This is a genomic window from Streptomyces sp. f51, assembly GCF_037940415.1.
In the GTDB taxonomy this organism is placed as follows: Bacteria; Actinomycetota; Actinomycetes; order Streptomycetales; family Streptomycetaceae; genus Streptomyces.
This window is the reverse complement of sequence record NZ_CP149798.1, coordinates 8,051,113-8,092,598: the sequence shown is the minus strand read 5'-3', so window position 1 is coordinate 8,092,598 and position 41,486 is coordinate 8,051,113. Positions and strand designations below refer to the sequence as shown.

Here is a 41,486-nt window from a genome sequence, read left to right as displayed (position 1 = left end):
ACACATATCGCACTACTGGACGCCGACGAGCAGTTCGTAGTCCTGGGGGTGGTCGCAGGCCAGGGCCAGCAGCGCGTCGGCTGCGGCCGGGTCGCCGGTGTTGGCGGCCTCGAGATGCAGGCGGGCTGCCTGGAGGGGGTCTTCGGGGTAGTCCACGTGCTCGCGGTCGATCAGGGCGAGCAGGTCGGCGACGCTCTGGGGCCGGCGTTGCGGGTCCTGGTGGGTGGTGGCGCGGACGATGCTGCGCCAGGGGCCGGGAGGTGGCAGCAGCGGCAGGTTGGTCTGGGGCAGGTCGCCGGTGAGGGCCCAGGCGATGACTCTGCCGATGCTGTAGATGTCGCTGGACGCGGTCGCCTCGTGGGGTGCCTGGAACAGTTCCGGGGCGGCGAAGCCCTCGGTGCCGATGTAGAGGCCGGTCCGGCCGGCCTTGGTGGTCTGGCCCCGCGGCCGGCGCACGATGCCCCAGTCGGCCAGGGTCCAGCGGCCGTCGAGGCAGAGGATGTTCGACGGCTTGATGTCGCGGTGCAGCCACCCCTCGGCGTGAGCGGGGGCGAGCACCGATGCCAGGGCGGTCACCAGGACGCGCAGCTGGCCGGGCTGCTGCAGCTGCTCCCGGCTCTCTTCGGCGGTCGCCTCGGCCCAGGGCATCACGAACCAGGTGTGCTCGGCGCCGAAATCCAGGACCGGCATCGCGTGGACATGGCCGTTCAGGAACTGGCCGACCTCGATCTCGCGCCGCATCCGTGCCACCGGGCGTTCGGCCGGGTACTTCTGATGCAGCTTCTTCAGGGCGACGATCAGGCCGGTGGGCTTGTGCGTCGCCCTGAAGACGTCCGCCTGACCGCCGGGGACGGGCTTGGGCGGGCAGTTGTAGTCCTTGCGCTCGCCGCGCGCGGCGCGGCGGACCATCTCGTAGGCGCTGTGGCCGGACGGTGCCGGCTGAGTGACAGCCGTGTGGAGAGCGGGCGCAGGAGTGGGGGATGCCGGGATCTGGCGGGCCTCGTAGACCGGGTAGCCGCTGACGGTGGAGGCCGGGACGAGGCGATAGCCGTCGGGGGCGAGCGCGCCGTTGATCAGAGCCAGCAGCGGCTCGGTCTCAGCGGTGTCCGTCCGTACGGCGGGGTGGACCATCTCGGCCAGGAAGCGGAGCAGGACCTCGTCGGGGCCGCCGGCAAGACCGAAGCGGGAATCGCCGAAGACCCAGTCCTCGTCCCAGTCACCGGGGTTGTTGAAGCGGTGCTGGACGATGTCGCCCTCGGCGGTCGCGAACCGCGGATCGAAGCTTTCCAGGCGGTCCAGGTCGTAGAGCCTGCGCAGGAAGGTGACCTCGTCGAGACTGCCCGCCCAGGGCGCCCCGCTGGTGCGCAGCGCGTCGAACAGATGCCTGCGGGTGACGTCGGTGATGACCGCCGACGGCCCTGCGAGGATGACACTGCTCCGGAACCGGCCGGTGACGGTGTCGGGGACGACGGAGCGCAGCAGGGAGGTACCCATCACGCTCTGGTCGCGGGCGCGGGAGAAGAGGTCCAGGTCGAAGACGACGTCGTTCAGGGCCCGCAGCACGGTGTGCTGCATGTCGGCGCCCAGGTGGGCAAGCCGTTCGTAGTAGGTGTCATCCTGCCCGAGCGAGAAGTAGGCCCCGTCGAGGGTCTCGAAGGCGTCCGGCACGGGCGTCTGGGCCGGTGCGGTCATGCCGAACCGGCCGATCTTGACCTGCCCGATGCTCCTGGCCTCGCCGCGTGCATCCGCATAGAGCAGTTCGAAGGTGGTCTTGAAGTGGTAGTCGTCCCAGTTGTCCCGGACCAGGAACGCCTGCCCCGGGAGCGGGGAAGCGGGCCGCGTACGAACGGGCAGGACGGTGAACTGCACGGTTCCTCCGGAGTACGCCCCGGCCCACGGCCGGGCATGTCAGTGCAAAGGGGTCTTCCACCGCGCCCTACGGGGCGGCCTGCTCCCGTCGCCCAGACCTCACGAGGGGGTTGAGGTCCTGGGTGCTTCGAGGTCCGCGAGCTGTCGCTTGGCCCACTCGTGTGCGAGGTCAGACCGTGATGGCGAAGACCCACAGGTGGGGGTCGGGGCCGGGGATGATCACGTAGTGGACGATGGCGGTGCGGGTTGTGATGACGCGTACCGCCTCATCCATGTCGTGCTTGTCGGCCTGCGGCCACGACCAGGGGTCGGTGCACGCACGGATCACCGCGTCGTGGAGCTCTTCCTTGGCCGGGCCGGGCAGGTTCTTGATGGTCTCGCCGACGTGCGCGGCGAACCGGGCGGGGATTGCCGTCACGCGCCGAAGACCTCGTCCATGGTCATGGAGCCGGTTTCGGGCCGGCCGCTGGCGATCCACTTCTGGTAGGCGACGCGGGCGTGCATGCGCGCGCGGGCCTCCCGCAGGTCTTCGGGACCGTCCGCGGCGGCCTGGTCAGCTTCGAGGACACCAGTGACGTAGTCGTTGAGGGACATTCCGGCGCGCTGCGCCGAGGCGCGCACCTTGTCGGCCAGCTCCTGGTCGACGCGCGTGTTGAGCTGTGCGATTCCCATAGCGCGATGTTAGCGATTTGCTAGCAGACAGGGAAGGGGGTCTGTCGGGCGACAAGGGCTGCCTACGCCACGGCGGCCGGGACGGCACCCTCGGTCGTCCAGTCGCCGTCGAACAGCGCGGCGACCAGACGGGCGTGAGCCTCGGGGAGCCGGCCGTCGCGGTGCTTGGTGCGGGATCCGGCGAGCCAGGCACCGAGCCGGACCGTGTCGCCGTCGACGACGATCTCCTCCCGCGAGGCGGGGGCGCGGCCCTCGCGGTGCAGGAAGAGTTCCAGGAGCTGGACACTCTCCTCGAAGCTGCGGCGGATGCGGCGGGCGGGGGCGAGCGGGTTGGTGTCGGGGGTGAGGTCGAGGGCGGTCATCATCTGCTGCTGGCCCGGGGTGAGGGCGGCCCAGGTGGTGAGCTGACGGTTCAGCCAGGAACCGATCTTCACCCCGGCCAGAACCGTGTCACGGGTGAGGATGGCCGTGTCGGCGCCGGTGGCGAGGTGGGCGCGCAGGAGGTGGTATTTGCGGTGCCAGTCGGCGCCGTGGGGCAGGCGCCAGTCGGGGGCGAGGGTGGTCAGATCCTGCGCGCGGGCTGCGTCGAGTCGGTCGTGGGCGGCGAGGTGGCGTTGTTCGGCGAGCCAGGCGCCGACGGGGGTGGTGGCGGGGGCGGCGAGGTGGCCGTGGGCGCGCAGGTAGTCGGCGGCCGCGGTGAGGCGGGCGCGCCAGGCGGCGGCGTGCTTGTCCCAGATCATGCCGAGCGCGTCGAGTTCGGCGATCCAGCGGGCTTCGAGACTGCCGGCCGTCCGGGCGTCGCGCATGGTGGTGATGAAGGTGCCCAGCCGGTAGCCGGTGGGGTCGGTGTAGTCGGCGGGGACGTCGAGGTGGCCCATCTCGGCGCGGTAGTTCTGGGCGGCCGCGAGGCCGAGGCGGCGGCTGCGGGAGACGGGCTGGTCGCGGGGGTCGAAGGAGACCAGGTCCATCGCCTGGGCGATGCGCTCGGGGTGGACGGTGAAGTCGAAACTCCAGCGGCGCGCGATGACCTGGCTGCTCTCGCGGGGCAGGCGGTTGGCCTTGTCCGGCAGGCGCTCCATGATGCGGTGGTCGTGGCCGGCCAGCGCGGTGGCGATCGCCCACACCGGCTCGTAGGCGGTGCCCAGGATGTTCTCGCTGTCGGCGCCGGGCGGGATGTAGACGGGGACGATCAGGGAGGCGGTCTTGCCGGAGACGTCCAGGCGCAGCGCGCGGCCCAGGGCCTGGGCGCAGCGCACGACGCTGCGGGTGGGGTCGGCGAAGACGATCGCGTCCACGCTGGGGATGTCGACGCCCTCGGCGATCAGGCGGGAGTTCGCCAGGATCGCGCAGTCGGCGGCCGCGAAGCCGGTGAAGGTGTCGCCGCGCTCGGCGGGGGTGTTCTCCCCGTGCGCGAAGAACATCTGCGGGGCGATGTCGGGGACGAGGCCGGGGTCGGTGCGGGCCAGCAGGCGCAGGGTGTGCGGGAGTTCGCGGGCGAAGCGGCGGGCGTCGGCGACCAGGTTGAAGTAGACCAGCACCTTCTTCAGACCGTGCTCGGTCATCGCGCGCAGCACGGACAGGTGCAGGGCGGTGGTGCGCAGCGCACCATCGTCGTCCCCCTCCCCCGCGGTGTCCTGGGTCGTGCCCGCGGTGCCCGGGGCGGGCATGTTCAGGCGGCGGCGCAGGTCGGCGTCGGTCAGCGTGGGCACCACGATGCGGTAATCCGCGGCGCGCCCGTCCTCGACCGCCTGTGCGAGCGGATATTCGAAGACCTTTTTGCCGTAGACCTGCTCGTTTTCCATCGAATTGGCGGACACGTCGACGTCGGGAGCCGGGGCAGGGGCGCGGCGGCGTGGGCGGGTCGCGTCGGCGGACTCGGCCAGCTCTGGAGCGGCGAAGGTGCGCGGGGTGGCGGTCATGTAGAGACGGCGGTCCGCGTGGATGCGTTTCGCGTCGTTGACGATGGCCCACCTCTTGTCCGCGCGCCCGGCGATGCGGTGGGCCTCGTCCATGACCGCGAGATCGAACGCCGGCACCTCATAGCGGGTCTTACGGGTCTTCTCGATCTTGTCCAGGGAGTCGTAGGTGCAGATCACCGTCAGCGCCGGGATCTGGTCCTCCTCGTCGCCGACCACGGACATCAGCGCGGCCAGGGTGCGCGGGTCGGTCGCCGACATGACGTGCGCGGCGACCAGGTCGTCGCGGCCGGCCACGTCCATGGAGGAGACGATCACCATGTGCTCGAGGTGCCCGTCGCGACGCCACGCCAGCGCCGTCTGCGCGGCCAGGTCCAGGGTGGGGACGACGAACAGGACGAGCCGCGCGTCGAGTTCGTCCGCCAGCCGGATCGACACCAGCGTCTTGCCGGTGCCCGTCGCCGACACGTACAGGGCGCGCGTCCCGGGCCGCCGCAGATGACGCGCCAGCCGCGAGAGGGCCTCGGCCTGGTCGGCGAACAGCCGCTTCTTCTGCGACTGGTCGGAGGCGGAGACGACGGCCACGGTCATGCGGGCTTCCTCAATCCGAGAACAGGGCGGCAGCCGGACGGCCGCCGCGGTCGGGGAGGTCGAGGTCGGTGCGACCCCATTGAAGCCCCACCAATCGAGCACCCTACCAGCCCGCCCATCATTCGTACGCGAAAAGTACGGTATCCGTACGCAGAATGTGCGATCCATGGGATAGGGTTGGTACCGGAGGTGTCCCATGTCCGAGCTCTTCGACGCGGTCGACGCGCTGATCGCGTCCCGGTCCCCGCTGCCGCCGCCGGCCGAACGCAGGCGCCTGCGCCAAGCGCACGCCCTGACCCTGGACGAGGTGGCCGCGGCCCTCGACGTCCGGCGGGCCACGATCGGCGGCTGGGAGTCGGGCAAGGCCGAACCGAGGCCTCCGCAGCGAGAGGCGTACGCGCGCCTGCTCGCCCAACTCGCCCTCCTCTACCCGGCCGTGGAGACCGCCGCTCCCACCGCAGTCCCGCAGCCCGAGGCCCCCGCACCGGAGGCGTCCAGCGCGGCGGCGTCCGGCGCGGCGGCGTCCGGCGCGGCGGCGTCCGGCGCGGCGGAACCGCGACCCGTGAAGGCGACAGCCACGCCCGCCCCTTCCCCCGCTGCCTCCCCCGTTCCGGCCTCCGAGGCCGGTGCCGCCGCCCGGTCGCCTCATCCGGCGCCTGCTGCCGCGCCGTCCCGTCCGTCATCGCGGCGTCCGGGCGCGCCGAAGGCCGCTGTCCGTACGCCCGATGGCGGGCCCGCGCACGGGCAGCACGGGCACGGTCCGCTGCTGGTCCTGGATGCCGACGCGGACGGGCAGGTGACTGGTTACGGTGTCGGGGGTCTGCTCCTGGACGTGCCCGCCAAGTCGCTGCCCGCTCTGGTCGAGTGGGCGCTGGGAGAGGCGCAGTTGGGGGCGGAGCGGCTGCACGGTTCGGGCAGGGATGCCGATCCGCTGCTGGTGCTGACCGGGGCGGCGTGTGAGCGCTACGGTCTGCCCGCCCAGCTGCCGGAGTCGGCGCGGCTCGCCGGGCGGCTTCCGGAGGGGCACAAGGTGCTGGGCCAGCTCGAGCGTGCCGAGTGGCAGCTCACTAAGCGGGGATTCGGGCCGTGGGCGCGGATCTACCGTCCCGCGCAGGGGGGCCGACGCAGTTGCGTGCAGTTGTGCATCCCCTCCTGGCACGCTCTCGACGACCGTGCCTGGGGACATGCGGCGCAGCTTGGTCCGGCGGAGCTCGCGCGGGTGCTGGGCGTGTACGCGCAGCGGGTCGTCACCCCGGTGGGGACCACGGCGGTGACGGGGCTTCACCTGATGACGGCGCTCAACCCGCCGACCCGTGCGAGCGAGCCCGACGAGAACGGTAAGCGGCACCGCGAGCTGCGGCCCGGATCGCTGGGAACCGAAGCCCTGGATCCGGCGCCGTGCGAGGCGACCGACGGCCACCCTGTGCTCGCGGGTCTGCCCCGCTTCCACGTGCGCGGGCCCGAGGAGAAGCTGATGGAGGAGGCTTACGACTGGGCGCGGGAGATGACGGAAGCCGAGTGCATGCAGCGCCACCTGGTCGGCATCGACGTAAACCTGGCGTTCGGCGCGGCCGCCAACGGTGCGGTCGTCGGCCTGTCCACTCCCCCGGTGCACGTCGTGCGTCCGGGGTTCGACGCGGCGGTGCCCGGCTCCTGGCTGGTCGACCTCTCCCACGTCGACCCGTCCCGGGTGAAGATCGGCAAGCAGTGGCGCGACCTGGACGGCGACCTGCTGCCCAGCGCATTCACACCGACCGGGGAACGCCCCACCGGTCCGGCCTGGTACGCCACCCCGACCGTCGCCTACGCCGTCGAACTCGGCTACCAGGTTGCCCCGCTCGAGGGCTGGCTGCGCCACGACAGCGGCCGGTACCTGGACGGCTGGTACAAGCGGCTGCGCGACGCCTACGTCGCCACCATGGCCGATCTGGGCGTGGGCGAGAAACTGGGCCCGCGGGAGTTCCTTGAGGCGATGGACGGCTACAAGCAGCGCGATCCGGAACTGGCGATCGTCCTGGACGCGGTGAAGATGACCGTCAAGGGCGGCATCGGCAAATTGCAGGAGAAGGCGCGCGGCGGGGGCTGGAAGCCGGGCCACACCTGGCCCGCGCTGGCCCGCCCGACCTGGCGCCCCGACATCCGCGCCGCCGTCATCTCCCGTGCCCGCATCAACATGCACCGCAAGATGCTCAACCTCGCCACGGCCACCGGCCGCTACCCCATCGCGGTCCTCTCCGACTGCGCCGTGTACGCCGCCGACGGACCCAGCCCCCTGGAGGTCCTGCCCTACGGCGCCGACGGCAAGACCGTCGCGGGCAGCTTCCGGCTCGGCGTGTCTCCGGGGATGGTCAAGCACGAGGGCACCCAGAGCGTGCTGTGGGGAGCGGAGAAGTCCGAGGAACTCGGCGGCGACGGCCACATCGCCAACCTCGCCCGCTACATCAAGACCGGCCGGGCCGACGGCCCGGACACCGGGAAATAGAAGGGGGACAGCATGGTCACCGTCGCGGAAGAACTCGACAAGGCTGTGCAGGGCGCGTTCACCCGCCCGCTGCCCAAGTCCGCCGGAGCGCAGATGCGTTACCTGGTCCGCCAGCACCAGCACAGCACCGCACGGGTGGCCGAACTCCTCGGCATCAGCCAGCGCACCGTCGAGCGGTACGTGAACAACCAGATCAGAAAGCCGCGGCCGCAGCTCGCCGAGCGGCTGGAGCTTGAGGTTCGCAGCCGGTGGCAGCCGCAGGTCAGGGCTCGGGCCAAGCAGGCCGCTGCCACCACGAACGGCATCATGATCGACGTCCAGGGCCGGTTCGGGTACACCGCCGCGGGCGACAGCACCGACCAGTCCCGCGTCCGCCACCTCACCCTCCCCTTGCCGCCCCACCACGCCGCCCGCCTCTTCCAGGCCCAGCAGGACGGCGTCGACGAGGACGACCTGCGCCAGATCGCCGCCGAAGCCCTCGGTGAGGTGTATTTCCGCGACGGCGGCCGCCGCGCCCACGGCCTCGAAGTGAAACTCACCGACCTCGTCGACCTCCGGTTCGACCTGTAGAAGAGGCAACCGTAGGAACTGGTGCGGCTTGCGTCGCGCGCTGCCGTGGCCCCGCGTGCGAGGCGACGTAAGTCTCCTAGGCCATCTGCATGCCCGGCCGCCTTCGCCGCACCCGGAGCGCCCGAGAAAGGTGCCAGGATCCGGCGGCGAAAAGAGAGATAGGGCCACGCGCCGCCCCCGGGCCGGGGCAGACGCGTTCCGCCTGGATCGTTTCGCCGACCTTCGCACCCAGCGCGTTTCCCTGCAGATTCCTGTGCAGAAAAGGGCGCCGATCCCACCGGCACCGGACAGGGCCACCAGCCGACGCACCCCACCACAAAGCCAGAACAGCGCCACAGCAAACCGAGACCCAACCACGCCCATGATGCGTACCCCGTGATGATCCGTATCGTTGGTAGTAGCTCCGGGTAAAGCGCCGAGATCACATTCCAGGGCGGTACGCGAGGAGGCACGAGATAGGGCCCAAGCGTCTGGCGCTAGCCGCTACAGCTGCCAACGCCGTCGTGCAGGCCAGAGCCGGAGTTCGTTCCGGTCGAGAATTACTACTTGGCCAAGACACCTCGGTGCCCCGCCGGCCAGTGCTTCTTCCCAAGACTGTCTTGACAGATCCACGGTCTTCACCGCAGAAGAACGATCTGAAGCAGCCCGGTCCAAGAGGGCTGTCGCGCCTTGAGCAACCGCATCCCTGGGCGTCGTGCGGTTCACGATGAACGTTCTAGGCACAGCCCGCAGATTCCTGCAGGACGGACTCGACTCGGGCGAACCCTCGATCGAACCCTGAGGAGACGCCATGACACAGACAAGCGCCCACCGCTCCGAGACAGCTCCGGCGACAACTCAGCCGAGAGACTTCGGTCGCGGGGTCTTCTCCGCAGTCATGCTGATCATCACCGGTGTCACGGACCTCCTCCAAGGCATCATGGGCATCGCAGACGACGACATCTTCGCGAGACCACCGAACTACACGTTCAAATACGACGTGACCGGCTGGGGCTGGTTCCACCTCATCCTCGGATCCCTGGCCATCCTCGTGGGTATAAGCCTGTTCAGAGCCTTGCTCCTCTGGCGGATCATCGACATCCATTGGCGGATCATCGGCGTCACGATCGCGGGAATGCTCATCATCACGAACTTCCTATCGCTGCCGTACTACCCGATCTGGTCGGTCATCGCGATCGCCCTGTATGTCTTCATCATCTGGGCACTGACGGCCACCAGTGCCGTGAGCATCAGGAGGACCCGGAGCGGGGCAACATTTTGTCCGAGGGCCGCACAAGGATCGCCCGGTGGGGGTGCGTACCTGCCCCGAGGCGACGTCGAGGTGCACAGCCCTGACCCGGCGCCGCCCGTGCATGGCCCTGTCCCCGCGCCGCCCGGGCCGAGTCTGGATCGGTTCAACCACCAAGCTCCGGGTGAGACAGAGGCCCGCCGACTGGTGGCGGAGCTGGCGGAGCAGACAGCTGTGGGGCGGATCGTTCCCTTGCACGTGCAGATAGTCTGCGGCTCCGACCGCGGCGCAGCGCTCCGTGAAGTCTCGGTACCGCCGGAAGGCGTTCGCGTGACGGTCTCCGTCCATGCCCCAGGCTTGCTGGACCTCGGCGATATGCAGCAGGAGCTGACGATCTACCCCGGCCAGGACTCGGATGTTCTGCGGTTCGGGTTCAGAGCTGATACGCCCGGCCTACATGAAGTGACGGTCCGCGCATATCGGGGAGGGACATACCTCGGCGACGTCCGATGCCAGATCTCAGTCGCGCACCAGGGCGATACCAGGGACGGACCAAAGTGCTCAGCCCCACTGCCCTCGGTGGCATTTGACCCCGGTGAGGTCACACTGCAGGTTGTGAGGGATCGCGACGACGCCTTCAGCTTCCAGTTGTTGAGCGAAACGTCTCACGCTCCCGAAAGCGGCAGCTTCCGGGCGGGAGATCCCCGCCGAGAAGCGGAGGAGATCTATAAGGAGCTCCGGGCAGCGGCCCGCGGTGATAGCAAACGTGACCCCAAACAGCTTCGGGAAAGGCTGCGCAATCATGGGACCAAACTGTGGACCTCAGCCGTTCCCGAGGCAGTGCAGCGCCAGTTCTGGGACGTGGCAGACCGCATCTCCTCTTTCACGGTGGTGGGGGAACACGATGCAGTGCCCTGGGAATTGTTGTATCCGCTCGACAAACAGCACGGCGACCATGGCTTCCTGGCCGAGTGGGTTCCCGTTGCGCGCCGTGTCTTCGGCCAGGACCGCGTTCGAGAGCTCGACCTGCCTAGCGTGGCCTTCGTCGTCCCTCATGGTTCTCCCACCCACAGCGATGAAGAGGTCCGGATGGTGCGTGACCAGTTCGGATCAGGGGTGCGGGACCACGGGATCCTGACCAAGGGCGAAGAGCTCACCACGCTAATCAAGCAGGGTCATGCCGGCGCGCTGCACTTCGCCTGTCACAACAGCTTCACGTCTTCCAGCGGCTCCAGCGTCACCATGGATGACGGGCCCTTCGACCCGCTCGATCTGGCCGCCTCCGCCCAACTGCAGAGCCTTCGCACGCACCATCCGCTGGTGTTCTTCAACGCCTGCCGCACAGCCGGAGAGATCAGCTGGTTCGGTGAGACTCTCGGTTGGGCCCCGCAATTCCTCCAAGCTGGCGCGGGTGCATTCATCGGGACACTGTGGCCGGTACGTTCGCAGTCCGCTCTCGATTTTGCCGACGTCTTCTACCACGGCCTCCTCGCTGAACACCACTCGCTTGGCGAAGCATCACTCGAAGCACGACAGGCCATCAGCGGCCACCAGGGCGACCCGAGCTGGTTGGCCTACGCCATCTACGGCAGCCCTGACGCGACAGCCCACATCACCCGCACATGAAAGAGCAGCACGGCATGGACGCTCCGGTGTTCGTCATCCACGGGGTCGCCAACCGCGACCGGGACAGCTTTGTGAAGGCCGTCGCGTCCCTTGAGGCCGCCTCCGGTGTGAAGATGGTGCCGGTCTACTGGGGGGATCTCGGCGCGGAAGACCGGTTCATCAACCTCACGCTGCCTCCCGCAGCCGCCAGCCGCGTCGAGGCGACCGGTGCCGAACTGCGTGATCGCGGTGAAACAGGACCCGACCAGGTAGACGCGTCGGTGCTGCTGTCTGTACTCGTGGCACCGACAGACCGCCGAGGGCAATGGAACACGCTGGAGTCTGCGGTCCGCGCACGCCTAACCGAGGACGCGGAAGTTTCAGGGTTTGCTCTGCGGGACGGTGACGATGAGCGGCCCGATCCCAACGAGGTCCTGGAATACCTCGAAGAGGAGTGGCCCGAAACCCAGTGGTTGTGCCGCACAGGCGACGCCAGACTGCTGCTGGCGACCGGACGGTCCCTCGCCGAAGCTCTCATCGACTCCGCATGCCTCAACGACGGCCATGAGGAACTTCGCGACGGCGCCGGGAGGGGCAGAGGTCTTCGAGCCTTGGTTCGCCGCCGTCTGCAGGACCTGGACCGAGTGGCTGGCGCCGCCATCCAGGCCACCGCAGGCAGGATCAACCACGCGCTACGCACCGGGTTCGGCCCCGGCACCACTCGCTTCCTCGGCGACGTGCTCGTCTACCAACGCCACCAAGCAGCCATCCACGCCCGGGTACAGGAAACCATCAAAGCGGTGGACCCCGACCTCGGCCGCACCCCCGATCGCCCCGTCCGCATCGTCGCCCACAGCCTCGGCGGAGTCATCGCCGTCGACATGGCCACCGCCACCCACCCGCTATGGACCAGCTCCCTGCTCACCTTCGGCTCCCAGCCAGCCTTCTTCCACGCATGCGACCCACGCGGCGGACAACTCTCCCCCTATGCCGGCAACGGCGCCGTCGTACTCCCCGAATCACTGCACCAATGGACCAACCTCTGGGAACCCCTCGACCTGCTCGCCTTCATCGCATCCAACCTCTTCCGCCTCCACGACGGCACACCCCCCCACGACATCCCCGTACCCCACACGGCAAGCTCCGGCCTCTGGACACACTCCGCCTACTGGGAAAACCCCGACGTCGCCAACGCCATCAACACCGCCATGGCCAGCCCCTGACAGCGCGTCCCCACTCAGCCAGCCTGACCCACCAGTCGAAACCGATGTCACTGAGCCGCGGCGGCAGCATGTAGATGACCCACGGCAGACTGAGGCAGGTCAGCAGCACCGCGGCCGCCCAGCCGTTCTGCCAGGCGCTTGGGTCTGTACGGTGAGCGGTGTAACTCCTGAGCTGGAAGCGACAGTTGATGACTGACGTGACGAGTGACATCGCGGCCGGGGAGGTCTCTGTGAGTGGGACGGGCGCCGTGGATGACGGGCTGGTTGCCGAGTTGGTCGCCCGGGCCCAGGCCGGTGGGGTGAAGCTCACCGGGGAGGGCGGCCTGCTGCCAGGGGCGTGATCGGGCCGCGCACTCATCAGCTGGTCCTCCCGGCAGGTCGTACCGCCGCGGTACGCGCGCCAGGTCAATGTGGATGCAGGGATCGGGCAGATCCCAGCGGGGGTGCGGGGCGATCGAGGCAAGGTTGGTACGCGGCGGCCAGCTGGCCGCCTTCACCGCCTGCCAACCCGAATTTCCGAGCACGCCGAAAGGCTGCTGGGCGCTGGGACTGTTCCATGAGATGGAACTGGACGTCGTGGTGGCGGAGCTGTCGGTGGGCCAGCGCCGGTGCACCGGCAGCTACTTCAAAGTCCTCACCTGTCTCTTCTCCATAGTCTCCGTCATTACGATCCGCAGCGGCAGTGAGAACATCACCGTGCAGGAGATCGACGCCGCAACGGCCCAGCTCTGCCCGTACACGAGCCACAGCGGGCCGCGGGGCCGTTCACCTCGTATGAGGGCCTACCCAGTGGATCCGGTTTCGCCAGCGCCTGCACAAGCGTCGTTGGCTGGCACGTTGGCGTAGTTGACCCCAGGAAAGAGCCCGATGCGGCTCTCATCGACGCGGACTCTTGCTGGCCGCAGAGCGTCGTCCGAGAGACGGCACAGCACTTCCGCTTCACGACGGCCGTCCCTGGTGGTGTACCAGGATCGCAACTGGCCGAAGCGACGTTTCCCGTCGGCGGTCTCAACGAGCACGGGCGGATCTGGTGCGCGTCCCGGCCCCTCAGTCACCTGAGTGAAGAAGCCTTCCTCGCGTAGGCGGGTACACAAGTCCACCAGTGAGGATGCTTGGGTGCTTCCCAGTTCCATACCGATCTCGAAGTGCTCTTGAAGACCGAGGGAGGACAGGTTCGCGCTGCCGAAGTAGCCGGTGGCGCGGTCGGCTACCACAAACTTGGCGTGCATAATGCCGGGATTGGCCCCGGTCCACCAGTACAAGGACGTTCTTCCGTAGTCGGCGCAGTCTTTGACGAGGTCGTTCAGGGGTTGGGCCCGGCTGCTCGGATCGTGGGCGTAGAAGTGGACGGCGACCTGGCGCTCGGCGACGGCGGGCAGCAGAACCTCGCGCAGTAGGTCGCAGCCGTGGCGGTTCCAAAAGGGGCCGCCGATGTGGAGTTCGCTGTTGGCTCCGGCGATGACGTCCTGGACTAGCAGGTCCAGGCGTCGGACGGGGGGCGCTACCAGGTGGGCGGCGGCTCGCGGGGTGGTGAACGCCAGGGGGCGCTCGGATGGTGGTGCTGCGGGCGGTGGGTCAAGGCCGTCCAGGACGTCCAGGAGCACCTGGAGTTGGGAGAGGCGGGCAGGGACGAGCCCTGCGTACCGGCCGGAGCCCAGTAGGCCGCACTCGGCGGCGAGCTGGCGTACGGCGGTAGCGTGATCGTCTGCGACCCCGTGCAGGCGGAGGGCGTCAAGGGTGTCGGCTCTGGCGATCTGCCGTGTCCATTCGGCGGCTGCCGCGTAGCTGCCCGCGAGGCGCTCCAGTAGCTGGGCGAGGGGGACCAGCGATCGCAGTTCGTCGGTCATGTGTGGCTCGAGGCGGCGGTGTAGCGGAGGAACTCTGCGGCGAGGCCTCGATCGAGGTCGTCGTTGAACAGCTGGCAGCCGAACGTGAGGTAGACGCAGCGTTCGCAGCAGCGCGGTGAGGACTGATGGCATAGCGGGTCGTTCTCGCAGCTGAGCACCGAGTCGGCGGTGCTCTCCAGCCAGCTGAGCACGCGGTTGCTGAGAAGGGTCCACAAGGATCCGAGGGTGAATTCACGGACGTTGTCGGCGTATATGGCGACGGTGAGTGCCTTCGTGACGACCCATTCGGCGAGGGTGTTCTCGGCCAGTCCTACTTGGCCGTCGTCCAGGGACCGAAGCAGGAGGTGGCCGAGGGTGTGGATGACCGTGTGTACGGTTGCTGTCGCGCGGGCGGCTTCCGGGTCGTCTTGGTCCGTGAACAGTTCCAGTAGCCGCTGGCGGGCCGCCGATTCGTCTTCGGCCGCCCCGACGGTGAGTCCTTTGGCGTTCAGGAACGACAGGACGGAACGTGCGGAGAAGGTGACCAGAAGTGCTTCGGTGTCCGATGCTGCGACGTAGACCGGGTACTTTCCGTCGTGGTGGTACTTGTTGTGGAAGCCGGTCAGGACGCCCCGCTCGGGCTCGTGCTCTTCTCTGGTGTAGCCGAAGGCGACTCGGGCTACGGGGAACTCCCAGGTGACCGCGATCTCTGCGATCCCTAGGGTGCGGGCCTGCTCGCGGGCGCGTTCCGTGGTCTGCTGGGCCAGCAGGTCCTGGAGCTCGGCGAAGCGTGCGCACTGGTCGTCGAGGGTGATGCGCTGGATCTGGGCGGGGTCGAAGACGGCTGCGCGTTCCACGAAAGGGCGGTCTGCACCGAGCAATTCCCACCGCTCGTTGTCGGCGTCGGCACTGGGCAGAGCAGCCAGGCCGCTCTCCTCGGGGCCCATCATTCTGCGGAACTGCTCGATCTCCTCTTCCCGCATGTGGATCTGGCGCAGTTGCTGTTCTCTCTGCTGCCATTCCTGCGGGGACAGGCGCGTTACCGTGACGCCCTGGGAGGCGTCGCCGATGCCCTGGGCCAGAGAGTCGATCAAGTTCAGGTAGTGGGCGGCCGCGATCTGGCCGCGTTGGGGGTGGCGCTGGTACTGCCGAAACCCGGAGTTGTCGATGTTGACGAGCTGGAGGGTGTGGACCTGGTAGGCGCGGGTGTCGTTGAACGTCCTTGCCCGCATCATGGCGCGGCCGGCTGCGTCCTTCCATTCGCAGCCGCAGGGGGACTGCGAGGTGCCCTGGAGCTTCGCGCCGCCGCAGCCTGAGCCGACGCAGCGCCAGAGGGCGGTGATGAAGCTTCCCGTGTTCTCGAACACGATGTGGTCGTAGCCGTGCGCGGGAACACGGCATTTGGGTACGTACATGGGGCGGATGCGTCCGCAGTTGTGCGCGTTGAAGTAAGGGAGTTGCCGCAGCGGTGCGCCGCAGGTGCGGCACCGAGGGTCGGCCGCGAGTTGCTGGGCCTTCACGTATGTGCGCACACGGCGGCAGGAGCGGCGGACGCATTCGAGGACGAGCGGGAACACCTCGAAGCGGACGAGGTCAGGGCTGATCAGGACGAAGTTCTGCCGCAGTCGGCCCTGCGGCACGGGCAGGGCGGCTCTGGCGTCTTCGCTCCAGCGCTCCAGGTAGCGGGAGATCTCGTCGTAGATGACGTCTTCGTTGAGCTTTTTGACCACGTCCCCGTCGACTGCTTGGACCCTGCCTCGCAGCCGCTGTTCGTGACGGAAGACGGCACCGGGCAGGAATGCGGTCATGGCCTGGCTACGGCTGCGGTTCATCCTCGCCCCCCTTGCTGTCGGCGGTATTGGTTGCGAGCGCTTTGAAAGCGTCCCGGCTGCTGGTCAGTGACTGGAACGATGTGCTTTTGTCGATGTCGCGGAAGCTGGTGAGCGGCTGTTGGAGGAACAGGTAGGCGGTACGCCTTTCCTCTGCACCCTTGTTGAGGTTGGGTCGTTCCTCCTGCCTCCAGGTTTCCATGATCCGCTCAACGAGGTCGTTCTCCAGTCCGCGCCCGTTGACGCCCTCCACGCGCTCGCGGTAGCAGGCTGGGATCCGTCGTTCCAACCAAGGGTCAAGGAGTGGTCGTTGGGCGCTCCACCAGCGCTTGAAGTCTTTGGAGTAGTCGGCTCCTTCTGGCGGTGGCTTCAACGCGGGGTCGCGGGCGGCGTCGTGGAGCAGTGCCAACACGATGCCGGGCAGGGTGCGTCGGGCTGCGAAGTAGGCGTACTTGTTGACGGGCACGGGGGTGACCATGCGATCGAGCAGGCGGTGATAGCTCAGGAAGTTGGAGAACATGGAGCGTTCGCGGCGCGAGACGGGGTCGTAGACGGTGACGACGAGGCCTGCGTGGGTTCGCCCGGCCCGGGCGGTGACCTGGATGTAGTCGGCGGCGGTCGGCGGCATGCCAGCCAGGACCAGGAGGTTGAGTCGCTCGAGGTCCACCCCGTGGCTGAGCACACTGGTGCCGACCAGGGCGCGCAGCCGCTCTCCTCGCGGGGTGTCCAGGTGCTCGCGTTGGACCCGGGCGATGGCTGCCGCAAGGTCGGGGACCGGGACTTCGCCGGTGAGCACCGCGTGCTCGACGCGGTCGAGTCCGGCGTGTTGCAGGTCGTCGGAGAGCTGGCCGAGCTCCTCGTCGAGCTGGGTACCGTGCTGCTTGCTGTTCACATAGGCCAAGGAGACCTCGTAGGGGAAGAGGAGTCGTGGGAGGTCCGAGTCGGGCAGCCCGTGCAGGGCGAGGCGCTCGCGCAGGGCCTTGGGCTCCTCTTGGAGCCGGGCGATCTCGGTGAGGAGCTCGCCCTGCACGATCGCGGCGACGTCAGCTTTGCGGCGCTTGTGCGGGAGCACTCCAATGTGAACGCGCCGGAAGTCGGGCCGGGTCGTGGTGTAGAAGCTCTCGCCGAGTGTCCACCCCGGTGCGGGGAAGGCACGGGGACGGCGGCCGTAGAGCTGGCGAAGCTGGTCCTGGTACTGCTCGATGGTGGCGGAGGCGCCCAGTACCTTGCTGGGCAGGCCGCTGCCTGCTCCTGACTGGAGTTCGGCGATCATGCCTTCGTAGTGGGCGTTGAACGCGCCGAGCTCCTCCTTGAGGAGGTGCATCTCGTCCTGCACCGTCAGTGCCGGTACCGGGTCCTTGATCGGACGGGCCGCCGGGTAGCCGCCCTTCGGCGCGATGCAATGGTCCGGCCCGGCTGAGCAGACTCCGAAACGCGGGAAGGAGAAGTAGCCATGCTCGGCGCAGCGGTGCCTCGGTCCGTGCTGGAACGCGGTGAACTCGGGGAACCAGCTGTGCCCAGTAAGCTTGTCGACAGTGGAGATGACAATCGCCGGCAGGGTGCGGTAGACCTCAACGTCGCTCACGTGCAGGGGCAGGATCCGCTGGCAGGCGGTGCACTCGTGATGCAGGCGGACCGCGTCAGTGTCTAGGCGCAGCCGTACGCTGTCGCACTCGCAGTAGGGGCAGGTGATCACGAGCCGGTCGCGCAGGTGGTCTTCGGCGAAGGTCCCCGCCCGGGTGGCGGCGGCCTCGATCTCCCAGCCGCGCCACCAGCCCCGCTCCCAGTGCAGGTCGTTGGGACTGCCCGTCCCGCCGGCCAGGTAGCCGAGTGCGAACGGGTCATCGTGAGGGGATCCGATCTGGCGTTCAGTGCGGAGCTCTTCTGCGGCGATCAGCATGCGCAGGGTGCGGTCAAGTTGTTGCACACTGAGCATTCGCAGCGGGAAGCGCAACCAGGCGGTGACCCCTGCGTGCTTGCCTCGCAGCCGGTCGTAGAACAGGGCCGTGAGGATCAGCCCCAGGTATGCCTCGGTCTTTCCCCCGCCCGCGGGGAACCACAGCACGTCGGTGTGGTCGAGTTCAGCGCGCAGGTCCGCCCGCTGCGGGTGCTCACGCACGGCGAGGGCTGGCAGGTGGGAAACGATGTAGACCAGCTGGAAGAGCCGCCAACTGTCGTAGGTACGGCCGTCGTTGACACGGGCGAAGACCTCGTTGGCGAGCCGGAAGGCGAGTTTGAGGTCCGGATCCAGGTCCAGGCACTCGCGGCCGAGGCCGAACCGCCTGGCCTCGTCGTCGAACTGGGCGCGGTCGGCTTCGATGGCCCTGTGGTGCGGCAGCTGCTGGGCGGCTCGGCCGACGGCGGCGAACTCCCGGGAGTAGCGGGCCATCGCGACCTCGACGGAGTCCAGGATTGGGGCCGGGTCGTCGGCGAGTTCATGCCACCGCGGGTGCCGCACCCCAGCTTGGCGGGGCACGACGGTGTGTTGGACATGGACGGGCAGGGTCTCGGTCCGCAGACCGCTGCCGTGGGGAACTGCTGCGCAGCCGGTACCGCGACCGATCACCTCCGCCAGCGCCTCCAGCCGGTAGTCGCGGGGGGCGAGGTGGAAGCGCTGGGGCACGATGCTGATGCTGTCTCGGGGGAGGACCGCGAAGCGGCAGTCGTACACGGAGAGGTCCTGCCAGTCGCTCTGCGCCGTGTCGCTTTGGTTGTGCAGCGAGACGCGTATGAGGTGATCACCGCCGTCCAAGGCCTGGGCGTGCGCGGACAGCACTAGCTGGGGTGCGCAAGGGGCTGTGTCGCGGTCCAGCAGTGCCGCGACATGGCGGTGGAATGCCTCCTCGTCGGCCATGGCCTCCGCGGGGAGCACGTTGCGCCTGCGCCGCCCCTGGCGGCCCTGCGGCCCGGCGGTGAGCGGGCGACGGGCCTCGGGGCGGACAAAGTGCGCATCCACCGCGCGGCGGATCGCCCGGTCCAGCACCTGCTGGGCCTCACTGAGCACGTGTGGATCGAAGTCGCCTTCCCCGAGCGGCACTTCGATCACCAGGTCGGGCACGTGGACGTCGTGGCGACGCCAGACGCCCAGCAGCTCTCCCGGCCGGGCCTGTGCGCTGGAGGGGCCTTCGTCGCCGCGCAGGTACTCCATGTGCTCGGCGTAGCTGGCGATGTCCTCCAGGTACAGGGCGAATCGGCAGTGGACGGCGAGCTGCGCCGTCCTGCGGCCGGGGGCGGTGCGCACCCGGAAGTCGAGTGCCAGGACCGGAGACGCCTGCGTGCCGCGCAGGGACTCGACGGGCCGGCGACTCGGGTCGGCCGTCGCCTCGTCTGGTGCCGACAGGTGTCGCGGCGGGACGGCGACGGCGGGCAGCACTCCGACGACGACGTGGTCGCGTGGTGTCCATGGGGGTGCGTGCGGGGCGCCGCTGCGGTCGGCGAGCCTGTCGGCGAGAACCTGCGTCAGGTGTTCGATCAGCACCGTCTCCCGCTGGTTGTCCGCAGCGCTGTCGGGGTGCGGCGCCAGCGGGTTGTTGCGGGCATCGTTCACGGCGCCTCCTGTGGTGAGCTGCTTGTGCTGCAGGGGCCTGGCACGCGGCCCAAGGCGGCCGCGGAAACGCTCTTCTGGCCGCCGACGCGGCGGACGACAACCAGGTCGAACTCCTCGAGAACCTCCGAGACGTCGATCCCGGAGCACAGTGTCTTCAGCTGGCGAAGCGCGGGGCCTTCCGTGCCCCGTGCGGCCTCGGTCATCGCCGCCGCCGCCGTGTGGCCGAGCGCCCGGTGTAAGCGGCGTAGTTCCTCCGCCATACGGGCCAGGCGCTGCCACGTGCCTCCTGCGGTCAGGCGGGTGTCCCGGGCCAGCAGGGCAACCCGGTGGATGTCTTGCGGGTCCTCCGGGGCGATGACGCTGCCGTCGGCCCATTTGCTCACCGTCTGCCATGACGAGACCTCGCTCCCGAGGTTCTTCAGGGCGGTGAGCACTTCCGGCCACGAACCTCGCTGCTCGTGCACAGCGGTGATGGCCTGCCGGAAGAAGCCGATCATCGTGTCCATGGCGGTCACCTCGGCGCTGTCGTGCATCACCATGACGAGCCGGTCGTGGAGTCTGGACTGCCCATCGCCGCGTGCGCGCAGTAGCCGGCTGCCGGGAGTGAGCGCGGCCACGGGCACCCTGGCGTAGCGCTGGCCTATGAGGACGTCGACCTGCTCGTCGCTGCGCAGCCAGAGCACCGCCCCTCCGGGTTCGATGAGCACGGCCGTGGCCGGCACCGGGTCGTCCGCTACCGCCGGGGCGCTGCGGCCGGGGTCCGCCGAGGTGCCGATGGCCCTGGCCGGGGCGTCGTAGTCCTCGAAGAGCGCCGAGAGGTCGAGGGCGAGCCGACTGTCGCGCTGGGGTGAATCGTCTGGCGCGGAGGACGGTTCGGAGAGGTCGACGGGGCCGTACGTGACGGGCAGCGGGGGCGTCGCCAGCTCCGGCACGTCCCCCAGACTCAGCACTGCGGCGGTCTGGCGTATCTGCTCGTGCCAGCCGTTCAGCGCGCGGCCGGCCGAACGCTCCAGCCAGGTGTACTCGCTCTGCTCCACAACGGCGACGTGTTCATCGGCAGCACCGGAGAACAGCACGCCGGTACGTAAGGTCGAGGGGACACCGAGGTGAAGCTCGAGCCTCGGCAAGGCGTCCCAGGCCAAGCGTTCCGCATAGGGCATCACGTGCAGCGCACCGGTTCCCCTGCCGACGGCGGGCCCGGGCTGGGGGGCGAGCAGCAGGGAGTCAGCATCACCGCCGAGTGCGTCGGCCAGCTCCTCGGCGACAGCGGCGGCGGCGGAGCGGGAGCGGGTGCGGACGAGGACGGGGGCGTGTGCCCGGTCAGCCCGTGCCCAATCGATCAACGCAAGCAGCAGGTGCCAGCGCGGGTTGTCGTCGTACAGCAGTTCATACAGCTCCAGCACGCCGCGCCGGAGGTCGGGCCATTGGGTCTCCCGGAACAGTCCCCACTGCCCGGCCCGCCCCTCCAATGTCCCGCGGGACACCGACCGGGCCAGCGCCCGTGCGCCGCTACCGCGCCCCATCGCCTGCCATGTGTCTTGCCTTCCGATCGAACCCCAGCTGCACCACAGCAGGTTGAGCAGACGCACGGCGTCGGCGATCGGCTGCGGCCAGGGCTCCGACGTGTGGACACGCCGTGCTGCGACCACACCCGCCACGACGGTCCGGTGGAGCTCGGCGAGCTGCTTGTGGCGGTATACCGCCACGCTCGGCGCGGCTGCCGGGCGGTGGGCGAGGAGGGCGTTACTGGTCAGGGGGCCGTATGCGGGGCGGTGCCCGAGGGTGTGCCGCACGTCGGAGCGCAGCGCGGGACTCCAGGGCCATTGCGTCCAGGTCCGGCTGCCGCCCGGCTGGGTGCCCAGATCGGCCACGGCCACGACGCGGGCGGCGTCGTGCTCGCTTGCCCAGGCCAACGCGCGCTCCCAGGACTGGTCGTTGGCCATGCTGGTGCGGTCGATGACGACGGTGCCGACGCTGGTCCCCAGCGAGGGCCTGCCGAGTGCGGTGTTGAGGTAGAACAGTCCCGAGGGCGAGTCGACGGCCCTCGTGATCCTTCCTTGAAGGTCGACGACCCGTCCGTCACCGCGAATTCTCTGCATGCGCAGAGCTCGCGAGAGGTTCTGCCGGCCGATCGCGAGCTGTGCCAGCCGTACGGTGACGTTGGTGCGCAGTCCCACGACGACGACCGGTCCGTCAGGGACCGGGCAGGGTGATCCGCCAGTCAGCTCTGCCCCGCGCCGTATGAGCTGGAGGTAGATCCCGATCAGCACGGCCAGGTCGTGCCGCCCGCGCGGGAGGCCCAGGTACACGCTGCGTTCTTCGCTCGATAACGCGCGGGACAACAGGGTCAGGGTGGCGCGGTCCAGCGGGCCGAGCTCGACGGTGCGGCCGCGGTCCGTCATGCGAAGGGCCTGCACGCGCTCAAAAAAGTCGGCCGGGCCTGCGTCAGGAGGGACGAGGCAGTCCAAATATGTCACGCGCGCCATCACCCACCTGGTGTCCCCCCACTACCTACCGTTACAGTAACGCACGTTGACAGGCCGTCACCTGCTCCTGCCCAATCCGAGGGCGGTGGATCTGGGTTCGGACCACCCGGGGGCACGCACATGAACGAGAAGCTAGGGGCGGGCCTCCCCCTGGTCTCACTTCTCGAGGCCGGGCCGGCGCCAGTGGAGTGGAGCCGGATCGCCGAGCACGAGTCATGGCGCAAGGAGGTTCACCGGCCCGCGACCTACGTGCACAAGTGGTGGGCGAGGCGCCTAGGCAGCGTCGCACGCCACTTATTGCTAGCTGCCGTGTCCGGGCCGGACGAATCCATTGCGGACGCCTCGGCCAGGCTGCGAGGGCTCGTCGTCTACGACCCTTTCGCCGGATCGGGCACCACCCTTGTCGAGGCGGCCAAACTCGGGGCCGCCGTCGTCGGCCGCGACATCAACCCCGTCGCGACGCTCACCCAGCGGCAGGCGCTGCAGCCATGGGATCTCGAGGTGCTCGCGGACCTCTTCGGGCAGGTCGTCAGAAAGTGCGCCCGCCCCGTCCAGGAACTGCACCGCACAGTCTCCAATGAACCAGTCCTGCACTACTTCTGGGTGGCTCTGGCGCGCTGCCCGGAGTGCGGCGAGGACGTGGAGCTCTTCACCACCCGGGTCTTCGCCCGCCATGCGTACCCGCGCAGATTCCCCCGCGCGCAGACCGTATGCCCTGGCTGCCGGGGCATATGCGTCACCGACTTGAGCAAGGACGAGAGGGGGCACTGCCCCGCCTGCGACATGACCTTCTCGTTCCAAGGAGCCGTCCGGGGACGGTTCATGACGTGCCGTCTCGGACACCGCACCCCTGTCATTGCCGCGCTGAACGGCGCCGTCCCTGAACGGCGCATGTACGCGAAGCTGGTGCTGCGCGCCGACGGCAGGCGTGAGTACCGGGCAATCGACGACTTCGACCTCTGTCTGTACGACAAGGCAGCCAAATCCCTCGCCGACGCCTCCCCCGATGAGCTCGTACGCCCGCTCGGCGCGCTTGAGGAAGGCGTCAGCACCGTCCAGGCGCTGCGCTGGGGGTACGACTCCTGGGAGCGGTTCTTCAACGAGCGCCAGCGTTACAGCCTGGGACTGATCGGCGCTGCGCTGCGCGATCTCCCCGGGGCCTCAGCGGAACGCGAGGCGCTCATTGCATCGTTCGGCAGAACCGTCGAACACCACAACCTATTCTGCTCCTACAAGGGGGAGGGCACCGGCCCGGTCCGCTCGGTCTTCCACAACCACGTACTGCGGCCGGAGCGGTGCAGCGTCGAAGGAGACCCCTGGGGCGCCCAGGGGGGATCGGCTGGGTTCTCCGCGGTGCTCACCCGGCTACACAAAGCAGCCCAGTACAAGAGCACCCCGCTGGACTTCAAGGCCGAGGCCAGCCGGATCCTCGCCGTCAACCAGTCCTCACTTCCCGTCGCCCGCCCCCTGAGCACGACGTGGCAGCAGTTCGTGCGGGATCCCGCAACGGCCTACACCACCACCGGCGACGCCTCGCAGACGGATCTCCCCGACGACAGCGTGGACCTCATCGTCACCGACCCTCCCTATGTAGACAACGTCCACTACTCGGAGCTGGCCGACTTCTTCCACGCGTGGCTTAGCGCCATGCGCCCCTACCGGGGCTACCCAGACATACCCAGCACCCGTGCCATCCAGGAAGTGCAGAACGCCGCCCCTGCTGGATTCCAAGCCACCGCGGCCCGGGTCTGGCGCGAGTGCCGGCGCGTCCTCAAGCCCGGCGGCTGCCTCCTGTTCAGCTTCCACCAGTCACAGACCACGGGCTGGTGCGCTCTCATGCGGTCGCTGTCCGACGCCGGCTTCGTCGTCACCACCACCCGCGCCGTGGTCGCCGAAGTGGCGACCAGTCTCGCCAAGACCGCAGCAGCGGAGCCCAACCGCATCGACGTCATCGTGGTGTGCCGGGACGCTGCAGGCACGTCTGCTGAGGCAGCCCCCGACCTCGACCAGGCCGCCACGCACGCACTGTCGGAAATCCAGGGCCTCAGAGGAGCCGGGCTGCGGATGGGTCCCGGCGATGTCCGCACCGCCGTACGCGCCGCGGTCCTGGCGGCAGGGACACGTCAGGCAGCCGCCGACTGGGAGACCCTGAAAGCAGAGGCAGACCAACGAGCCACGGCAGCGGTAGCAGAATTCAACACAAGTTGACTCCTCCGGAGCGTGCCGATGCCTGCCGCATCTCGGCCCGCCCAGGCCGACGACGAGAACCGGGGTACGGCCTCAACATCCGGGAGCGCCCAACAACGACTGCCCCGCCCTCTCGCTGCTGTCAGTCACCTTCAGGGGAACGGGGTGGCGTCGCACTGATCACGTCCGCCACCGGAGTCCGGTTCAAAGCCGGTCGCGGTCCTGCGTTGCGGGGAGGAAGGCGCGCAGGGGTTCATCGACCGCGATGGTCAAGGCGCTCGGCGCGGACGCCGGGATCACCCAAAGCGATGTCGGGTCGGCGGTTCGACCGTCAGGTCCCAGAAGCGGAAGGAGACGTCGCCTGCTGGTCGGTGAAGCCTGTGGAGTATGGAATTCTTCGCTCCAAGGCATCGCCCACGGCCGAGACAGCTTCGCTGAGGCGCCGGACCACCTTCGTAGGGAGAGCCAGACGTCCGATGCCCCGTTCAAGCGACTCGTGCAGGTGTCGCTCGCAAACGACGGCATCCGCGTACCCGACCGCCCACGGCTACATCTCCCGCGACTAGACGTGACCCTCAACCACGGGCGCGGCCGCCGATTCTCGAAGTTCAGAGAACACGTGAACACCCTGCTAATGCAGGAAGTCCTGGCCGAGCCGAAGTGGGTGGGGCGCCTGGGCGCCTCGGCGACGCCCACCAGCGCGCGCTGTCCCCGCTGTTCTGGACCCACGTCAAACCCTGCGGCCGGTTCGAGCTGGACATGAGCAACCGGCTCGACCTCCACCCGGCCGCGGTCATCCCCGGCCACCAGCGGGCGGATGCACGGCAGACGGCGCCTTCCCGGGAGCGCACCGGCCATTGGTAGGAGGGCGCCTCGTCCCCGTCAAACAGCACCTTCAGCCGCTGCCTGGTGGTTGTGCGCTGAGCAGAGTGAGGGCGTTGCGGATGCCCTCTTCGAGGAGCTCGTCGGAGAGTCGCCGGTTGGACAGGGCGCGGGAGAGCTGCAGTGTCCCGACCATCATGGCGTAGACGTTGAGGGTCTTCGTGCGCATCGAGCGCGGATCGGCGGGCGCCAGGCGAGCGGCGATACCGTCGATGACGGCGAGTACGCCGTCGGTGTACGCCTGCTTGGTCTCGTCCGTGCAGCGCCCGATCTCATCGAGGAGTGCGGCGGAGGGGCAGCCGTCGTCGGGGCTGTCGCGGTGCTGGGGCGACAGGTACCATCGTACGATCTGCTCGAGTCCGGCGATCCCGGGGGTCGCCTGCTCGATGACGTTCGCGTACTGCGCGCGCAACTGGTCCGCGACAGCGGCGGCCACGAGGTCGTCCTTGGATTCGAAGTGGGCGTAGAAGGCGCCGTTGGTCAGTCCGGCGTCCGCCATCAGCGTCGAGATGCCCGAGCCGTCGATACCGTCCTGCTTGAAGCGGCGGCCGGCGGTCTCGATGATCCGCTGCCTGGTCGCCTGCTTGTGCTCTTTCCCGTAACGCGCCACGCGCTCGCTCCTTTTGTGCGCCGGAGGGGTCGCCTGCCCTCAGCCGGCTTCTCCATCATATTGGATTATGAACGCACTCCAATGTGGAGGCGAACGGCATCTGGAGCACCGCCACGCCTTCTCTGCAGGGCAGCCCGGTTCAGTCGCTGCCGGGCGTCATCGAGATCACGACCTTTCCGGCCGTGGTACGCCCCTGCTCGACGTACGCCATCGCCTCGAGCGTCTGGTCGAAGGGGAAAGTTCGGTCGATGACCGGGCGGAGCCGTCCGCTGTCGTACAGGGCTCCGAGTTCACGGAGCTGGGCGCCGCTGGCCTGCATGAAGAAGAACTCATAGCGCACGCCTAGGACCTTGGCCTGCTTGCGGATCTTGCGACTGAGCACGTTCATGACCAGGCCCAGAAGAGATGGGGCGCCGAGCTGCTTGGCGAACGCGGCGTCCGGGGGGCCGACGACACTGATGGCCAAGCCACCGGGCTTCAGTACAGTCAGCGACTTCTTGAGGTTGACTCCACCCAGCGAGTCCAGCACCAGGTCGTAGCCGGACAGCACCTGCGAGAAGTCCTCCGTGGTGTAGTCGACGACGATGTCGGCACCGAGGCTCCTGACCAGCTTCTCGGAAGCAGTGTTCGCGGTCGTCGCCACTGTGGCACCGAGGTGCTTGGCGAGCTGGATGGCCGTCGATCCGAGGCCGCCGGCACCGGCGTGGATGAGCACCTTCTGGCCCGGCTTCACGTGGGCGCGGTCGACGAGGATCTGCCAGGCGGCCAGAGCCACCAGCGGCACCGCGGCCGCCTCGCGGAGGGTGAGTGACTCCGGCTTGGATGAGACGTCGTCCTGGTCGATCGCGATGAACTCGGCGAAGCCTCCGATCCGCAGGTCGCGGGGACGTGCGTAGACCTCGTCGCCGACTGCCACGTCGCGCACGGCGGACCCGACCTGCGTCACGATCCCGGCGACGTCGTGGCCGAGCACGAACGGCAGCTTGTACTTCAAGAGTCGCTTGAACTCCCCGTTGCGGACCATCTTGTCCAGCGGGTTGATGCTGGCAGCGCTCACCCGGACCAGGACGTCGCCGGCCCCGACGGTGGGCTCGGGAACGTCAGCGGCGCGCAGGCCGTCCTTGCCGTACTTCTCGACGACGAATGCCTTCATGTCAGCTATCCCTTCGCGTGATCTTCTCGGTTGCCTGCTCGACGGACGATGCGCATGTCCGGGTAGCTTCCACCTCAGCGGCCGAGGTGCCGGCGAAGCCACTGACCCATCTGCCCGATCGCCCGGTCCACCTCGGGCACGCGCCCCGCGCCCAGGATGAACGAGTGCTGGCCCCCGGGCAGCGGGCGGACCTCGGAGACGATCTTGAAGTCGGCGAGTCGGCGGCCGAAGTCGGCGCCCTCACCGGCAAGCGCCTCATACTCGCCGTAGTGCAGGGCCGTGGGCGGCAGGCCGGTCAGATCGGCGTTCACGATGCTGATCTCGGGATCGGTGAAGTCCACGCCGGAATCCTGCAGCCAAGCCGCTCGGAACTGCTCAAGGATGTCCCGGCTGAGCATCTTGTCGAGTCCCTCGTTCTCGTCCACCTTCGAGTTGCTGATGATGAGGTCGGTCCACGGCGAGATGCTGACGATCGCCCCGGGGACTGCCTCGCCCCTGGCGAGCAGGCGCAGCGGCAGCGCGACCGCGAGGGTGCCTCCGATGGAGTGGCCGGTGCTGCCGATGTTCCGCGGCTCGTAGCCCTGCGCGAGCAGCCAGTGGTAGGCGGTCTCGGCATCGTCGATCTGCGCCGGGTGGGGGTGCTCGGGCGCCAGGCGGAAGCCCACGACCAGCGAGCGGGCTCCGGCCGCCTTGGCGATGTGGCCGGCGGCCTTGCGGTCCGATGTGATCGAGGCGGCGACCGATCCGCCGAAATGGAAGTGGAGCAGCGCCTTGTGAGGGCCGGCGCCCTCAGGGATGGCCCACAGGGCCGGGACGCCCTCCGCGTCCACGTCGGCGTAGGTGACGCCTTCCGGCTCGGTCGATGCCGACGCATGGGTATCGACGATGGCGCGGACGACGGCCAGGTCGAGGCCCGGCGTCGACGCCTTCGCACGCACGCTTTCGAGGAACTGCGCGAACTGCTGTGCTTCCGTGCCGATTCCCATGGTGATGTTCCTTGTCAGGTCAGAGCTGAACGCGCCTCTCTCGCGCGCGGGTCGATGGGCCACGTGCGACGTCAGCCGGGCATCCGGTTGAACCTGCGGATCTGCTTGTCGAAGATCCCGGCGGGGAGAAGGCGTCGCGCGGTGGTGATGCGTGAGGCGAGCGGTCCGGCGGTGTAGCGCAGCTTCGGCTTCGGGGCGGTGGCCGCCATGACGATCTTCTTGGCGACGACGGCGGGGTCGTCGCCGGCCTTCATCGCCGCAGCGACCACTTCGTCGAAGACACGCCGCCGCTCCGCATACAGCGGCAGCGGGGTGTCGGGCTGCGCGGCATTGGCATCGAAGGCGGTGCGGGTGTAGCCGGGCTCGACGAGCAGGACGCGGACGCCGTGCTCGCGGACTTCGTGGTCCAGGGACTCTGAGTAGCCCTCGACTGCGTGCTTCGCGGCGACGTAGAGGGCCATGTAGGGCTGCGGGATGACGCCGAGGACGGACGAGAGGTTGACGATGCGTCCCCGACCCTGGGCGCGCATGTGCGGCAGGACGGCCTTCGACATGCGGACGAGACCGAAGAAGTTGAGGTTGAACAGGCTCTGGGCCTGGACAACGGAGTTCTCCTCGGCGGCGCCGGCCGAGCCCAGACCGGCATTGTTGACGAGGACGTCGATCCGTCCGAACCGTTCGATCACTTCCTGGACGGCAGCCGTGACGGATTCGTCACTGGTCACGTCGAGATCGAGGAAGGTCACACCGGCGGGCGGAGTGAGGCCCGAGGTGTTTCGCCCGGTTCCGATCACCTCGAACCCGGCTGCGACAAAGGCGCTAGCGGTTGTGTTACCGATCCCCGATGACGCCCCCGTCACGAGTGCTACCGGCCGATGTGTCGCCATGACGGACTCCTTGAGCAATTGAATTACGATCGTTTAGCTTACGGTCGTAATGTTATTGCGGCGTGGAGCGGATGGCAAGGAGCGGCCCGGCGGCCGCTCCACTCCGAAGGCGCCTAGTGCCACGCCGTGACCGCGGCCTGCGCATGCGACACCGACGACGTCGAGCGCCACGAGTGCCCGCGCTGCGGCATCCAGCCCGGCTCACCCTGCCGCTCACGCTCGGGCGCGGTCGCCGGGATCTACCGCACCGGCCGGTTCAAGAACGTCGCCCGGCTCGCCAACTGCTGCCACGGCTTGGTCCTGGAGATGCAGACCGGCCCCCTGCCCGGCAGCTACGACCCCACCGGCCCCGGCAAGCTGCTGTTCGCGTTCTTCGCCGCGATGGCCGTTATCTCAAGCTCCGATCAAGCGTGGCTGTGACCTGGGCGGTCAGGTCAAGGACACTGTCTTCGGCCTGACCGCGTAACGCATCGAGGGCCGGTTAGCACGGGCCGATCGTCACTGAAGAGCGACGTGGTGTACTGGGCTCGGGGACCGGCTCACAGCCACCGCTTGGCTGCTTCGACGCTGTCGCCGCCACTCGTGTTGAACGCGATTGCGGCCTGCGGCGCATGACGCCGAACCAGATTCACGACCTGCTCAAAGAGGGGGAGAAGCGGCTCCGGTTTGCGGATTCCACCCCCGATGACGACGACGTCCCAGTCGTGCTCGGAGAGTGCTGCAGCGATCGTCGACTCCGCCGACTCGTCCAGCCCGATCAGCGTCATGGACGCATCGATGGCGTGTTCGCCAAACCGGGCCAGTTCCTGATCGAGGGCCGCTCGGATGCTGCCTCCGTCCATGCCGGGCACAGCACGCGGGTCGATTCCAAGAACGAGAACGCAAGGCATGTCGATGAGGACGATCAGGCGACTGCCAAGGTTCCCGATGCACATCTGGCCGGGGTTGTCGACACCTTCCCGGGGCTGCTGGCTGGTGCGCTGTGCTGACATCGGCCGCCCTCACCAGAGGGCCGGGCCGATGCGCCCCCATGCGAGCTCTCAGCACAGGCATCACCCCGAATGCCTCAAACTCCAGCTCCCGCCTGGGCTTCCAGGTCCGGCTGTCTACCGTGGGGCCGTGGACCACGCCTTCCGACGACGCAACCGCTCCGGTGCCGGTGCGGGTCGTACTTGCCCGGCGCTCCGGTGCTCGGCCATCTGGAGCAGGAGGTCGTCGCGCGGCTGTGGAAGCGACGGCAGACAAAAACGGGCTGACTGTAGGAGGCGGCGGAGTACCGAGTGTGGGTCCGCGCCCCCGACCATGTGCGGCCGGTCGACGGCGTCGACTACGACCAGGTCGCCACCGAGCGGCTGGAGCCGTCGTCCCAGTCGGTGGTACGCGAGGTGCTCGGAGAGCCCCGGCCCTCGGGCTGGGTGGCTTGCGGGTTTCGGGGGTGCTCATCGGCGGTTTTTCGGCATTGGCAACCCTTGACATCCTCCCCGCCCTAAAGGACGGGGATTCCCGCCTGGCTGCCGGTGGTGACCGGCTGGGCCTTCGGATGGGTTCCCCGTTCAACGAGCCGTGCCCGGCGTGGGTTTTCCACTCCAGGACTGACCGGCCCTCCAGGGGCGTTTAGCCTCTCCGCCTGCCCGGCGGCGAGGATCACACGCGACGCGTTGAAGTCGCGATCATGTTCGGTACCGCAGCCCTCGCACCGCCAGATACGCACGTGCAGCGGCTTCTTCCCATCCACGACCCAGCACACCGAGCACGTCTGCGAGGAGGGCAGCCAGCGGGAAACGATGCCGACGTGCCGGCCACAGCGGGCCGCCTTCTCCTCCAGCACCCGGCGGAACATGCCCCACGCGGCATCGTGCACAGACTTGGCCATGCGAGTACGGGCCAGGCCAAAGACCGCCAGGTCTTCGAGGTAGACCGCTTGGTTGTCGCGGACCACCCTCGAAGCACTCTGGTGACACCAGTCCCTGCGCGCATCGGCCACCCGGGCATGCGCCCGGGCAACCTTCAGCCGGGCCTTGGCCCGGTTCCTCGACCCCTTCGCCTTGCGGCTCAACGCCCGCTGCGCCTTGTTCAGCCGACGCTCGGCACGCCGCAGGAAGCGGGGATTGTCGATCACCTCGCCGTCGGAGAGAACGGCGTAATGCATCAGCCCCAGGTCGATGCCGACCTCGGACGTGACGGGCGCGAGCGGCTCGGGCTCGACCTGAACGACGAAACTCGCGAAGTACCGGCCCGACGGATCCTTGAGCACAGTCACCGACGACGGAGCCGACGGCAGCGAACGCGACCAGCGGACCCGGACGTCCCCGATCTTCGCGAGGTTCAGCCGCCCGTTGCCCCGCAGCCGGAACCCGTTCCTGGAGAAACGGACGCCCTGCCGGCTGTCCTTCTTCGACTTGAACACCGGAAGCCCCATACGGCGCCCCGGCCGCTTCCCCGCCACCGACGCGAAGAAATTCGCGTACGCCGTATCCAGATCACGAAGAGAAGACTGCAAGGCGTCCACCGACATCTCCGCCAGCCATGCCCGCTCGGGCGTCTTCTTCGCCTCCGTGATCACCTGCCGTGCCAGAACACCCGTCGGGATACGCGACTTGTCCCCCGCATAGGCGGCCTTCCTCGCGGCCAGCGCATCGTTGTAGACCACCCGGGCACAGCCGAACGTACGGGCCAGCGCGATGCGCTGGCCCGGCGTCGGCTCGAGCCGGAAGGAATACCGCAGATACACGGGACAAAACTTAACGGCCGCCACTGACAACGCCGGTCCGCCCAGGGGCGAACCGGCCTTCCCTGCCCTGCTCCGCAGCAGCTTCGTTCCCTCCCCGGCCTGAAGGCCGGGGTATCCACGAAGGAGACCTGATGACGACAGCCACCACCCTCGCCGGGCGCACCCTGTCGGGCTGGTCGCGCGACGCCCGCCACGGCACCTGGCACACGCTGCTCCCCGCCCGGTCCGGTGAGCCGGTGCTCGGCGCGCTGCGCGTCGACCGTGCCCTGCTCGCACCGCGGGGCACGCGCGAGCGACTCGCGGCGGCCGTACTCGCCGTCGCGAGGCTCCGGTTGCCCGGGGTGCTCGGCACCGTCGACCTCGTCGCGGAGGCCGGGGAGGTGTGGCTGATCACCGCCCGGCCACCGGCCCCCACCCTCGCGGACCTCCTGGCCCACGGGGGTACGGGCCCCGACGCGGGCAGCGCGGCCAGCGTCCTGAACGAGACCGCGCAGACCCTGCTCGCCCTGCACGCGGCCGGCCTCGCCCACGGGGCACTGGCCGCGGACACCGTCGTCCTCGCCCCGGACGGCGTCGCCCTGCTCGCCGAGGCCGCGCTGGGCACGGTGCTGGGCGATGGCCCGGTTCCTGGTGACGGCACGGTGCCGAGTGACGCGCCGGGCTCCGCACGCCGTACCACGGACGTCGCGGCCTGGGCCGACCTGGCCCGCACCCTCGGCGAGGCATGGGTGGCTCCCGGCACCCCCGCGGCCGTCGTGTTCGCGCGCTGTCGCGCCACCGCCGGTTCCGAGGGGCTCGCGGCGGCCCGGGCGGCACTGGTCGCCGGGCGCGCGGCGCTCCCGGAGGGTTTTCTACGGCGTACGGAGCTGCGTGCAGCGGTGGCCGCGGCGACGGCGGCGGACGGGGTGGGGGTGGATGCCCTGCGCGTGCTCCCTCGGGAAGAGGGAGGTGGAGCCCTCGGTTCCGATGTCGCCGGTTCCATAGCTGCCCGTTCCGACCTCGCCCGTTCCGACGTTGCCGACTTTGAAGCCGCAGGGTCCGGGGGCACGGAGTCCAAGGGCTCAGAGTCCGGGGGTGCGGGTGCCCGGGACGCGGGTGCCCGGGGCGCAGAGTCTGGGGACGCAGGGTCCGAAGGTGCTGGGGCCGGAGGTACTGAGGCTGGAGGTGCCGGGGGTGCCGGGGCCGGGGGTGTGGTCCCGGAAGGGGACAGGTCCAGGCACACCGTGCCGGACGAGCAGCTCACCCTGCCCAGCCGCACCCGCTCCCCTACCCGCTCGGCCCCGCGCCAGCCCCTCTCCGCCGCCCCGGACGACCAGGCCACCCTCCTCGGCAAACGCAACCGCACCCCCGCCGGGCCCTCGGCGACACCCGCCGGCCCCCTGGCAGCGACACCCGTCGGGGCCACGACGCCGGCCCCGACCGGTGAAGACGAGGACGACGGCGAGATCCTCCTGCGCTTCGGTCCCGGCGTCCCTCTGGAGGCCCAGGACGTCCTGCGCGCCCAGTGGCGTACCGCACCCGTACCGCCCGGCAGCTGCCCCCGCCGTCGAAGACGGCGGGCCTGGATCGCCACGACGGCTTTCCTGGCCGGCGCGGCCGTCCTGCTCTGGCTGCTGCTGCGCCCCTCTCCCGCCCCGACGGTCACCGCCGTCGAAGTCCGGGCGCCCGCCGGGCGGTTGCACTGCGGACAGACCGCCGATCTGGTCGGCGTCGTGACCACCGACGGCCGCGGTGGCCCGGTGACGTACCGCTGGCTGCGCAGCGACGGCCACGACTCCGGCGAGCTGGTCCGCATGGCCCGCCGGGGCGAGCGCCGGGTCACCGTGCACCTGCGCTGGACGGTCCGCGGCCCCGGCGGCTTCCGGGGAACGGCCCGCCTGTGGGTCGCGCATCAGCACACGTCGCCCGAGGCGAAGGGGACGTTCAGCTACGTCTGTTCCTGACGGACCCGGTCACCCGGCGGCGGCCGGACCGGCCATCGAGCGGATCGCTCTCGGTGGCCCACTGATCAGCAGGCGCCCAGCACAGAGGCGCGTCAGTGCCTCGTCGAGGCCGGTGGCACCGGTGTCAGCAGGCCTCGTGCCTGGACGGCGGGGAGGGACAGGGTGCGGTAGCCCACGCTCTCGAACAGGACGGTGATCCTGTTCCCCTCCTCGCTCATCACCTCGCCCTCGCCCCACGTCCTGTGTCCCACCCGCGTCCCGGGCGGGAAGGCGCCCTCAGATGCCACGGGCCCGAGCGGCTCAGGACCCGTACCGGACAAGATGTCCTCCGTCCGCAGGGGGGCCTCCTTCAACTCCTTCGTACGGGCGCAGGTGTCGCAGCCCGCGCAGTCGCCTTCCGCCAAACTCTCCCCGAAGTATCCGAGCATGTGCCTGCGGCGGCAGCCGTTCGTCTCGGCGTACGCCCGCATCATCTCCACCCGGGAACGCTCCAGATCGACACGGGCGGAGGCGATCCGCACCGCCTCGCGGACGCAGGCGTCCCGCCGCGCCCCGGGCACGGCCGCTATGGCACCGCGCTTGCGCGTCGTCACGGCTCCGGCCTCCTCCAGCAGGTGCAGCATCGACGTCAGCGGGGTCGGAGACAGCCCGGTCCGTTCGCGCAGAGCGGTCGCCGTGACCGGTTCCGGGTGCTCGCGCACCGCGTCGATCAGCCCGCCCAGTACCTCCGGGTCGGGGGGTGTGCCCGTCCGGAACCGCTGCACGCCGAGGTCCTCGGGCCGGTAGGCGAGGATCGCCGTCGAGGGTTCTCCGTCGCGGCCCGCCCGGCCGATCTCCTGGTAGTAGGTGTCGAGGGAACCGGGCACCGACGCGTGCAGCACGAAGCGGATGTTCGGCTTGTCGATGCCCATGCCGAACGCGGAGGTGGCGACGACCACGTCGAGTTCGCCGTCCCGGAAGCGATCGTGTGTGCGGGAGCGTTCGGCCGCCGCCAGCCCCGCGTGATAGGCGGCGCTGTCGAATCCGAGCGCCGACAGCTCCCGGGCGTACTCCTCCGCCTCCCGCCGTGTTCCCGCGTAGACGATGCCCGGTTTGGCCTCGGCCGCGGCCCGCTCCACCACCCACCGGCGCTTGCCCGCGTTCTCCCGGTGCCGTACGACCTCCAGAGTGATGTTGCGGCGGTCGAACCCCGCGACCACCTGGTGCGTCTCGCGCATGCCGAGGCGCTCCACGATGTCGGCCCGCACGGGGGCCGCCGCGCTGGCGGTGAGGGCCAGGAGGGGAGGCCGGCCGATGCGTTCGCGGACATGGCACAGGGACAAGTAGTCGGGCCGGAAGTCGTATCCCCAGGAGGACACGCAGTGCGCCTCGTCGACCACCATCAACGCGGGGCCGGCCGCGGCGATCTGCTCCACCACCTCGTCCTTCGCGAGCTGCTCGGGCGAGACGAACAGAAAGTCCAGGCGGCCTTCGCGTACACGCTCCCACACCGCCTCGTTGTCCCGCGGGCGCTGGGCGGAGTTGACGGCCGAGGCATCGGATCCCTCGATGCGGGCGAGATGGGCGACCTGGTCCCGCTGGAGGGCGATCAGGGGCGAGACCACGACGGTCGGCCCCTTCAGCAGCACCCCCGGCACCTGGTACACGGCGGACTTCCCGGCGCCGGTCGGCATCACCACGATGGTGTCGCGTCCCTCCATCACGGCTGTCATGGCGTCGAGCTGGGAGGGACGCAGTCGCTCCCAGCCGAACACCTCGCGGGCGCAGCGGCGCAGACGTCTCCTGAGTGACCTGGTCTTGAAGTATCCGACCTTGGCACGCATGGCACTCCTGACGCCGTTCTCCGATGAGTTCGGCGCTCGTGTACCCCCGAAAGGGACGGGAAACGGTCCGCTCGGGAGGAGTTGCAATTCCTCGGAAGGTGCGGTTCCCCGGCCGTGGGCGGGAGACCGGGCCCGGTCAGGCTCGTACGGATGAACGTACCCGGGAAGGACCGCGTTGCGATCTCGGCGGGGGCGATCAAGAACGTCATCGCCCTCGCGGTCGGCCTCGCCGGGGCTGGGCATGGGCGACAACTCTCGTGCCCTGCTCGTCACCCGCGGCCTCGCGGAGACCGCGCGTCTCGGCCAGGCGATGGGCGCCGACCCTCTGACCTTCTCCGGCCTCGCCGGGGCCGGCGACCTCATAGCCACCTGCTCGTCGCCGCTGTCCCGGAAGCGAACCTTCGGCGAGCACCTCGGGCAGGGCATGAGCGTGGAGGAAGCCACGACGGCGACGGGGCAGACAGCTGAGAGGGTGACGTCGTGCCGGGCGATCCTGGAGCTGTCGCGGGTGCACGGGGTCGGGATGCCGATCACCGAGGTCGTCACTGCGGTGATCGGCGGCACGACCAGTGTCCCGGACGCGGCCGCAGCCCTCATGTCCCGAACGCCGAAGCCCGAGCAGTACAGCGCCTGATCACCACCCCGCGCAGGTCGCACATCCGCACGCATCAGTCGAACGTGCAGCTACGGCTGGGCCACGGCCGTCACAGCCTGATGACTGCTGCCCCGGCTGGCTGCCTCTTCCCGGCCGTCCAGGTCATGATCGCCTCTCCGAATCCACAGGAGGTGAAGCTCTGATGCTGACCACATTCAAGAGCGCAGTCGCGGCGGCCGTCCTGGCCGGTGCGCTCGTTGCCCCAGTCGCAGTGGCGACCGACGCAGCAGCGGCGACGTGCGCCCGGCACACCACGGGCGTGTGCAGGGCCAACTCGCCGCATCCGCGCGGGGCGACGGCGAAATGCAAGGACGGCACCTGGTCCTACAGTGCACACGCCCGCGGCACCTGCTCGCACCACCGGGGCGTCAAGTACTGGTACCGCTAAGCACCGACTGCACGGAGCCCCAGACCGCGTCCGCAGGCTGGGGGCTCCGTGCAGTTATATCGGTGTACCGGACGGCAAGGTACTGGCCCCGGATGCTGGAACCGGATGCGGACATCCGCGATGTGCACGACGAGTGCCGTCGAGCCGCCGGGATGTGATCAGACGTCAACTGTCTGCATACACAGATTTCACCTCTGGAGGTCTACCCGCGTAGCTCTGTCGTGCGCTGTCATGTCCTCATCCCCGGGACACCCGCCGGGGCGAACCGTCGGAGACCCCATGCGCCCCCTCACACGCATCGCCGCCAGCACCTCCGCTCTCACCCTCGCCGCCGGCCTCCTCATCAGCACCGGCTCCGCGCCCGCCTTCGCCTCCACCTGCTCCCAGTCACGTCTCCCGCTCCCCGATGCGTCCTGCACCCCCGGCGCCTACAACCCGGACGTCACCCAGTCGACGATCGGCTCCACGATCTGCGTCTCCGGCTGGACCGCCACCGTGCGGCCGCCCACCTCCTACACCAACCCCCTCAAGGCCCAGGGAATCATCGACTACGGCTACGCAGACACCGCCATGGCCGACTACGAGGAGGACCACCTCGTCCCCCTCGAGCTCGGCGGCGCGCCCCGCGCCCCGGGGAACCTGTGGCCCGAGCCGTACTCGGGAACCAAGACCGCAACCACCAAGGACGGCGTCGAGACGAAGCTGAAGAACGCCGTGTGTAAGGGCACGATCACCCTCTCCGCCGCCCGCTCCGCCATCCGCACCAACTGGACAACCGCACTCTCGGTCACCGGAATCGGCTGACACCCGCGGCGCGCGAAGCTGCAAAGGGCACGGAGGAGGGAGCCGGGCGTGCCCGGGCTTCGTTACAACGTGCCTGCCCACGGCTGCTGCTGAGGGTGGTCTCGCCGTCGGGCGGCACCGGAAAGCTGTAACGGGAGGCTGGTTGAGGGCGTCGGCAACGAGTCCGGTTTCGGCGAAGCCGACGCCCCGCGCGCGCTGTTCGCCGCTGAAGGCACCCCCGCCGGAGCGACTGTCTGCTCGGGATGCCTCAGCCAAGGCCGAGCGTGCTGAGCGCAGTGGTCCAGTCGGCGACGATCGCTCGCTGAGCGGCAGCGAGAGTGACCTTGTTGACGCAGACCGCGGTGTGCAGTTTCGTCTCCACCGGGTCTTTGCGGTTGTTGACGCCGCTGCCCGCCTTGTGGCCGGGGTCCGGCGGCTCTACCCACAGGTTTCGCGGATCGTTGGGGTCATCGAAGCCCTTGCCACAGCCACCCGCCGACGCCGGGAACAAGCCGAGTCCGCCGTTGAGAAGGCACTGAAGGCAGCCCGCAAGACACGCACCCCGGTGAGCGTGGCCTCCATCGCCAAGGTGGCCGGAGTGTCCACCGACTTCATCTACCGACATCCCGTCCTACGCCCGCAGGTCGAGGCGCTCCGCCGGGCACGACGCGATGCCATCCCGGGCGACGCAGCTGGCGCCCCCGACGCTGAGGCTGCCGCCAGTACGCTGGTCCGCCGTCTCACTCAACAGCTGGCCGCCGACCGCCGCAAACACCATGAAGAAGTTGCCCAACTGCAGGCCGCTCTCGCTGCGGCACACGGCGAACTGCTCGCCCTGCGACGGCACTTGCAGGGGGTGAGGCGGCCGCCCTGCGGGCCATCTCAACCGTCAGTAGCCTCCCAGGAATGACGACGCTACAAGATCTAGCCGGTCGCCTGGACCGAGTCGAGGCCGAACTCGCACTGCACCGGCTGGCCCACGACTACTGCGTGGGTGCCGACCACCACGACCCAGTCCGCTGGGAGGCAATTTGGACAGCGGACGCCGTGTGGGAGACCAGCTCGGACCAGATATTCACGGGGATCGAAGCCATCCGCGCGGCGGTCGAGCAGCAGTGGCAGGCATTCCCGATCATGCAGCATGCCACTGCCAACCACACGGTGGAAATCGACGGCGCTGCCGCGACCGGACGATCGGACGTCGTGGTCCTGGTCCAACTCCGCGACCACCGCTGGATTGCCGGTGGAGGCACCTACGAGGACGAGTACCGGCGCGAGGGAGGGATCTGGCGCATAGCACGGCGCCGGGTAGTACGTCCCTTCGACCTTGCGCCTCTGGCACCGAGCGATGGACCCGACTATGCCGACAAACCAGTCTGGGCCAATGCCGGCGGTGCTGATGAGCCGCACCAGTAGAAGCGTTCGTCAGCGGCATACCGCTGACGAACGGTCCAGGACAATCAATCCTTCACAGCGTCGCGACCTCGGATAAGAGGTGGTCGTATTCGGCGTCGCGCATGGAGCCCCGATAGCCGTACGAGGCCGCGTTCAGCGCCTTCTCCTTGCCCGTGACGGATGTGGAGGGCCGGATGCCGGAGGTGTAGCCGCCCTTGCGGCAGATCGTGGACTTCAGGTTCGCCTGCGTGACCGCCGGAGAGATCGCCCCTGGCGTGCACGCCGGGTCCTCCAGCGGCTCCCCTTGCTCGTACCGGAAATGGCAGCTTCCGGCCGGAGGTTGTTTCTGGACGGTGTAGGTGGCCTGCGGGCCGGCTCCGACCGCGATAGCCCGGTCCGCACCACCGCCTGTGCCCGTTCCCGAAGACTTCGTGGGCGACGTCCCGTTCGGCGAAGCCGTCGATCCGCCCGCTGCGACCGGGGTACAGCCTGCCAGGAACACGGCGGCGAACAGCACGGATGACGCGGCGCGGTGGCTGGAGCGCATGACGACCCCTCACGAGCAGTAAATAGCTGGGCACATACTGCCCGGCCAGCGCATCAGCACACCGGCCGGGGCCCGCGCACTGCAGCACGGCACGATGCGGGGCGCCACAGCGCAGTCCAACGCCAGCACAGTCCCAGCGAGTGTCAGTCGTGTTCGCCGGGGTGGGCGGCCCATCCGTGATGGCTTTGACGTCCTCCCCGCCCTAAAGGGCGGGGAGGACGTCAAGTAGCCAGGCTCAGATCCAGGTGTCGAGCCACATTCTGGCGAGCCAGTCGGCATGCGGGATCGTCTGTCCGGTGTAGATCGGGAAGAAATAGATGAAGTTCCAGGCGATGAGCAGGACAAGGACGCTTGCGGCCACCGCACCTCGTATGCGGCGCTTGTCGGTCGCTCCCGCCGGACCCAGCAGGGCTCCCAGCATCATCGTCACGGCCAGGCACAGGTACGGCACGAAGACGACCGCATAGAAGGAGAAGATCGTGCGGTCCTGGTAGAGGAACCAGGGCAGATAGCCGGCGCCCACCGCGCAGAGGATGGCGCCGGAGCGCCAGTCGCGGCGCAGCGCCCATCGGTAGAGCAGGTACATGAGTGCGCAGCATGCCGACCACCACAGGAGCGGTGTTCCCAGGGCGAGGATTGCCTGTGTACAGCCGGCCGCCGCGTGACAGCCGTCTTTCTCGGGTGCTGGCGATTGGTAGTGGAACAGCACAGGGCGGCCGACGACCGGCCAACTCCAGGGGTTCGACTGGTACTTGTGGGGAGTACTCAGTCCCACATTGAACTGGTAGACGGCGTGCTCGTAGTGCCACAGGCTGCGCAGCGGAGCCGGGATCCACGACCATGCGCCACCCCGGGCGTCCGCCCAGTGGCGTCCATAGCCGTTGTCGGACAGGAACCAGCCGGTCCATGTCGCCAGATACGTCACGACAGCGACCGGGGCGAGGGACAGCACCGACCAGCCGAGGTCTTTGCGCAGCACTGCGCGGTAGGGGCGGTGCGCGCCCGCTACGCGGCGAGCGCCGACGTCCCACAGCAGGGTGAGGATCACGAAGAAGGCGAGGAAGTACAGGCCGTTCCATTTGGTTGAGGCCGCCAGGCCCAGGCAGAGGCCGGCAGCGAGCCGCCAGGGACGCGCTCCCGTCCCGGCATGGTCGCCGGTGTGTCCGTCCGGGCGCACCCGGTCGTCCTCGTCGACCGGTAGAGCTGCCGCGAGCCGGTCTCGCGCACCGTCCCGGTCGATGAGCAGGCAGCCGAACGCCGCCAGGACGAAGAACATGACGACGAGGTCGAGAAGAGCGGTGCGGCTCATCACGTAGTGCAGACCGTCAATCGCCATCAGTGCTCCGGCCAGGCAGCCCAGCGGTGTCGAACGGAACAGGCGGCGTCCTATTCGGCACAGCATCAGCACCGACAGCGTGCCAAGGAGCGCCGTCATGAAACGCCAGCCGAAGGGGGTGAGGCCGAAGATCCACTCGCCGAGGGCGATGACCCATTTGCCCGTCGGCGGGTGCGCGACGAAGGACCCGGCGTCGGAGAGCGGGATCACCTGCGGATCGGCGAGGATCTGCGGGTCGGATATCTGGCCCTTCGGCCAGGTGCCCTCGTAGCCGAACCGCAGCATCGACCAGGCGTCCTTGGCGTAGTACGTCTCGTCGAACACGACCGCCCGCGGGCTGCCCAGACGCCAAAAGCGAGGCAGCCCGGCAAGGAGCGCCACCAGCAGCGGCCCACCCCATTGCGACCAGCGCGCCAGCCGGCACGCGGCTACTGGGGACAGCCCGAGCATGCGCCAAAGCCGTGACCCGGGTTCGGGAAACGGCACGACCAGACGGTCACGCACGGACGTAGGCGGGCGCCCGACGTGCCCGAAGTGCCGCAGCCGCCGCTCCCAGGAGATCGGCTGGCGATTCGCCCCCTTCCGTGGCTCGTCGACAAACGCGGGCGTTTTCTCATGGATCACGTGGTGAGCCTTCTACTCGTGGAGAGCAGGACGAGCGGGAGCATCTGCCCGGCGGTCGGTGGTGGTCACGTCGGCTCACGTCAGCCCTCGCTGATCGGGACTGCTTGAACCTGGACAAGGCGCTGCCTGGAGGGGGTTGAGGTCAGCACCGGCTCGGGCGTTGAGAAGCGGTACGGCATCGGCACCCTCTTGGCAGCGGAGGCGGAGCGGGCAGTAGACGGCATCGGGACCGACCTGGCAGAGGTGATGGGGCGAGGCCGAGGACCACTACTGATTCCCTTGGTGTCGGATGTGCAGTGATGTGTAGGCCGGTTTCGGCGAGGCCGTCGTTGATGAGGTCGGGTGGCGCTGGATGTGTGCCGGTCTGCGACGGAAGGCGCGCTCAAGGTGTTCGGGGTCAGTGAACGCGGTGTTGGCTATGGGCCTCGCCGCAGCAGCGACCAAACGTCCTCGACAGGGTTCAGATCGGGTGAAGAGGACGGGAGTTGAAAAGTTGGTGAGCCAATCGTGGTCAGCCGCGCCCTGATGTAGTCCGGCCGTCCTGTGGATGTTCCGATTGTCCCAGACGATCACCACGGGTACCGAGCTGAAGATGCGCACGGACCAGAAGGGCATCGTAATCCTCCACGAAAAGATCTTCCGGGCTCCCTGAAAGGGCAGTTGGAGCAGCTATTTCTGGCGAAGAAGCACTGCCGCAGTCGTCGTCGGCAGC

The 41,486-nt window shown here is 69.0% G+C and carries 29 protein-coding genes and 3 pseudogenes; 13 read left to right on the top strand and 19 right to left on the bottom strand.

The genetic code is table 11. The features are described from left to right. Window positions 1–12: 12 nt before the first annotated feature. From WJM95_RS35320 to WJM95_RS35305, 4 genes are all read right to left on the bottom strand, one after another. Window positions 13–1,869: a serine/threonine protein kinase gene (locus WJM95_RS35320; RefSeq protein ID WP_339135262.1), complete on the bottom strand. Its 1,857-nt coding sequence runs from the start codon at window positions 1,867–1,869 to the stop codon at window positions 13–15. A gap of 169 nt (window positions 1,870–2,038) precedes the next feature. Then, on the bottom strand, window positions 2,039–2,287 hold the full coding sequence (locus tag WJM95_RS35315) for a hypothetical protein (RefSeq protein WP_339135260.1): 249 nt from the start codon (window positions 2,285–2,287) through the stop codon (window positions 2,039–2,041). Next, window positions 2,284–2,541 carry a toxin-antitoxin system HicB family antitoxin gene (locus WJM95_RS35310; protein ID WP_339135258.1) on the bottom strand — a complete coding sequence of 86 codons (258 nt, stop codon included), beginning with the start codon at window positions 2,539–2,541 and terminating at the stop codon, window positions 2,284–2,286. The genes WJM95_RS35315 and WJM95_RS35310 overlap by 4 nt, the downstream gene beginning before the upstream one ends. A 62-nt stretch (window positions 2,542–2,603) precedes the next feature. Continuing rightward, window positions 2,604–5,048 (bottom strand): Helicase associated domain protein, encoded by a 2,445-nt coding sequence (locus tag WJM95_RS35305; RefSeq protein ID WP_339135255.1) that lies wholly within the window; start codon window positions 5,046–5,048, stop codon window positions 2,604–2,606. A gap of 196 nt (window positions 5,049–5,244) precedes the next feature. Here WJM95_RS35305 and WJM95_RS35300 point away from each other — a divergent pair, with 196 nt between their 5' ends. The 4 genes from WJM95_RS35300 to WJM95_RS35285 all read left to right on the top strand — a co-directional run bounded on the left by WJM95_RS35300 (window position 5,245) and on the right by WJM95_RS35285 (window position 12,156). After that, window positions 5,245–7,530 (top strand): helix-turn-helix transcriptional regulator, encoded by a 2,286-nt coding sequence (locus WJM95_RS35300; protein ID WP_339135253.1) that lies wholly within the window; start codon window positions 5,245–5,247, stop codon window positions 7,528–7,530. Between the two features lie 12 nt (window positions 7,531–7,542). Next, window positions 7,543–8,100 (top strand): XRE family transcriptional regulator, encoded by a 558-nt coding sequence (locus WJM95_RS35295; RefSeq protein ID WP_339135251.1) that lies wholly within the window; start codon window positions 7,543–7,545, stop codon window positions 8,098–8,100. An 877-nt stretch (window positions 8,101–8,977) separates the two neighbouring features. Beyond that, window positions 8,978–10,954: a CHAT domain-containing protein gene (locus WJM95_RS35290; RefSeq protein WP_339135250.1), complete on the top strand. Its 1,977-nt coding sequence runs from the start codon at window positions 8,978–8,980 to the stop codon at window positions 10,952–10,954. Continuing rightward, on the top strand, window positions 10,951–12,156 hold the full coding sequence (locus WJM95_RS35285) for a hypothetical protein (protein WP_339135248.1): 1,206 nt from the start codon (window positions 10,951–10,953) through the stop codon (window positions 12,154–12,156). Before WJM95_RS35290 ends, WJM95_RS35285 begins: the two co-directional genes overlap by 4 nt. Window positions 12,157–12,938: 782 nt before the next feature. Here the strand turns inward: WJM95_RS35285 and WJM95_RS35280 are convergent. Genes WJM95_RS35280 through WJM95_RS35265 form a run of 4 tightly spaced genes read right to left on the bottom strand, consistent with a single transcriptional unit; the run spans window position 12,939 to window position 21,760 of the window. Beyond that, entirely contained in the window at window positions 12,939–14,003 is a 1,065-nt protein-coding gene (locus WJM95_RS35280; RefSeq protein ID WP_339135246.1) for a phospholipase D-like domain-containing protein, read from the bottom strand. Then, window positions 14,000–15,814 carry a hypothetical protein gene (locus WJM95_RS35275; RefSeq protein ID WP_339135244.1) on the bottom strand — a complete coding sequence of 605 codons (1,815 nt, stop codon included), beginning with the start codon at window positions 15,812–15,814 and terminating at the stop codon, window positions 14,000–14,002. Before WJM95_RS35275 ends, WJM95_RS35280 begins: the two co-directional genes overlap by 4 nt. Further along, entirely contained in the window at window positions 15,798–19,358 is a 3,561-nt protein-coding gene (locus WJM95_RS35270; RefSeq protein ID WP_339135242.1) for a helicase-related protein, read from the bottom strand. Before WJM95_RS35270 ends, WJM95_RS35275 begins: the two co-directional genes overlap by 17 nt. Then, window positions 19,355–21,760: a hypothetical protein gene (locus tag WJM95_RS35265; protein WP_339135240.1), complete on the bottom strand. Its 2,406-nt coding sequence runs from the start codon at window positions 21,758–21,760 to the stop codon at window positions 19,355–19,357. Before WJM95_RS35265 ends, WJM95_RS35270 begins: the two co-directional genes overlap by 4 nt. Window positions 21,761–21,964: 204 nt before the next feature. Here WJM95_RS35265 and WJM95_RS35260 point away from each other — a divergent pair, with 204 nt between their 5' ends. Both WJM95_RS35260 and WJM95_RS35255 read left to right on the top strand, forming a co-directional pair. Further along, window positions 21,965–24,052 carry a DNA methyltransferase gene (locus WJM95_RS35260; RefSeq protein WP_339135238.1) on the top strand — a complete coding sequence of 696 codons (2,088 nt, stop codon included), beginning with the start codon at window positions 21,965–21,967 and terminating at the stop codon, window positions 24,050–24,052. A 639-nt stretch (window positions 24,053–24,691) separates the two neighbouring features. Continuing rightward, window positions 24,692–24,895, top strand: coding sequence for a hypothetical protein (locus WJM95_RS35255; RefSeq protein ID WP_339135236.1), 204 nt, complete (start codon window positions 24,692–24,694; stop codon window positions 24,893–24,895). Between the two features lie 31 nt (window positions 24,896–24,926). Here the strand turns inward: WJM95_RS35255 and WJM95_RS35250 are convergent, their stop codons facing one another. From WJM95_RS35250 to WJM95_RS35235, 4 genes are all read right to left on the bottom strand, one after another. Beyond that, a complete protein-coding gene (locus tag WJM95_RS35250; protein WP_339135234.1) occupies window positions 24,927–25,523 on the bottom strand; it encodes a TetR/AcrR family transcriptional regulator in 597 nt (198 codons plus the stop codon). 139 nt (window positions 25,524–25,662) lie between these two features. Further along, window positions 25,663–26,676 (bottom strand): NADP-dependent oxidoreductase, encoded by a 1,014-nt coding sequence (locus WJM95_RS35245; protein WP_339135232.1) that lies wholly within the window; start codon window positions 26,674–26,676, stop codon window positions 25,663–25,665. A gap of 74 nt (window positions 26,677–26,750) precedes the next feature. Next, window positions 26,751–27,662 carry an alpha/beta hydrolase fold domain-containing protein gene (locus WJM95_RS35240; protein WP_339135230.1) on the bottom strand — a complete coding sequence of 304 codons (912 nt, stop codon included), beginning with the start codon at window positions 27,660–27,662 and terminating at the stop codon, window positions 26,751–26,753. Between the two features lie 71 nt (window positions 27,663–27,733). Continuing rightward, the gene (locus WJM95_RS35235) at window positions 27,734–28,549 is read right to left on the bottom strand and encodes an oxidoreductase (RefSeq protein WP_339136048.1); all 816 of its coding nucleotides are present in this window, start codon (window positions 28,547–28,549) and stop codon (window positions 27,734–27,736) included. Window positions 28,550–28,675: 126 nt separating this feature from the next. On the opposite strand from WJM95_RS35235, the gene WJM95_RS35230 reads away from it, so the two are divergent. Next, window positions 28,676–28,969: a hypothetical protein gene (locus WJM95_RS35230; RefSeq protein ID WP_339135228.1), complete on the top strand. Its 294-nt coding sequence runs from the start codon at window positions 28,676–28,678 to the stop codon at window positions 28,967–28,969. A 119-nt stretch (window positions 28,970–29,088) separates the two neighbouring features. On the opposite strand, the gene WJM95_RS35225 is transcribed toward WJM95_RS35230, so the two are convergent. Further along, window positions 29,089–29,439 (bottom strand): hypothetical protein, encoded by a 351-nt coding sequence (locus WJM95_RS35225; RefSeq protein ID WP_339136046.1) that lies wholly within the window; start codon window positions 29,437–29,439, stop codon window positions 29,089–29,091. A gap of 269 nt (window positions 29,440–29,708) precedes the next feature. Here WJM95_RS35225 and WJM95_RS35220 point away from each other — a divergent pair. Continuing rightward, window positions 29,709–29,967, top strand: a pseudogene (locus tag WJM95_RS35220) (hypothetical protein); the annotation flags it as partial. A gap of 68 nt (window positions 29,968–30,035) precedes the next feature. On the opposite strand, the gene WJM95_RS35215 reads toward WJM95_RS35220, so the two are convergent. Further along, entirely contained in the window at window positions 30,036–31,280 is a 1,245-nt protein-coding gene (locus WJM95_RS35215; protein WP_339135226.1) for a transposase, read from the bottom strand. Window positions 31,281–31,411: 131 nt separating this feature from the next. Between WJM95_RS35215 and WJM95_RS35210 the strand changes: the two genes are divergently transcribed. Then, window positions 31,412–33,223 (top strand): hypothetical protein, encoded by a 1,812-nt coding sequence (locus WJM95_RS35210; protein ID WP_339135224.1) that lies wholly within the window; start codon window positions 31,412–31,414, stop codon window positions 33,221–33,223. Window positions 33,224–33,315: 92 nt separating this feature from the next. Here the strand turns inward: WJM95_RS35210 and WJM95_RS35205 are convergent, their stop codons facing one another. Further along, a complete protein-coding gene (locus tag WJM95_RS35205; protein WP_339135222.1) occupies window positions 33,316–35,046 on the bottom strand; it encodes a RecQ family ATP-dependent DNA helicase in 1,731 nt (576 codons plus the stop codon). A 189-nt stretch (window positions 35,047–35,235) separates the two neighbouring features. Here WJM95_RS35205 and WJM95_RS35200 point away from each other — a divergent pair. From WJM95_RS35200 to WJM95_RS35190, 3 genes and pseudogenes are all read left to right on the top strand, one after another. Beyond that, window positions 35,236–35,680, top strand: a pseudogene (locus WJM95_RS35200) (NAD(P)H-dependent glycerol-3-phosphate dehydrogenase); the annotation flags it as partial. A 163-nt stretch (window positions 35,681–35,843) separates the two neighbouring features. Beyond that, window positions 35,844–36,089, top strand: coding sequence for a DUF3761 domain-containing protein (locus WJM95_RS35195; RefSeq protein ID WP_339135220.1), 246 nt, complete (start codon window positions 35,844–35,846; stop codon window positions 36,087–36,089). 279 nt (window positions 36,090–36,368) lie between these two features. Further along, window positions 36,369–36,893, top strand: coding sequence for a hypothetical protein (locus tag WJM95_RS35190; protein ID WP_339135218.1), 525 nt, complete (start codon window positions 36,369–36,371; stop codon window positions 36,891–36,893). A gap of 247 nt (window positions 36,894–37,140) precedes the next feature. Here the strand turns inward: WJM95_RS35190 and WJM95_RS35185 are convergent. Together WJM95_RS35185 and WJM95_RS35180 are read right to left on the bottom strand one after the other, a co-directional pair. After that, window positions 37,141–37,341: pseudogene (locus WJM95_RS35185) on the bottom strand (hypothetical protein); the annotation flags it as partial. 162 nt (window positions 37,342–37,503) lie between these two features. Further along, window positions 37,504–37,719, bottom strand: coding sequence for a hypothetical protein (locus tag WJM95_RS35180; protein WP_339135216.1), 216 nt, complete (start codon window positions 37,717–37,719; stop codon window positions 37,504–37,506). A 59-nt stretch (window positions 37,720–37,778) separates the two neighbouring features. On the opposite strand from WJM95_RS35180, the gene WJM95_RS35175 reads away from it, so the two are divergent. After that, a complete protein-coding gene (locus tag WJM95_RS35175) occupies window positions 37,779–38,288 on the top strand; it encodes a nuclear transport factor 2 family protein (protein WP_339135214.1) in 510 nt (169 codons plus the stop codon). 52 nt (window positions 38,289–38,340) lie between these two features. On the opposite strand, the gene WJM95_RS35170 is transcribed toward WJM95_RS35175, so the two are convergent. Together WJM95_RS35170 and WJM95_RS35165 are read right to left on the bottom strand one after the other, a co-directional pair. Beyond that, window positions 38,341–38,814 carry a hypothetical protein gene (locus tag WJM95_RS35170; protein WP_339135212.1) on the bottom strand — a complete coding sequence of 158 codons (474 nt, stop codon included), beginning with the start codon at window positions 38,812–38,814 and terminating at the stop codon, window positions 38,341–38,343. Window positions 38,815–39,049: 235 nt separating this feature from the next. Continuing rightward, on the bottom strand, window positions 39,050–40,600 hold the full coding sequence (locus WJM95_RS35165) for a phospholipid carrier-dependent glycosyltransferase (protein ID WP_339136044.1): 1,551 nt from the start codon (window positions 40,598–40,600) through the stop codon (window positions 39,050–39,052). Between the last annotated feature and the right edge of the window lie 886 nt (window positions 40,601–41,486).

Bases quoted from the DNA above. Each gene is read 5' to 3' on its own strand.
- WJM95_RS35260 (WP_339135238.1), top strand. From the start codon at position 21,965: ATGAACGAGAAGCTAGGGGCGGGCCTCCCCCTGGTCTCACTTCTCGAG.
- WJM95_RS35265 (WP_339135240.1), bottom strand. From the start codon at position 21,760: ATGACGGACCGCGGCCGCACCGTCGAGCTCGGCCCGCTGGACCGCGCC.
- WJM95_RS35285 (WP_339135248.1), top strand. From the start codon at position 10,951: ATGAAAGAGCAGCACGGCATGGACGCTCCGGTGTTCGTCATCCACGGG.
- WJM95_RS35300 (WP_339135253.1), top strand. From the start codon at position 5,245: ATGTCCGAGCTCTTCGACGCGGTCGACGCGCTGATCGCGTCCCGGTCC.
- WJM95_RS35245 (WP_339135232.1), bottom strand. From the start codon at position 26,676: ATGAAGGCATTCGTCGTCGAGAAGTACGGCAAGGACGGCCTGCGCGCC.
- WJM95_RS35305 (WP_339135255.1), bottom strand. From the start codon at position 5,048: ATGACCGTGGCCGTCGTCTCCGCCTCCGACCAGTCGCAGAAGAAGCGG.
- WJM95_RS35225 (WP_339136046.1), bottom strand. From the start codon at position 29,439: ATGCCTTGCGTTCTCGTTCTTGGAATCGACCCGCGTGCTGTGCCCGGC.
- WJM95_RS35235 (WP_339136048.1), bottom strand. From the start codon at position 28,549: ATGGCGACACATCGGCCGGTAGCACTCGTGACGGGGGCGTCATCGGGG.
- WJM95_RS35170 (WP_339135212.1), bottom strand. From the start codon at position 38,814: ATGCGCTCCAGCCACCGCGCCGCGTCATCCGTGCTGTTCGCCGCCGTG.
- WJM95_RS35195 (WP_339135220.1), top strand. From the start codon at position 35,844: ATGCTGACCACATTCAAGAGCGCAGTCGCGGCGGCCGTCCTGGCCGGT.
- WJM95_RS35290 (WP_339135250.1), top strand. From the start codon at position 8,978: ATGCTGATCATCACCGGTGTCACGGACCTCCTCCAAGGCATCATGGGC.
- WJM95_RS35205 (WP_339135222.1), bottom strand. From the start codon at position 35,046: ATGCGTGCCAAGGTCGGATACTTCAAGACCAGGTCACTCAGGAGACGT.
- WJM95_RS35275 (WP_339135244.1), bottom strand. From the start codon at position 15,814: ATGAACCGCAGCCGTAGCCAGGCCATGACCGCATTCCTGCCCGGTGCC.
- WJM95_RS35295 (WP_339135251.1), top strand. From the start codon at position 7,543: ATGGTCACCGTCGCGGAAGAACTCGACAAGGCTGTGCAGGGCGCGTTC.
- WJM95_RS35280 (WP_339135246.1), bottom strand. From the start codon at position 14,003: ATGACCGACGAACTGCGATCGCTGGTCCCCCTCGCCCAGCTACTGGAG.
- WJM95_RS35165 (WP_339136044.1), bottom strand. From the start codon at position 40,600: ATGCTCGGGCTGTCCCCAGTAGCCGCGTGCCGGCTGGCGCGCTGGTCG.
- WJM95_RS35175 (WP_339135214.1), top strand. From the start codon at position 37,779: ATGACGACGCTACAAGATCTAGCCGGTCGCCTGGACCGAGTCGAGGCC.
- WJM95_RS35210 (WP_339135224.1), top strand. From the start codon at position 31,412: ATGACGACAGCCACCACCCTCGCCGGGCGCACCCTGTCGGGCTGGTCG.
- WJM95_RS35190 (WP_339135218.1), top strand. From the start codon at position 36,369: ATGCGCCCCCTCACACGCATCGCCGCCAGCACCTCCGCTCTCACCCTC.
- WJM95_RS35240 (WP_339135230.1), bottom strand. From the start codon at position 27,662: ATGGGAATCGGCACGGAAGCACAGCAGTTCGCGCAGTTCCTCGAAAGC.
- WJM95_RS35310 (WP_339135258.1), bottom strand. From the start codon at position 2,541: ATGGGAATCGCACAGCTCAACACGCGCGTCGACCAGGAGCTGGCCGAC.